A 56641-nucleotide genomic window follows, 5' to 3' on the forward strand; every position below is an offset into this window, starting at 1 on the left:
AGTGCTTCGCGATCCAGACCAGGCCGGCCGGTTCACCCGGGATCGCAGCCGACAATGGGCCGTTGAGCGCATGGTCGCGGTCCGGCTCGCCATTCGCGTCGAGATAGTCCTTCAGATCGACCGCGGCGGGAGCCGTCTCGCGCGCATCGATCATCACTTCCTTGCCGTCCGACGCGCGACGCAGCAGGAACAGCGCGCCGCCGCCGATACCCGAGCTCTGCGGCTCGACCACCGACAGCGTGGATGCGACCGCGACCGCCGCATCGAACGCATTGCCGCCCTGGCCAAGCACCTCGAAGCCGGCCTGTGTCGCCAACGTATGCGCGCTCGCGATCGCCGCGTGGCCGGGCCTGTCGGCCGTCTGCGCCTGCGCGCCGAACGCGATGAATGCCGTAAACGCGGCAGCCGCCGCGATCGTGCTGCGCACGCGCGTCATGTAGGTTCCTCGTGGGTCAGCGTCTGGTATTTCGCGAGCAACTGGTCGCGCGATTCCGCATGCTCGGGGTCGACGATGATGCATTCGACCGGGCACACCTCGACACACTGCGGCGTATCGAAGTGGCCGACGCATTCGGTGCACAGACCCGGGGCGATCTCGTAGAACTCGACGCCTTCGGAGATTGCCTTGTTCGGACAGACCGGTTCGCAGACGTCGCAGTTGACGCAGAGTTCAGTGATCTTGAGCGACATGTGCAAAGCTTAGCGCATGTCGCCCGGACACCGCTGCAGCGGGAGCGCCGGGGCGCTCCCGCAGAACCGCCTCCGGAGCCTACTTCGCCTCGACGAAGCGCACGTCGGCGCCGGAAGTCGCGAGCGCCTGCTTCACGCCATCCGCGTCGGCGGTCGCGCCGATGAACAGCACGGCCACGTCCTTGAACGCTCCCGCCTGGACGTCCTTGAACGCATCGATGATCAGCTGTGCGGTGACCTTCGAATCCGGTCCGCCGAACGCCATCATGTTGCCCGGCAGCACGCCGCGGTCGACGACGTTCTTCACGTTCTCGAGCTGGTTGTTGCGCTCGCCCTTGGTGGCGTCGTCGTCGCCGCCCGGCACGAAGTACATGTACGGATGATTGCTCTTGACGCCCTGCATGTTCGCGGTGACGACACCGACCAGATACTGCTTCCACGCGTTCTTGTCGGTCGGATTGGTCGGCATCGGCGCAACCACCGGCTTCTGCTCCGCCGCCTGCTGCGGCTGGGCCTGCTCGCCCTGGTTGCACGCGCTCAGCGCGAGGGTCGCGACGCATACGAGGGCGATGATCGGAAGAATCTTGCGCATGGCTTGCTACCTCTTGGTTGACGTTTTCAGAAAATGCGTCCGCAGCGCCTGCTGCACGGCCGGGTGCACGAACCCGGAAACATCACCGCCCAGACGCGCAATCTCGCGCACCAGCGAGGACGAGATGAAACTGTATTGCTCGGCGGGCGTCAGGAACAGTGTTTCCGCGGCCGGGATCAGGTGGCGGTTCATGCTCGCGAGCTGGAATTCGTACTCGAAATCCGACACCGCGCGCAGGCCGCGCAGGATCACGCCGGCGCCGACTTCCTCGACGAAATCCGCCAGCAGCGCCGCGAAACCGCGCACCTCGACATTGCCGAGCCCCACCAGCGCGGTGCGCGCGAGTTCGATGCGCTCATCCAGCGAGAACGTCGGCCCCTTGCTGGAGCTGTCCGCGATCGCGACGATGACGCGGTCGAACAGCGGCGAAGCCCGGCTGGCAAGGTCGATATGACCGTTGGTGATCGGGTCGAACGTACCCGGATACACCGCGATGCGCGCGCGCTGCTGCGTGGTCGCCATGCGAAACCGCCGTCCCCCGATCGTGAAGGCACTAGCTTACGCGAGGCGGTGATACAGCGCATAGCGCACCGCGCCGGCATGGCCCTCACGGTGCACCGCCCAGTTGGCCGGCAACGGTGGGGCCGCGTCTTTCGGCGCCTCCAGGTAGATGAATGCCCCTGGGCGCAGCCAGCCGCCCTGCTCCAGCGCCTGCGCGGACGCGGCCCAAAGGTCCGCACCGAAGGGCGGGTCGAGGAACGTGAGATCGAACGCCGCCGCTGGCGCGGCGGCCAGGAAACCGCACGCATCGGCGTTGACGACACGCGCATTGGCAACACGCAGGCGCGCCAGGTTGTCCTGCAGCCGCACACACAGCGCGCGATCGCGCTCGATGAACACGCATTCGCCGGCGCCGCGCGACAGTGCCTCGATACCGAGCGCGCCGGTGCCGGCATAGAGGTCGAGACAGCGCGCGCCGGCGATGACCGGCGCCAGCCAGTTGAACAGCGTTTCGCGCACACGGTCGGGGGTCGGCCGCAGGCCATCGAGGTCCGGCACCTCGAGGCGCGAGCCGCGCAGGCTGCCGGCGACGATGCGCAGGGTTCCGCCGCTGGATTTCGGATTCGCGCGCCGCATCTCGGGCCGTGGCACTCCGGGCCGGGTGTTAGCATGGAGGGCCCGCATTCTCGCCGAATTCGTTTGCAATGCTGAAGTTCTGGAAGAAGAAGACCCCGCTCGAGGACAAGGGCGCGGCCATCCCGCCGCCGGAAGTCGCCGATACGCAGGCGATCGAGGCGCCGGTCGTCGCCGAACTCGCGGCGGAGATCATTGCGGAAGCCGCTCCCGAACCCTCGCCCGAGGCCGCATCGGATGCGGATCAGGCGTTCGATGCTGCCCCCATCAGAGTCGCGCCCATCGAAACCGCGAAGCGCTCGTGGCGGGAACGTCTCTCCGGCAGCGGCTTCGCACGCGGCCTGTCCTCGCTGTTCACGCGTCATCCGGTGCTCGACGAGGCGTTGCTCGACGAACTCGAAACCTGCCTGATCACCGCCGATGTCGGTGTCGCCACCGCCAGCGAGTTGATCGAACGCCTGCGCGCGCGTGTCGACCGGCGTGAATTCGCGGATGTGAACGCGCTGCTCGCTGCGCTGCGTACCGAACTCGTCGCGCGTCTGAAGCCTGTTGAACACCCGCTCCACGTCGGCGGCCGCAAACCGTTCGTGCTGCTCATGGTCGGCGTCAACGGCGTCGGCAAGACCACCACGATCGGCAAACTCGCCTGGCGTTTCCGCAACGAAGGCCGCTCGGTGCTGCTCGCCGCCGGGGACACGTTTCGCGCGGCCGCGGTCGAGCAGTTGCAGACCTGGGGCGCGCGTCACCAGGTGCCGGTCATCGCGCAGGGCTCCGGCGCGGATTCGGCCAGCGTGATCTTCGATGCGCTGCAGACCGCGCGCTCGCGCGGCACCGAGGTGCTGATCGCCGACACCGCCGGCCGCCTGCACACGCAATCGGGCCTGATGGATGAACTCGCGAAAATCCGCCGCGTGCTCGGCAAGCTCGACGCGGACGCGCCGCACGAGGCACTGCTGGTCATCGACGGTACCACCGGCCAGAACGCGATCAACCAGGTACGCCAGTTCCGCGATGCGATCGGCGTCAGCGGCCTGGTCGTGACCAAGCTCGACGGTACCGCCAAGGGTGGCGTCGTGTTCGCGCTCGCGCGCGAGTTCGGCCTGCCGATCCGCTATGTCGGCCTCGGCGAGAGCGCAGAGGACCTACGCGTGTTCGATGCCGCCGCATTCGTCGACGGCCTGCTGCCGACGACGCTGAGCGGCAATGCCTGAGTCGGAAACGAAGCGCCCGCGCCGCGGCCGCCGCTGGCTGTTCGCGCTGCTCGCACTCGCCTTGTGCTGCGGCCTCGGTGCGCTCGCACTGCGGCACTACCTGCAGCCGGATCAGCTCACCGCGCTGCTCATCGAGCAGACCCGCAGCGCGCTCGGTGCCGATCTCGCGGTCACGGGAGCCGCAGGTTTCGGATTCGTGCCGAACCTGCATCTGGTCCTGCCGCGTCCCGCGCTGAAGGCGCCCGGTACCGGTACCGCATTCCTGGCCGCGGATTCGCTGGACGCGGTCGTGCCGTGGCGCAGCCTGTGGTCGGGCCGCTACGAAATCGAGCGCATCGAACTGGTCAAGCCGACGCTCGATCTCGACGCGCTCTCCGCCTGGCTTGCGGCGCGCCCGCAACCGAGAGCGGCACTGCCGGATGTGCGCTTTTCGCTGCATGTGAGCGACGGCTCGGTCATGCGCGGCGAAAAGCCGATTGCACAAGGCATCAGGATGGATTTCGCCAGCAGCGGCGACGTGGCCGGGTGGCTGGCGAAGTTCGATCCGAAATCCGCGGCGGTTCCGCTGCTGCCTCCGCTCGGCGGCAGCGCGGACGTATCCAGTGTCCAGATCGGCGATACGCGCCTCGACGGCATGCATGTCGAAGTGCGCGATGACGGCGTCACGGCCAAGCCGTCGAAACAACCATGAGCGCGCCGTCTGCTGACCTACCGACGCCGGACACCTTCGCGCATGCACTGCTCGCCTGGTTCGACGTGCATGGCCGCAAAGACCTGCCGTGGCAGCGCAATCGCAACGCGTACCGCGTCTGGCTCAGTGAGGTGATGCTGCAGCAGACCCAGGTGCGCACGGTGATCCCGTACTTCGAGCGCTTCGTCGCCGCGCTGCCGACGCTCGCCGGGCTCGCGTCCACGGAGCAGGATCGCGTGCTCGCGCTGTGGTCGGGCCTCGGCTACTACAGCCGCGCGCGCAACCTGCAGCGCGCCGCGCAGATCTGCGTGGAGCAGCACGACGGTGACCTGCCGCGCGATATCGAGGCGCTGTCCGCGCTGCCCGGCATCGGCCGTTCGACCGCCGCGGCGATCCTCGCCCAGGCGTTCGGCGAACGCCACGCGATCCTCGACGGCAACGTGCGCCGCGTGCTCGCACGCTGGCATGGCGTGCGTGGCTGGCCCGGCGGTTCGGCGGCGCAACGCCTGCTCTGGCAGTTCGCCGACACTCACACGCCGCACGAGCGCGTCGCCGATTACACGCAGGCGATCATGGACCTCGGTGCGACGCTGTGCGCACGTTCGCGACCACAGTGCGCGCGCTGCCCGGTCGCGTCCGGCTGTGTCGCACGGCGCGAAGGACTGACTGCGGTATTGCCCGAAGCGAAACCGAAGCGCGTCGCTCCGACACGCGCGACCACCCTGCTGATCGTGCGTGACGCGCAGGGTCGCGTGCTGCTCGAACGCCGCCCGCCGACCGGTGTCTGGGCACGCCTCTGGAGCCTGCCGGAAACGGATGACGCGGCTTCCGCGGCGCGCCGGCTGCGCGACCATTGCACGCTGCGTGCGGACTCCTGCACGGCGCTCGGAAGCTTCGTGCACACGTTCAGCCACTATCATCTCGAGATCACGCCGCTGCTGTTTGACGGCATCGTGAAGCCGGCGCGCGTCGGTGACGACCCCGATCACGGCTGGTACGCGCGCGCGGAACTCGCCGCGCTCGGCCTGCCGGCGCCAGTGCGCCGGCTGCTCGAATCTTTGCCCTGAGGAAGTCCGATGGCACGCATGGTCCATTGCATCAAACTCGGCCGCGAAGCCGAAGGCCTCGCGTTCGCGCCGTGGCCCGGCGAGCTCGGCCGGCGCATCTACGAGCAGGTCTCCAAGGAAGCATGGGCCGCCTGGCTCGCGCACCAGACCACGCTGATCAACGAGAACCGCCTGAACCCGCTCGATGCGAAGACGCGCGCGTTCATCGCCGCCGAGATGGAGAAATACTTCTTCGGCGAAGGTTCGGAAAAACCGGCCGGCTATGTCGCGCCGGAGCAGAGCTGAGCGTAGCCGTTACTTGCGTTTGGCCGTTACTTGCGTTTGGCGCGCTGCTCTTCCTCCATCCGGGCCGTATCGATCGGCCGGATTTCCTCGATGCGGCAGCGGTCGCGGGCGATCGTCACATAGTCGAGCCGCTTGCTGACCTGGTGTGATTGCTGCGAAGTGAGGCCGATGCCGTGCGCCCACTCCAGTTTCGGGCAGTTCGCTTCGACCGTGAGCAGGTACGCGTCCTTGATCGTCGACCACACGACGACCTTCTGCGGCCCGACAAGCCGCCACTTGTACAACGACCAGAACGTGAAACCGTCGACCGGCGCCTTCAGGTACGGCGTGTACTTGTCGAGACTCTTCTGCTGCGTCGCGCGCGTATCCGCCTGAGCCGTGCCCATCGCGAGCACGGCTAAGGCAAAGAATCCCATCACTCGATACTTCATTACGCGTCCTCCATCAGATGCATGATGGAGGACGAAGCACGGTGCCGAAACGACGCGCCGGCAGGTGCGCGTACTGCCTGCGTTCATGGTGCGCGATGACTCAGCCCGACGTGGTGCACTCAACTCGCGAAACGATCGAGCGCGCGCTCGGCGGCGCCTCGTTCGGATTCGGACAGCCGGCGCGCCACATCGCGATAACGCGCAATCAGATCCGCATCGGCCGGCATCACACGTGCGAGCGCGATCAGCACTTCGCGGCATTCGTAGTCCGAGCCGATCGACTTCGCCGCATCCAGCACAGCGCGTGCCGAAACTGCGCCGAATCCGGGCGCGCGCATAAGCGCAAGCAACGCCTCGCGACGCTCGTAGTCCGAGCCGATATCGGCAGTCGCCGTCGCGTACGCCGGCGCAATGCGATCCGCATCGCCTGCGCGCCTGACAGCCGATACGAGGAGTTCACGACGCTCATAGTCCGAACCGATCGACTTCGCGCCCTCGATGATGTGCGCGAGCGCCGCATCATCGACGCTGCCGGCGTCGAGCAGTGCCGTCAGGACGCGGCGATGCTCGTAGTCCGAACCGATGCCGGAGGCCGCGCGCAGCCAGGCCTCGTGCACGTCCGGTGTCGAAGCGAGTTTCGGCAGGATGCCGACCAGCAACTCGGCCCGCTCGTAGTCCGAGCTGATCTCGCCGGCCTGCGCGATCACCATTTTCTGCTGCATGGCATCGAACGGCGCAGCGGTGGCCAGCGCTGCGAGCGCATTGCGCCGCTCGTAGTCGGAATCGATACCGCCGATCAGCCCGATCGTGCGCGTGACCTCGGCGGGCGTGAGCTTGGCCGACGCAGCAAGCTGTTGCACGTACACGCTGCGCGCATAACCCGATTCGATGCGATCGATCTCGTCCAGCACCGCGCCCGCGCCGCCCTTGGCCAGCAGACGCTTGACGCGCACGTCGGCATTCAGCGCGGTTTCGCGGATCACCACGGGAATCAGGCCCGCGATCCATGTGCGCGCCGCTGCGTCGATTGCTTGCTCGCGGTCGTCGACGAAGTAGCGCTCCTCCAGCTTGCCACTGCGGTTCGCATAGTCGACTCGGCGCGTCGTGCCGCCGCGCGTTTCGCTGAAGCTCGCGCTCCCATCGTCGCTCAGCTTCGCGATACCGTCCTCGTCCTCGTTGAACGCGACTTCGCCCCTGATCTTCGCGCTGTAGCCGCGTCCGCCGTCGTTGATCTCGACCGTGGAGTAGCGATGCCGCGTTCCGAAGGCATCGATGTCGGCCGAGATATGGACGTGCTTGCCTTCGCTTTTCGGTGGTGACGGCGCCGCCGGAGGCGCTGGTGGTGCCGGTGGCGGGATTTGCGCACGCGCGGGCAGCAGTCCCACGCCGGGCAGTATCGCCGCTGCCAGTGCGAGCGCCGCAAAAGCGGCGATTCCAGCCCGGGTGCGTGAAAAATCGGTGTGCATGGGGGCTCCGTCGATCAGATGGTCGATGCGTTGCAGAAACGGTGAATCTCGATGCGCCATCGCCGGCGCGAGTTCCGCATCGAAGCCGTCGATGCGGCGTTCGGCGCACTCGGCCAGGCACTCGGCGAGCGAACGGCCGTCACCGAGATGGCGCGCGGCCCAGGTATCGCAGGCGAGTTCGGCAATTTCGCCCAGGCGCCGCCGCGCCAATGCCGCAACCGGCACGAACCATAAGGCGGCGCACCAGATCGCAGTCGCGAGCTTCCAAATCGGATCGCGCCTGGCGAGATGCGCCGTTTCGTGCGCAAGCATCGCGCGCAACTGCTCGCGGTCGAGCAGGTCCAGCGCCCAGCACGGCAGCACGATGCGTTGGCTGCGCACTGCAAACGGACTCGCGAGATCGTCGAGCGCAGCCAGACGGGGCGGCGCCATGCATGCCTGTATCGCCAACGCCCTCGCATCGGTCACGATGCCGGCGTCCTCGATGGGCTTCGCGCGTACCAGTACGCGAGAGAGCTGCAACCACCTCGTCGCAATCCGCGACAGCGCAAGCAGCAGCCCCGCAAGCCACGCAACGATCACAGCGAGATGCCAGAACGAGCGCCAATCCCGGGGTGCTGCAGTATTCGATCGCGCGTCCTGTGCGCTGACGACCTGGGATACAGGCGCGGGATTCTCCGAAACCAGGAACGCAGGAGCGTCATCCTCTACGTCGGACGCCGCGTCTTGGTTGCGAGTGTCGATTGCACGCGCCAGCGCCGGAGCCGGTGCCGCTGGAGCCGTACCGGCCACCCCGGGCAGCAACAAGCGCGCGGACACGGGCACATCGAACAGGCATTGCGCACTTGCGGTCAGCACGCTACCGAACAGCGCGACGCGCCAGAGCAGTTCGCGCCAGGCGAGATGCGTGCGCAATGCTCCGCGATCGATGATCCAGGCCATCGTCAGCAACACGCCGGCATGCAGCGCAAGCGTGAGCAGCCATGTCGCCACGACATCACTTCGCATCGCGATCTCCCCGCGCCAGGCGGCGCTTGACCTTGGCCAGATCGCCCGGCGCGATCTCGGACTCCTGCACCAGATGCGCGACCAGTTGCTGCGCATCTCCCGCAAACAACGCGCCGATCAGATCGGCCACCATCGAACGCCGGACGTCCGTCTCGTCGACCAGCGCGCGATAGAAAAGCTGGCGGCCATCGCGACGCTGCGCGACCACGCCGCGCTTTTCCAGCCGTGTCAGCAGTGTCGCCACGGTGGTGTGCTTGAGCCCACGCTCGGCGCCCAGCTGCTCGGCAACGTCCGACGTGCTCGTCTCGCCGCGTTGCCAGAGCACGCGCATCAGTGCGATTTGAAGTTCGCTGAGGGTGACGTCGGGCTGCTTGCCCATCTCGATGGTCTTCTACAGTCGTCGTACTACACTTGTAGAATAAGAATGCGGCCAATGCAACAGGCCGAAAGTCACGTCGCACCCAGGCCAAGATACGGGCACGCCCCCAAGCGTCGCAGGCGAACAGTCCGCGCGCCGCAACGACCCGGCTTGACGTAGCCGCGCACCGCGGCTCTAATACGCGCCCCCGCTGCGGTCGCCCATCGGCCGCACGTCGCAGCAACACTTCTGGCCGGGTAGCTCAGTTGGTAGAGCAGGGGATTGAAAATCCCCGTGTCGGCGGTTCGATTCCGTCCCCGGCCACCATTAAATCAAGCACTTACGACGATTTTCGCTTTTTGGCTTGATGCGTCTTGCGTTTGGTGCCCGTTCGGTGCCCGTTTTGTTTCGCCGAGCTCGTCTTCCTGCCCCAGTCCGTGGATCTCCGCCTTATTTTTCCAGGCCCGCTGGAGGCGCTTTCCACTGAGGCGTCTGCGAAGAACCGCCTGAGCCGATCGACACTTTGGTCTTTCGTTGCTGAAAAAGATCAATCGGTTCGATCTCAAGAAACGCGATCGATGCTTGTGGCTGACCGTGCAAATGGAAAACTTGCCTGCTATAGGTTTCCTTGTAGGGCACGTAGGCATTGCTACCGCCGTAGAGACCATTGTTCGCAACGATGACCATCTGGAACATGTGGTAGTGGAGGGCCAGCGACATTTGATCGAAGGTTCCCACATCGCGGTTCAAGGCAGGTATGGCGAATACATCGGATCGGTTTCGAAGGTCCGACGCCAGAGCCAGGTCGGTGGCGTCGTAGCAAATGGCAGCTGTTAGCCACAGTGGCTCTCGCGATTCGCCAGCACTGCCCCACTCGTAGCCGACAAGCCATTGGCAAGGCCTGAATCCCTGAATCACCGTTCCTGAGGAGTTGAGCGAGTCCTCCATTGGCGCCAAATGGCGCTTGCCCTGCCGTCGAACGCGCATTTGCAAGCCGTGCGCGCTATCCCAAACGGGAATGATCCACAAGGCCGAATTGACATACGGTTGACCGCGAAACAGTTCCTCGTACGTGAGGCCAGCCAAGATGATTGTCCTGTGGGCTCTCGCGAACGGAATCAGATGGGTCCTTACGTCGTCCGGATGGACCGAAAGCTCGGGAAGAATGAGCCAGTCCAGGCGACCGTCACGCCCCTTGTGCGTCTCACGCAGATCAAGCATTCGCTCGATCGCCGCAAGGGCAGAGGAAAGGTGCCGCCTGTGGCGTTTCCGCATTTTTGGGTCCGAACAAGTCAGGTCGTCGCGATTGAAGTCTTCCTCCTTCCCAGGAATGATGGTCTGTATTACGCAGGCTCGTAGTGGCCGGGCCACACCATTCGGAATCGGCGAAGGTGCAGCCAAACGGAGCATCAAGAGCCCCGTCGTTGGCCCCTGCAAGCGTTGAACATTTGTGATTCGCTCGCGAAGGTGCTCCATGAGCGCTTCAGGCCCGGCTTCCACAAACCTTGAGGCGTCTGTCGCTTGACTGCCCGGCCAGCGGAGCAGCGCGGACATAAGCTGCTCTACCCACTCAGATATGGGCATCCAGTCGTCACCAAATGCGGCGTGCCCATTGAACAAGCCATGTAGCCTCTGATACCAGTGGTTGACTCCGGAGCGATACGTAGGCGCTCCCTCCTTCCAATGCGTCTCTTGAACCGACCGCGTGAAATCCTCGCGCGCGGTCAGCACGAAACGCAGAAGATAGCCAAGGCAGAAGCGCCAGCGTTGATCGGGTGGGCACCACGCAGGTGGCGCGTAGAAAGAGCGCCCAGAAGAAATTCGACTGTCGACAATAGTCACCGTGCGTACGGGCCACGACGCTCGGTCATCTTGCAACTCAACACGCACGTCCACGGGCGCGATGACCTCTACTTCCGAGCGCTCCTTCAAATTTTTCAGAAACTCAAACGAGAAGCTAAGCAGAGCTAGCTCGTTCCGAAGCACACCATTCTTCTCCTGACTGAGGACCAGTTCGGCCAGAGACGGCGCGCCATCGGCACTTTTTCGCAGCTGAAGGCACAAATCATCCCGGAGGCGCGGGGCAACCGCCTCAGCAAGCTCAGGTTTCGCACGGATCAGTTCAAGCGAAAAGCTCGGGTCGCGCTCAGCAATTTGCTCGAGGCGACGTGGACCTATGTCCCGAAGCGCCAATTGTTGTGCTTCGGCCTGAACGGAGAACGATCTACGCGCGAGTACTGCCAGCGTGGCGGAATCGGATCCGGCCACGCTATCCCCTCGCAGGTATCTAATAAGTTCCCTGTAGTGCTTGGTTTCTGAGTTGCTCCCCGCTCGCGCAATCGGCGCCAGTGTCGGGCTATGCACCGCCAAGAAGAGCAGGATCTGCTGCCTCAAATACCATGGCAATCCAACCCCTTTGAGGGACGAAAGGCGAAGCGCCTCTTGGCCAAGCTCCTTGCGATAGCCAATGAGATCGACGCGAGAGGGAAGGCATTCAGCGTCCTCAACGAATCCAGTTTCCGTGGCACCTGCTCGGAAAATCTCTGCGAGGCAATACCAAGCGACTCGACGCGGCGCCTTCCGCCGGCCACCTTTGACCGTGAAGGGTTTCAATAGGTCCAAGACGCCCGTGAGTACCTCTGGTGTCGGCCACAGATCGAGACCAATCCTGAGGAGGCGAACATTCGCTGGATCGTCGATCCAGTCTTCGATTAGTCCAAGTGCGAACGCCCTAGCCTCTTCATCCAGGTCCTCTTGAGTTCGTGCCTCGGACACGCGCTCAAGCTGAACTGGTTCAAGCTCACCGACAACGAGACTGATATCACCACGTTCGGCCAACATCGGTCGCAGTGACCGATATGTAGTTCGATAGCGTCCGGCGGCGAATCGCGCGACGGTAGCGTCTCGAACATCCGGAACCGGTGCAAACTCCCACGACGAGTCTTCGCTCCGGGTCTCCGAGCACCTTTGTTGGGATCGGATCAAACCCTGAACAGCGTCGAGGATTTCCACACCGCCCGCTGCATCGAAGCCGCCAGATATTGCTCCTTGAATTCGAGCCATCTTGCGACTCTGACGCACCAACGGGCGTCTCTCGCCGTGGAGCTCAGCGGCGTGCGTCTTTTCATCGGATACCTTGAGACCACGGGCTGTCCCATCCAGCTTCGCCTGAAGCCACTCGCACATGAGCTCTTTGACTCTGTCCAGAGCCACAGCCCTATCGACAGCCAAAACGATTCGCAGATCATCCACGTATCGGGCAGCATCGACGATGCGAACCCCCGGCGACACTTCCACCAACAGGGATTTGCGGAGAGCTTCATCAAAGTCAAGCAATACCAAGTTGGCAAAAAAACCAGCGGAGACCAAACCCTGGGGCAGCGCAATCGATGAGAAGTCCTCAACACAAGCGATCCGCTCGTAGCTCGAAACCTCAATGGCGTCGCGTTCATCCCAGCGCCACTGCAACATATGGGAAGCAAACTCGTGGAACGCCGGATCGTCTCCGGGTTGCAGAACCGCTGCCAGCTTTTCCGAGAGCAGCCCCGGGCGAACGCGATCGTAAAACTGCTTCAGGTCTGAGTGGACGATAACAACGCGGGAATCATCACTATCGGCAAAGGCTTGTGCCGCTACCTCGGGACGCGCGATGAAGCTGCGATAGTCCTGGTAGTAGGCTCGGTAGAGCTTGGATGACCCCCATCGATGTCGAAGTCCAGTAGCCGTTGCATCGCAGAAGAGGCGATTGCCATAGGAAATAACGCGGCGCTCGCCGAATCCCCCCTGATGAGAAGTCCGCGGATCGCCCTGGGCAGTTTCAACTCGATCCGCCAAACACATCATGATCGCAGTAGCGACGACTTGGCTTCTCAGGTCGGCGTGAGCGAGGGGCCGAAGCTTCGACTCCACCTCCCCACGCTTTCGAGGCTCCCACATCCCTACTTTCGAGACATGCCAATCTTGGCTTTTTGGAGCCGGCACCATTCGAAGAGGCGTGTTTTGCCAGCGACCAGACTGCCGAATCTCCGTGCTCAATCCACCGAGGAACTGAGGCAGATTGACAGAGGAACGGTCCAGTTCGAGGGTGTCCGCGTACCAGTTGTGATACCTGATGTATGCAGAGGTTTTCTTCCATGCCTGAACGAGAACATATTCTTGCGAAAGTAGCTCAATACTCGGCGTCAAGATCTCCGTGCTCATGCAATCTCCTTTTCCCCGTCAGCGGCGACTCGACATCTCGAACAAGAGTTCGATATCTCCGTAGCCCTACTCACGTCATCCTCTCGGCCCTGTCGAGCCCCTAGTCGCTACCAGCGCGCCCAATCTCGCCAAGAGTGTTGATCGAACGCTGTCGCGATCGAGACCGTAGTGGGCCTGTCGGTGATGACCTTGGCATAGGGCGACCACGTTGGCCTCGGAGTCGGTGCCGTCTTCACTCAGCGGGATGACGTGGTGGGTTTCGAGATAAATGCCTCCGGCAGCGGTCTCGAAACCGGATTCGCCGCAGTACTCGCAGCGCCCCGCGGCGCGGGCAAGGACAGCCCGTCGCACCTCGGGCTTGCGCACGAAGGCTTCACCCGTCCGTGAGACTTTCTCCGCGACAGTGAGCTCGGTTGGTAGCGAGAATTGGTCGACATATCGCGGAGCGGCCGGGCCTCGCACGAGCAGGCAGTCGCCCGAGTTCCAGTCGTACTCGGCGATCGTCCAAGGCAGTTCGTCGAGCATGCGGTGCTCTACCGAGGAGGCCTTGTCGGGGTCGCGTTCGATGTCCCGGCGATGCCCCTCGTTGACGATTACCCGCACCGGTAGCTTGAGCCGTACGGCATCCTGCAAGGCCTGGTCGAGGCCGCGTGCGCGACGCGCCCAGACCGGGCGGCCACCATTGCGCTCCAGCTGCATCGCCAACTGCCGGAGGTTCAGGCGTTGGGTGATCGCACCCGACTCGTCGAGTTCCATGCTGTCAAACCACAGGTTGAGCACGACGACTTTGGTCTGGTCGACGAATGCCCACTCGTAGCAATAGCGCGGATTGGCGGCAGGGCTGGCACCTTTGAAATTGGCCCAGTCGCTGACATCGATGCCCGCCTCCCGGACGAGATCCATGACGCGCAGCCGCTCGCGTGGGCGGATGGTTTCGAGAGTGTCTGCGCTCATGCGGTTTTCTTCCTGGCTCTGGCAGAGCGGCCACGGCGCGGCTTTGTTGGAGCTCCATCGCGACTCGCGCGGATGCGGTCGAGCAGCACGCTGGCCGGCTCGTCGGCGGGGTCCTGCGGCACCAGTTCGCCGCGGAAGGCCTTGGCGAGCAGGGCCGGCGTAAGCTTGTCGACCTGCGCGCGGGTCGCCTCATAGCGCGCCTCGATGCGATCGGCGAGCGCGAATAGGGCGTCGACGCGGCGGACGATTTCGGTTTGTTCATCCAAAGTGGGCAGTTCCACAGGAAGATTGCGCAGATCTTCGATGTTTATTCCTGTGTAAGCGACACCCTTCTGAACACCCGTCAGCCAACGCTGGACCTCATCCGTAGCAATCCAGAACGCGAGAAATTCAGGAGAAACCCGCGACTGATCCACGGGCACGACAGCGACTTCCCTCGAAACATTCCATCCCGTCATCTGATTTGGAACCACCGCGACTCCGCCGAGCGTGCCCCTCACGTTGACCAGCACTTCACCGCCTTGCAGCACCGTTCGATCGTATTCCTTCGATAGAGACGAGGCGATCCGTTTCAGGCCTTTGGCTTCGATCAGAAGCTTTCGAACATTGCTGGTGCGTAGGCACGGCACCCCCTCAGGAACTTCATCGCCCAGTTTGATCACACCATAGGTGATCACGCGATTCTCCACACAAAGATCGGCGAGAAGATGCTTTCGCCAAGGTGATTTGCCGCCGGCCTCGAAGGTGGATGATTGCGATGTCGCAGCGGCGAGAACAGACTGGCGGAAGCGCTTGAGAATGTTCGGGATTCGTCCGAGGCGTTCGCGGCAGGCATCCACGCGGGCCAGCAGCGCATCGAGCTTGTCGGCGATGCGTTGCTGTTCTGCCTGCGGCGGTAGTGCAATCTCTGTCCTCTCAAACTTCCCTTTTGTGACGTGACGAAGACCGACACCGCCATGCGCGATGTCGATGAGCTCACCAAGCTTTTGGTTGATCGCAAGCTGGAAGAAACGCTTGCTTAGCAGGGTCTCGTCGAAGTCGACGCGAAAGATGTGCTGGTTAACGACAGCTTCCCCGCCTTTCCAGATATGCGCACCGAACGACGTCCCGGGCGTTCCTGACCATGCGAACAGCAGTTCGCCGCCACGAAGGCGGTACCGCCCGTCGACTTCCCCTTCATAGCGGTTGAACTTTGCGACCGGATTGTTGAGATTCTGAATTCGCACAATTGGTACGCCGGCTACCTTCCACTCGGATGGTTTGAAGGCTCGGCCGTTGTTCAATGTGCACAGGTCCCCAATGGGGGCGGCAACCCAACTCTGCGGTATATTGCTCACGCTTTCTCATCCTCAACTTCCTCGCCCAGTGCCGCCAGCAATTCACGCAGCTCGTCCATCGCCGCATCCAGCTCCTCCAGCGCCTCGCTCGCTAGCAGGGCCGGCTCCGGCAGAGCCTCGGCACTTCCCTCGGACTCGTCCTTCAGCCAAGCGATATCCAGGCTGTCGCCGCGCTCAGCGACCTGTTCGCGCGTGAACACGCGAAAGCGCGAGGTCGCCGGGTCCTTGACCTTGCGCTTCTTGCGGTGCGACAGCTCGGCACCGGTAGGTTCGTCGCCGAAGAACGCCTCGAACTCGGCGAAGTGTGCGCGCGTCAGCGGCGTGCGCTTGCCGAACTGCGGCATGTTCGCGCGCAGGTCGTAGACCCAGGTCTCCTTCGTGTTGCCCTTGTCGGTCTCGCCACGCGTGAAGAACAGCACGTTGGTCTTGACGCCCTGCGCGTAGAAGATGCCGGTCGGCAGGCGCAGGATCGTGTGCAGGTTGCACTTGTCCATCAGGTCGCGGCGGATCTGCGCGCCGGTGTTCGCCTCGAACAGCACGTTGTCGGGCAGCACCACGGCGGCGCGGCCGCCGCGCTTGAGCCCGCGGTAGATGTGCTGCAGGAACGCGAACTGCTTGTTGCTGGTCGGGAACGTGAAGTCGTCGCGCGTCGGCAGGCCGCCGCCCTTCTTCGTGCCGAACGGCGGGTTGGTCAGGATCAGGCTCGCCTTGGGCAGGGCCTGGCCCTCGGGGCTGAGCGTGTCGCCGTAGCGGATGCCACCGCCGTCCTGGGCCGAGTCGATGCCGTGCAGCATCAGGTTCATCAGCGCGAGGCGATGCGTGTCCTGCACGTGCTCCATGCCGAAGAAGGTCTTGTGCCGGTAGCGGCGCTGCTGCGCCTCGGTAAGGCCATCGACGTCGTTGTGCGTGCGCAGCCAGTGGTTGGCGGCGATCAGGAAGCCGCCGGTGCCGGCGGCCGGGTCCTGGATGGTGTCATCCAGTTGCGGGCGCATCACCGCGACCATGCTGTCGATCAGCACGCGCGGGGTGAAGTACTGGCCGGCGCCGGACTTTTTCTCGTTGGCGTTCTTCTCCAGCAGGCCTTCGTAGAGGTCGCCGAGATCCTCGCGGTGCACGCTGTACCAGTCGAGCTTGTCGATGGCGGTGATCAGCGTGGACAGCGTGGTGGGCTTCTTGATGAAGCTGGATGCGTTGGCGAAGATCTGGCCCACCAGCGGAGAACCGTACAGGCCCAGATGCACGAGCAGCGTGCGATAGTCGTGAAGCCGCGACGGCGCCGATTGCGCGAGCAGATCGCCCCAGCGATACCCTTCCGGCAACTGCTCCTCGGAGCCGGTTTCCTGCGCCATCTTGAGGAACAGCAGATAGGTCAGTTCGGTGACGTACTGGTGGTAGGTGACGCCGTCGTCGCGCAGGACGCTGCACAGGTCCCAGAGCTTGCCGACGATGTCGGAAGCGGCCTTGTTGGTGGTGCTCATGTAATGCGGTGATTCCTGTCTTGCGGAAAGCCTGACCCGATCGGGTCAGGCGGTTTGCGGGGTGGCCCAGAGGGCGTCGTTGAAGTCGTCGAGCACGTCCTGCAGCTGGCCGTTGAACAGTTTGTCGAGCCGCTGGAAACCGCCACCTTGGCTGCGGAACAACTGGTCGGGGTCGTCGATCGCGGCACGGTCGACCACGACGTTCGCCTTGGTCTGCGCGGCGATCTTCTTCAGCCAGTCGCGTTGTGGCCCGGTCCACGCACGCGCCGCGAGCAGCGTGTGCAGGGCGTTGTCGACGCGTTCGCCGAACGGCTTGAGCGGGTCGCCGATCGCCGCCTGGCGGATGTAACCGACGATGCTGGCGGCGATATCGTGATTGGTCGTCTCGCGCCAGGCAATGTCGAGGTGGGTTTCCGTGTAGCCGGCGGCGTCCAGCGCGAGCTTCAGCTCGCGCAGTTGCTTGCGGGTAAGTTCGCGCGGCCGGGTGAGCACCGTGGTCAGCGCGGGAATCGCGTTGCCCTGGCTGGTCACGAAGTCGCGGAATTGCTGCAGGTAGTCCTGCGGCCGCTGCGCGCTGCCATAGCCGCGGGCGACCTCGACCAGCTCGTCCTCATGCCGCGAGATCAGCACCGGTGGGCGCGGCCGGTCGCCCTTGCGGTCGAGCAGCTCGGCGAGGCCGGGATGAGCGGTGAACCAGGCGGCGACTTCCGTGATCGGCAGCTTCTTCAGGTGATCGACGAACATCGCGGGCGACATGCCGGCGCAGGTCTCGAAATCCTGCAGCGTACGGTCGGACAGATGGCGCTTCTTGCGCTGCAGCTTGGCGAGGAACTGGTCACGGGCGATCTCGCGGTATTCCGGGTAGGCCGCACCGATCATCTCGTCGATGAGCTGGCCGAAGCCGATTTTCGGGTCGACCACCACCGGACGCATGTCGGTCATGTCGCCGATCGCTTCGAACAGCTGCACCGCGTCGAACACGCGGAAGGATTCCTTCTGCTCGCCGTCGTCGAAGGTGCACAGACGGGTGGCGCGGCCGAGCATCTGGTCGAACAGGATGCGGCTGTTGATCCGGCGCAGGAACACGAGGTTGCAGATCTCGGGCACGTCGATGCCGGTGGTGAGCAGGTCGACGGTGACCGCGATGTTGGGGTTACGTTCGTTCTTGTAGCGGCGGATCAGGTGCAGCGGCTTGTCGGCGGCGCCGGTGATCTTGATCACGGCATCGTCGTCGACGGTGCCCCAGCGATGGGCCAGGGCTTTTTTGAGCAGCGTGACGACCAGGTCGGCGTGATCATTGTTCACGCAGAAGATCAGCGTCTTGCGCTGCGAAGTCGGATCGAGCTCGTCGGCCAACACCTCGCACACGACGCGGTTGAAGGCTTCGGTAATGACCGCCCAATTGAACTCGTCGACGGCAATCTTGATCTCGTCCGGCGCCTCGAACAGGTCGATCCTGGCCTTGCGGACGTCGTAGAACTCGACGACGTCACCGACCTGCCAGGTGATGCCGTCGGCGGCCAACTTGGTCCTGATCTGATAGGGCGGCTCGTAATCGACCAGATAGTCGTCGATCACGGCCTCGCGATAGCTGTAGGTGAAGATTGGCGCGCCGAAGATCTGTGAGGTGTGCAGTGCCGGGGTCGCGGTCAGGCCGACCTTGACCGCGTCGAAGTGGTCGAGCACGCGACGGTACTTGGAGATGTAGTCGTCATGGTTGCGGAAGGCCAGTTCGCCCTCGGACAACTCGCGGTCGAGCAGGTAGCCGCGATGGCATTCGTCGACGACGATGCAGTCGTAGGCATCCACCGGCGGAGCGGGGTTGTCGTCGCTCGCATACATGACGCGCTGGACCATGCCCTGCACGGTGGCGAGATGGACCTTGGTGTCGCCGTCGGGCGTCTGCTCGTCCAGCTCCTTGATGCCGAAGATGTCGGCGAAGGTCTGCAGGCTCTCCATCCGCGTGTCCTTGAACGCGTTGGCGGCCTGCTCGCCCAAGGCAGAGCGGTCGACCAGGAACAGGATGCGGCGGAAACGCTGGGTCTTGAGCAGGCGGTAGATCAGCGCAATGCAGGTCTTGGTCTTGCCGGTGCCTGTGGCCATCGCCAGCAGCATCGCCGCCTGGCCCTCAGCGATCGCATGCTCAACGGTGCGGATGGCTTCCTGCTGGTACGGACGCAGGGTGAACCCGTAGTCGAACGGCGCCTGCGCGAGCGCGGCATGCGCTGCATCCTCGTCGCGCTTGAGCAGTTCGGACAGACCATCGGGCGTGTACCAGCCATTAAGCGGTCGCAACAGGTTGTCCGCACGACGCAGGTCGCAGAACCAGATGCCGCTTTTGGCTTCCAGCTGGCGCAGGTAGGGGCGGCCGTTTGTCGAGAAGACGAACGGCACGCGGTATTCGCGCTGCGATCCCCAGTTTTCCTCTGGCAACACGACCTCGGCGGTCGCCTTGAGTCCGCGGCTGTAACGCTTGGCCTGCTGCAGCGCGGCTGAAACGTCGAGGTTGTGCCGCTTGGCCTCGACGGTCGCAATCGGGGTCAGACCGGCAAACAGCACATAGTCGGCCGGCCCGCTGTCGGTGGGCCATTCGGCAATGGCCAAGTTGCGATTTCGCGCGGGGCGTGTTCCTTTGTTGAAGCGCAGGTTCACCGAATCCGCTTCCCATCCGGCCTCGCGCAACTGCTGGTCGATCAGCTCGCGAGTATCGGCCTCGTCCAGATGGACCTTGGAAGCCGCGACGCCAGCGGCCTGCGCGAAGGACATGAAACCAGCGCGATCTGTGGTCTGGGACTGGGCCTGCAATCTTGCCAACTGCGCGGTGAGTTCGGCCTTGGCGCGATCGGCCTCCAAAGCAATCTGCTCCCAGAGCTCGCGTTCCTCGGCGAGCGTCGAAAGCTGGTTACGGGCGTGGGCGAGTTCAGCGCTGAGCTGGGCATTGGCCGCATGGTCGGCTGCGACAGCTTGGCTTAATCGTTCGAGTTCTGCGCGCAGTTCCTCGCTTTCATTCCTCGGCGCCGAAGGGGGGATGAATGGGCCAGAGCGATACTCCGGATCACCGAAGGTACGATGGAACCAGACACCCAGCTGCCAGCAGAACTTGAGTGCTTGCAGGGCGGAACGGTGTTCATCATGCAACGCGTGGTTGGCATCGTTGCCAAGCCGGCGCACGGCATCGAACATCTGGAACGGTTCGTTCGGTAGTACCCCCGCACCACGAAGGCGGCGCAGGAGATCGAGCTGCGACTCCTGCCGCGACTCAATGGGAGACAGGTAGAGGCCGGACTTGGCGGCTAGCGTTTGGGCGAGCAGTTCGGCGAACTGTCGCAACTTGATCAAGCAGGTGTTTGGGTCTTCCGCGAAGTAGCGCTCGCCGAGCGCGCCAAGGCGCCACAGCTGCTCTTCATATCCTCGCAAAACACTGAAGTTGGATACCCCCGCCATCGCCCCCTCGCGCCCCCGTCTGCCCGAAACCCCTAATCGAAGCCCACCTACCCATCATACGGACGGAGCCCCGAGGCCACTTGCCTGGGTGCGAGCTGCGCCAATCATTTCCTTTGCTATCGCCTTTGCGAGCTCTCTTACATGAGTAGAAGGCATCGCCGCTGGCGAAGACAGCTCCCTCAAGATTTCCCCCTGCCGCTGGCCGTTAACCGTACCGTAGCTGCAAAACGTAGTCAGCACGCCTTCATGCCCGAGATTCTGGCTCCATGCCTTGAATTCTTCGGGTGTCCGACAAACGGTCTGCCCTAGACCGACGAGGGTATGCCGAAAGCTGTGCGGATTGAAGTACGGAAGACCTGAGAGTGCAAACGCGGAGCGGAATATCGCGCGGACCGGCTCAGCGCTGCTCCAGCAGTCCCTCCGAAGCCCTGAGGCTCGAAAGTGCTGGTCAGATCCGACTGTCACTTCCGTCGCCGGGAACAATGGGTCATCGTTCCCCCAGAGCCGCTCCATACGCAGGTGATTGACCCAATCAACGACGACGGATCGAACCTCCTCGCCAACCGGAAAGAAATAGGTCGTGAAGGTCTTGCTGAACTTGGTCTTCACCTCCCGAGCGTCCTGGCGCGCCAGATCGGCCTCCACGTCCACATGCTTCAGCTTCATTGAGGCGATCGCGCTGTCGCGCGCGCCGGTCAGCAGGGTGAACGCGATCAGGGCGCGGTCGCGCCGTTCGATGTCGGTGCCGGCCGGCATGGTGGCGAGCACATGCTTGATCTGCTCCAGCGTGGGCACCAGCGGCTCGCGGTGTGCAGTGGCGATACGCGCATCTTTGTCTGACAGGTTGAAGTAGTCCGCATCCGAGTACTGCAGACGGGACTTGTAGCCGGGTTGCCCGGCCAGCCAGTGGAAGAAGCGTTTGAGGTGGGCTAGCGTGGCATGGGCTGTCGCCTTGCTCAGTCGTTCGCCCGTCTGCTGGCTCCGCTGCTCTGCCAAGCGCCGCTTGAATGCGATCGCCTGTTCGAAGTGAAAGGCTTTGAAGTCTCGCGATCGGGTGTCGATCTCGAACCTCGAGAGTGCCTTGGCGACCGCATCGACCGTGGGCTCGCTATAGCGCTGCGCCTCCTTGAGGTACGCGTAGTACTGGCGCTTGATTCGCTCGTTGTTGGCGTTGTGCTTTGACATGGTCAGTTGGTCCTCACTTGAAGTCACTGTTCACGAAGGGATGGTGGGTATCGCCTATGCGTGAATGTGCTTGCGGCATCGTGATGACCAATTCGCCACCAACCTGCAGCAGGTTGGCCAGACTGACCCTCCGGTTCATCAGTGCATCGCAGTCCGGACAGATGCCCACAAGCCGGCCGCTCGTGGCGCTCGACGCGATGTAGTCAGCCATGTCGCCAGCCGGACTCCTCGGCGCGCGGCATCGAACGCAATAGATCTGACCCGGCCGACACGGCCGTTTGTTGATCGTGCGTTTCACCTGCAGGTAGCTGGCCAGATCGCGCCCGAGGACCAGGGTCGGGCGCTTGTCGTCGCACACTGGCAGGCCGCGCTTGATCCATTGGCGCACCGTGTTGCGATGGACACCGAAACAGCGGGCTGCCTCGTCCACGGTGTAGCTGCGGTGGATCTTCGCCAAGCGTGGGTTTGGTAGGCGTTTGCACACGACTCACTTCCGCACATTGCGCATCGATGTGCGAGCCGCCTGCGTTCGACTCGCTGCGATGCGGGCGCCGATCCACGCGTTGACCTCGGATTCCAGCCACGCAACCGTGTTCATGGATAAGCGGATGGCTGGCGGGAAGTCCTTTTCGGCAATGAGGCGGTACAGGGAGCTGCGGCTCAGGCCGGTTGCACGTTGGACTTCCGGACGCCGCATGAAACGGTCCGGACCGTGACCGTCAACGGATGCCGCGCGTCGGCCGGACCTCGCGGGCCGGCTCGGCACTGCATCGGAACCGCTGGGCGCGGTCTCGCCGGGGGTGGCCGAATCCGCGTTGAGGCCGAGCGGGATCTGTCGGGGCGTGGCGGGAAACGTGGGTTGCATGGTGGCCGTCCTGTGCTTCGCCGGGATGGGCGGGGACGGCTACGGCATTATGTGAACACAGAACGGGCGCACCAAAGGGAGCGCCGATTTGTGTTCACCTTCTTGAAGTTGGCGGCAAGCTGGCGTTTTCGTTCCAGGCTGGCGCGTTCGAGGTCGCGCAATTCCTGCAGGCGTTGGTCGCGGAGCTGCCTGATCAGCGCGTGGCAGGCATCGATGGTTCCGGGCAACACGTCGCCGCAATAGGAGTCGCTGCCTAAGCGAAGTCGATCGCTCAACATGCCGCGCGCAGCGCGTGGTTTCGTCGGCAGATCGTCAAAAAGACCGGGGTACTCCCTTCCCGCCCAACGCGCGATCTCGTCGGTCGTGAAGCGTCCATCGCTAACGCACGCAAGGCCACCCGTCGTCGCATCGCCGCCGTTCTTGCGCGCGCGATCCAATTGCATTGCGATACGGTTGCGCGCGCTTCGCGCAGAATCGTGCCGGTCCTTCACTCGCGCCGCGATCAGCGCCGCCGCTTCGCCGCGTGCCAGCAGCGCGTCCGCGCCTTCCTGCTGGATTCGCGCGTGGACAGCATCGAGGTCGATACGCTTGTTGCCAGCCGTTGCTGGAGCCTTCTGCCCGACCGCGCTCACGCCGCGTCCCCTGTCGGCGCCGACAACGCCGGCGGGATGAAGCTCTCATCGGTCAGCGCGCGCACCACGCCGCGCAACAGCAGGTTGTGGCTGAAGCCGATCGCGTACTGGCGCGCATTGGGCCGGATCGGTTGCAGCATGCCGCTCTCCACCAGTTTGCGGATCTGATAGGTGCGCTGATACGCGCTGAGCCTGGGCAAGACACTTTCCAAGTCGCCGGCCTTGACCACGCCGGCCCTCACCGTTGCGTTGAGCACCGTCGCCTCCTGAGCGGTGACCAGTTGCCGCTCGCGCGCATACGCCACCGCCGGCAGCAGGATGCGCGCCTGCAGGTGCTGGTAGTCGGCCAGCCGGTCCAGCTTGTTCAGCTCGTCGCGCACGCCGCCGAGCACATAGGTGCACCAAGCCTCCAGGCCGGCATCGCTGCCCGTGTCGGCCTCGGCCAGCATCGCGTAGTAACGCGCGCGGTCGGCGCAGAACACCGCGGCGGGATTGAGCAAACGGCCGACGACGCCCTGCTGGATGCTGACGCGAAAACCGTACTTGAGCAGCAGCGCGTGGGTCAGCAAACGCACCACGCGGCCGTTGCCGTTACTGAAGGGATGGATCCAGGCGAACCGGTGGTGCGCCAGCGCGACCTTCATCAGGTCGTACTTGGGCGGATCGGCGCGGTTGATGAAGGCCACCAGTTTGGCCATGTACTCCGGCACGCGCACGGCTTCGGGCGGCAGATGGTCCGATTGCGCGATCTGCACCGACCCGCTGCGGTAGGCGCCGGGCGTGCGGTCGCCCTCGCGCGCCAATCCGGCGACCGTGGTCGCGTGCAGGGCGCGCAGCAGGTGTTCGGTGATCTCGGCGCCGGGCGCGACCGTGGCCTCGACGTTGTCCATGGCGGCTTCGATGTTGTCGATCTCGTGCAACTGTTCGCCGCGCGCGCCCACGGGCGCCACCGCCGCGTCGATATAGTCGGCCAGGGTGGTGTGGTTGCCCTCGATGCGCGCCGAGGCGAGACTTTCCAGCAGGTGGAAGACCTGCTTGAGCTGCAGGAACACCGGCAACGGCGTGGTGCCCGCAAGGTCCAGTCGGCGCAGGTGCTCCAAGTCGGTCAGCACGTCCAGCAGCGGCGAGGAAAACGCCGGGTTCAGCAGCCGCAGGTCGTGGTGGGTAAAGTGCGCCATGGCGTCAGGCTATCTGCAAGGAACCTCTAAAGGATCTGCAATCTATCCTTAAAAGTCCTTTCTTGCCAAGCATTTGCCGAACCGTCAAGCGAGGCAGCATCTGCAAACAGCGGGCTGGCGATCTGCAAACGGGCGAACCGGCATCTGCAACGGCCGGCCGCGACCGCTCACGCCGTGTCCAAGGGCAGGCGGATCGCGCCGGTCAGCAGCAACTGCATCATGCCCTGCTTGAGCTGGCGCGCCTTGGCGAGGCGGGCATCGAGCGCGGCGATCTCGCTGTCCATGTCGGCGAGGATGGCGGTGATAGCGGTTGCTCTTCGGTTGTTAGCAATATGCCGCGTTGAACGCGGTTGGTAGGCGACCGGAGCTAGGTCATGCCGCCTTGCCGGGCTTCAACACCTTGCGCAGCTCGCGACGCAGGGCAGCCACGGTGACCGGCGCATTGTCGGAATCCAGCGCGGACCGCAGGACCTCATTGATGGCGGTCTGATAGCCCCGCCCCTCGGATTCGGCGCGCGCGCGGAACGCGTCCAGCACGTCATTGTCCAGCATGATCGTGATGCGGGTTTTCCCGGCATTGAGTTTTTGCAGATGCGGCACGTCCTTCGCCCGCTTGGCATTGCTGAAATCGTATTCACTGCGCATAGGCGGCTCTCTCTTTGGCGGTGGCGCGGCGGGCAGAAATCAGGCGGATGTGCGCGCCACGCACGGTGTAGACAACGGTCAGCACGCGGCCCGATGCGTCCATGCCCACGGCCAGATAGCGCGCCTCGCCTTCGGAATCGTCCTCCATGATCAAAGCCTCGGGGTCGTTCAGCACGGTGGCGGCATCGGTAAAACTCACGCCATGCTTTCGCAGGTTGGCCGCTGCCTTGTCAGGGTCGAACTCGATTCCGTTCGGGTTAGTATGCATATTATATGTATTCCGTCAACGTGTCTTGCGCTTGATAGGCGTCACACTTGCCGCAGCGCCCGTCGCCAGCCGGTGCAGTGTTTCCAGCGCAGCGCGCTTCTCGGCCAGGTAGTCCTGGCGGTCGTAGTGGCGCGCCTGAATCCCACCGAGCCCGTGAGACTGCAACTGCGCGCGAGTCTCGACGCCTACTCCGGCAGCTGCCAGCCGGGTTTCGACGGTGCGGCGCAGGTCGCCTACGGTAAACGGTCCCTTTTCCAGTTCGCCCGCTTCCGCCATCGCCGCGGCGACCTCACGCGCCCGATGTTGAACGGTTGCGTAGACCGCGCCGGACTCGCCGGCGGTCACGGTGAAGACGTGGGGGCCGAGTGCTCCACCGCGCATGGCCTTCATGGCCCTGGACGCTTCGGGAATCAATGGAACGTCATGGATACGCGCGACCTTGCGCCGACCCTTGCCGTCGCGCAGGCGCACGGTCTGCACGTCGGAATCGTGGTCCGCCGTGGTCAGGCGCGCGAGTTGCTCAGTACGCTGGCCACCGGTCAGCAGGTGGAAGCGAAGCAGCGCGCCTGCGGGGTCGGGCAAGGCGGAGATGCGTTTCCAATACGCGCGAAGCTCGGCCACCGACAACGCGCGCTCACGCGCATTGGTCGCGCCTTCGATCGTCACCAGATCGCGAGCCGGGTTTGACGTGATGCGCAGCGCGCGCAACGCCGGCAATCCGCGCGCGTCCTGGCGCGCACGCAAGCCGGCCGCGAAAGCCGCAGTCAGGTAGCTGCGCACCTTGGCGGCTTCCCGCAACTTGCCGGCATCCGCGACGCGCGCGATCACGGCCAGCAGATCGTCGGTCGTGATCTCCGCTACCGGCGTGTTCCAAAGCGTGGGCCATGCGTCGGCCACATGACGCTGCAGCGCCCGCTCCACACTCCGCATGCTCGGCTTGCCGTCACGCCTCAGTTGCTCCACGTAGGCGGTCAATAACGCGGCAAGCGTTGCACGCTTCTGCTCGGCGGCGGCATCGACCTCGCGTTGGGCGGCTTCGCGCAAGCGTGTCGCTTCGCGTTGCTCGGCATCGAGCGCGTCGCGCAGGTCCCGATCGCCCGCCTGATAACGTCCGGACAACCGGGCAGCGATTTTGCGCGCCTCCGCCAGCTCGATACCCGCCGCGATGGGAACGCGAACGCGCTCGCCGTCCGGTGCGGTGTAGCGGTAGTAGTACGCGGCTTCGCCATTCACCAGCTTGCGTACTTGCAGGACGCCAGCGCCACGCGGCGCAGGATCGGCGGCCCATTCGCCAGGCTTCATCGCGGCGATTCCGCGCGGCGTCAGCAGCGCACGTTTCGCGCCGGTTTGCGAACGGGCACCGGTGCCCGTTTTCTTGTTTCCGTGTCCGCCGTTTATCCCCGTGTCCATTCTGGTGCCCGTTCGGTGCCCGTTTCGCACAAGATCGCATGGAATCGACCTGGATGCCACAGGACGCCTAAAACAAGCACTTTCAACGATCTACGCGAAAACGCTGGACTTCTTTGGATGGCGTGAAATCGCATTTTCAGGGATTGAAAATCCCCGTGTAGGCGGTTCGATTCCGTCCCCGGCCACCACAACAAGTCCATGGATTTGCACAACGGATTCATCCGCTGCGCAAGGCTCGTACGGCCGTAGACGCTCGTCAGGTCCAGTCGTCGCTGCCGCCGGTGTCGATGCCGCCGCCGCTGCTCGACGCCGAGGAATCGCTGTCCGATCCCCAACCGCTGTCGTTGCCGAAATCGATCGGTCGGCGCCGGAGTTCGTCGTCGGCTGCCGCGTCGGCCCCGGCCGACGGGAAGATGCCGGACGCCGGATCCTGGGGGTGATGATGCGTCATGCCCTCGATCATGTGTTCCGCCAGCATGCCGGCCGCCAGGCCGCCCAGGCCCGCTGCGACCGAGCTGCCGACGCCGGATCCCTGCATCGGCGCGCCGGGTGTCCAGCCGGGCGGCATGCCGGGCATCGGCGACGGTGTACCGGCTGGCGGAACACCTGCGTTGCCGTAGCCGGTTGCGATCGACGGACGGCCGCGCCGGAACAGAAAGAACAGTGCACCGATCGCGAGCAACGCAAGGATCCAGAATCCGCTCGAACCCGAGCGCGTGCCGCCGCCCTGCTCCATCCGGATCGGACGTGCCTGACGCGTTGCCGCGGCAAGCTCGGACTCGAACTGGCGGAAGCGTTCGGGCTGGGTGAAATGGATCGCGGGATCCAGTTGCCGCGCGGTCGCGGCTTGGTGCGCCGCATCGTCGCTGCGTCCTTCGTGCGCGAGGATCTCGGCCAGGACGTAGTGCGCCTTCGCGTTCTCCGGCTTCGCGGCGATCACCTGCCGCATCATCGATTCGGCTCCTGGATAGTCGCCGCGACGCACCGCCGACTGCACATCCTCCACGCCTGGCAGCGCATGTGCAGTTCCTGCAACCAGCAACAACATCGTAACGAACAGCGCACGCATGGCGTCTCCAACTCGGGTCGATCGTGTCCGCAGGATGGGGCGCTCCAGAGCGAAAGCAAGTCCGCCGCCGTCATCAGCCGCTCGTGCGCCGGGTCACGAACGGACTTTCCCTCATCGAGCCTCGTCGCCTGTTCGGATTGCCGCGCGTCGGTCGTTCTCATGTGAGTGCGATCCGCCTCGATCCGTACATTGCGCTATAAATCCACCTGCGGAGGGTGCAGGCATGCCAGTCATCCACTCGGAACACCGGCTTCGCTCTCGTCTGAAACCCTTGGCTGTGTGTCTGGCGGCGGCACTTGCGCTGGGCGCGCAGACGTCGCCCGCGCTGGCGAGCATCCTGCCCGTCACCAATTGCGCCGACGACAACAGCGCGGGTTCGTTGCGGCAGGTCGTCAAGGGCGCGGCCAACGGCGATGTGATCGATCTGAGTGCGCTGTCGTGCAGCTCAATCACATTGACGACTGGCCAGATCAACATCGGCGTGAACAATCTGACCTTGCAGGGTCCGTCGCCGCCGCATGCGCCGATGACGATTTCCGGCGGGGACAACTACCGCGTGCTTGCGCACTCCCCCCTGTTCAAGATGGGTACGCTGTCTATCGATCACCTGATGATCGCTTCGGGAAAATACCTGGGCACGTCCTCGCAGGTGAAAGGCGGCTGCATCTATTCGAACAGCAACGTGAATCTCACCAATTCCGTCGTCAGCGGTTGCATCGCGAAGCAGCAGAGCGGTGCGATCAACGCCGACGGAGCACGCGGCGGCGGAATCTACGCCCTGGGGCTGGTGACGCTGACGAACAGCACGGTGTCGGGCAACCGTGCCGATTCTTCGTCTGATATGGGGTACTCGGCGCATGGCGGAGGCATCGTCGCGGGCCATGTGCATGCCTACTACAGCACGGTGAGCAACAACACGGCCGTGGCCGGCACGAACGCGTCCAGCGGGGCCGGCGGCATCTGGACGGGAGATGCGGTGATCACCGCGTCCACGATCGACTCCAATCATGCCGATTCCGGCGCCGGCATCTCCTTCTTCGGCAACGGGTCGACAACCATCACGAACAGCACGATCTCCGCCAATGTGGCGACGACCGGTGCCGGCGGCATCGCCACGTATTTCCAAGCGTCCCTGAAAATACTGAACAGCACGATCGCGTTCAATCAGAGTGCGTCGGGTGTCGGCGGCCTGTCGATAGCGGTCTTCAACAGCCTGGTGATGCACAGCTCGATTGTCGCGGAGAACGCGACCACCTCCGGCAGCGCCGCGGACCTGCACGTGGCAAGCTCGACCGTCAGCGGCACACGCAATCTGGTCATGCACTCCGATGCCTTCCTTCCGTCCGGCATGGTGACGGTCACGGCAAATCCTCATCTGGCCATGCTCGGCAATCACGGTGGGCCGACGCGCACGAATGCCTTGTCGACGTTCAGTTCGGCGGTGGACCAGGGCAACAATGTGAACTCGCTGTTCGACGACCAGCGCGGCCTTGGCTATTCGCGAAGCGTGGGTTTCGGGCCCGACATCGGCGCGTACGAGCGACAGAACAACGACGACGAGATTTTTGCGGACGGCTTTGAGGACTAGCCGCGAATCCGCATATCCACGCTTGCAGCCGCGACCTAGCTACGAAGTCGTCGACGGGGACTAGCAAAGTTTGTCGGTTAATCGCGCCGCATAGAGCGGTTTTTTTCGGCGCGATTCAAGTTGCGCGCCGCCTTATGCGGCGCGATACTGCTTGCGCGCCACATAAGCAGAACATCGTGCCCAAGCTCATTCCTCCAGAAGACCTTGCCGCAGTCCACATGATCGTTGCCCAACATCCGGAGGGAGTTGGCATAGAGGCCTTGCAAAAGGCGCTCGCCACAACGCCCCGCCGATCGCTGCAGCGACGGCTCGCGGAACTCGTAAAACGTGGTCGCCTGCTCAGTGAAGGGCGGGGTCGCGCGATTCGCTATCGCATTGTGCCGCCGTCGACTGCTGAGATCGTCCGCCCTGAAGGTCAGCCTGGCACGCCTGCCGCTGCGGAAAACTACGTGCCGCTGTCGGCAGCGGGGGCGGAAGTTCGCATGCTCGTCCAGCGACCAATCGCCGCGCGCACACCGGTTGGGTACAACAGCGCCTTTTTGGACGGCTACATCCCCAACACGACGAACTACCTTTCGGAACCCATACGACAGCGCTTGCATGAACTCGGCCGTTCGCCCGTTGGCGAGCGCCCAGCAGGTACTTATGCGCGGCACATCTTGAACCGGCTACTCGTCGACCTGTCGTGGGCGTCGAGCCGCCTGGAAGGAAATACCTACACGCGACTGGACACGCAAAACCTGATCGAGTTCGGAATGTTTGCGGCGGGGAAGGATCAACTCGAAGCGCAGATGATCCTCAATCACAAAGCCGCGATAGAAATGCTCGTGGAAAACGCCGACGAGATCGGATTCAACGCTTACACATTTTGCAACTTGCATGCGCTACTGTCAGACAATCTGCTGCCCGATCCAGGAGCATCAGGCCGGATTCGCACGATACCCGTAGACATCACCGGAACCGTCTATCAGCCGCTCGCAATTCCTCAACAGATCGAAGAATTCTTCCGCCAGATATTGGCAAAGGCCGACGCAATCGCCGATCCGTTCGAGCAAGCATTTTTCATCATGGCCCACATCCCTTATTTGCAGCCTTTCGAGGATGTGAACAAGCGCGTCTCGCGTCTAGGCGCGAACATTTCAGTGATACGCAGCAACCTCGCACCGCTGTCGTTCGTCGATGTTCCGGAACGGAGCTATGCCGATGCCGTACTCGGCGTCTATGAGTTGAATCGCATCGAACTGCTCATCGACGTATTCACCTGGGCTTATGAAAGATCCTGCCAGCGCTACACCGTTCTGCGAGACGCGCTGCCGGAGCCGGATCCGCTACGCCTGCGCTATCGCACACAACTGAGGGACGTGGTGGCAATCATCGTGCGCAACATACAGCCCATCGAATCGGAAACGATTCGCGAGCACGCGGCCGCTCTTGTTGCTGAGGGCGACCTGCCTGATTTCGTGGCGATGGTTGCCAATGAACTCCATCACCTTCACGAGGGCAACGTGGCTCGTTATGGCCTGCGTCTGTCCGAATTCACGGACTGGAAATTGCGCACACAAACCTCAGTATCACGTGCTCGTGAGTAACTCTGTGAGTAAGATCCCGCGGGAAGCTCATCGGGCATATGAAAACAACTACTTGAGCCGCTGCTTCGATTCAAAGCGTTAACTTGCCGCGAACTCGTGCAGCATCGGCGATACGCCCGGCGACGCGCCTGCCCACAGGAGTTGGCCCTGCGGCAGCCGCTGCGACGCGCGCAACATCGCCGATATCTCGGCGTAATCAACGTTATATCTGCATGTCATCACCGTCACCCAATACTCGCGTCGCGCCCGATCCGGGCGCGCACAAGAGAGAGGTGGACCGTGAAAGGATTTCGAATCGTTGCATGGGGGGCAGTCCTGGTGGCGATGGCGGCATGTGCATACAGCGCTGCGGCAGTCGCTTCCACTAGCGGAAACCTGATTGTTGGCGGCGATGGCGAGGCCGGCCATTGCACGGGCGACTGGAGCGCCGTTACCACGGTTCCCGGCTGGACCGTCGTGCAAGGCAGCCCGGTGGTGGTGTGCTACTCGATCGGCAGCTTCTCGACGCCGGGCACGCCCTCTCGCGGGAACGCTTTCATCGCCGATGGCCCTTACGGCGATTCCGCCTTGACGCAGACGATCGACGTTTCCGTCGCCGGCTCTGCCATCGACAGCGGATCGACGACTTACACCTTGTCCGGCTGGCTCGGCGGCTGGGGCTCTTACGCCGGCCAAGCCATCGTCACGGCGAGTTTCCTTGATGCAGGCGGCCAATCGCTGGGCAGCAGTGCTCAACTGCCCGCCGTTACGGCAGCCGATCGCGGCTACAGCAATGCGTTCCTGTCTCGTTCGATCACCAACAAGGTCCCGACCGGGACGCGTTCGATATCGGTCCTGCTGCAGTTCATCGATACCTCCGGTTCCTACAACGTCGGCTATGCCGACAACCTGTCGCTGACCCTGTCCACGCCGATGCCGGTGCCGACATTGGCTCCACCGGCCTCGAGCGTGCCGGCCTTCGATCACGTTTTCATGGTCATGATGGAGAACACCGACTACTCGGCCGTGATCGGCGATACCACGGATGCGCCGTTCATCAACGGCCTTGCAACAAGCGGCACGCTGCTGGCCAATGCGAGCGGCACCTACCATCCCAGCGACGAAAACTATCTCGCCATCGCCGGCGGCGACAATTTCGTCCAGGGCGCCATCTACTATCCGAACATCCATGTCTCGGCACCCAACATCGGCGATCGCCTCGAGGCTGTCGGCAAGACGTGGAAAGGCTACGAGCAAGGCATGGGCTCGCCCTGCGCCCTGAGCAGCAGCGATTCGTACTTCGCGCCCGACGATCTTCCGTTCATCAACTTCACCGACATCAGCACCAACAAGGCGCGGTGCCAGGCGCACCTGCTGGATCTGAGCGAATTCGCCATCGACCTGCAAGCGACGGCGACCACGCCGAATTTCGTCTGGCTGTCCGCCGACGACTACTACGACGGCGAAGCATCGGGGAACGGCTCGCCCGCCAGTCTGCGGGTGCAGGACGGATGGCTCAAACAGACATTCCAGCCTCTGTTCAATTCGCCGGCATGGAAGAACCAACGATCGCTGCTGATCCTGACCTGGGACGAATCGGCAACGCGCGGCACCAACCACATCGCCACCATCCTGGTCGATTCGCAAGGACTGGTGCAGCGTGGTTACGTCAGCCATGCGAGCTACAACCACTACAGCGTCGGCCGCACGATCGAATACGCGCTTGGTCTTTCATCCATGACGGCGAACGACCAATACGCCCAGCCAATCAACGATGCCTTCACGCCGACGGCGCCGCCGCCTACCCCGACTCTGGCGACCGCTACGCCGAGCGTTGCCGCCGGCAGCACGATTGTCTTCAACTACACGACGATCGCCGCCGACCTCAGTTCGACCAATTGGGTCGGCATCTATCCCGCCGGCGTCGCGCCGGGCTCGCAAGCATCGATCTCCTGGCAATACACACCGAGCCCGAGCGGCCAAGTCAGCTTCGGTACGAGCGGCCTGGCTGCCGGCAACTATGCTGCCTGGTATTGCTACAACGACGGCTACACCGTGCTGGCGGGACCGATTTCGTTCACGGTGACGCCGTAACGTACTGAGCTCCTCGACGGACGGCTCGCTCTCGAACGAGAGCGAGCCGGTTGTCACCGTCGATAGACATTCCAAGGCATCGCGCTATTGAAGTCTCTGATCAAACACGTCTGCGAACAGCCGCTTGATCGGTCTCCGGCTCCACCGTAACCATGCTGAGCGGCGGTGATTGCATCATCGCTGCCGATCAGCCGGGTAACGGAACCTACGCTGCTGCGCCTGAGGTAACACAGACAATTTCGCTAGTCACCGATCGCATCTTCGCCGACGGTTTTGAGGTACAGCCATAAGGCCTAAGGAACCTCTGAACAAGCTGTCATCCCGGCGAAAGCCGGAGGCGCTTCTCAACAGCCGTAGGCTGGTCATCCAGCTCTACGGCAACTCGTTGAAAAACTGGATTCCGGCCTTCGCCGGAATGACGAGCTCTGACTTGTTCAGACCTTCCCTAAGGCGCTGCCGCAGGTGCGGGAGTGGTCACGTGAGGGATAGGCGATGGAACAGCCCATGGCGCGGCTATCAGGCATCCAAGACGATGCCCACGGATTCATGCATCGCAAGGGGCGTGGCGAGACGCTGAAAACGCCGAAGTGGTACGAGCGATGCGCAGGGAATCCAGCGCTATTCGGTCGCGTTCCGTGACGGAACGTTGTGCTGATCCTGCTGAAGACTCTCCCATGCCTCGCGCTGCATGCGCTCGAGTGTCTTCAGGAAATCCGGCGACTTCGCATCGAGGTGGTCGAGGCCGAGATTCTTCAGAATGTCGTAGCTCATGAATGTCCTTTCGCTGTATCCATCAGATGACGTTACGCAACTCTTATCTCGTGCAGGTACGTCGAAGCCATGCGGCCACTCCTGACGAGACTTGTGCAAATTTGACAATCGACGCATCAGGCGCCTGATGCCCCTGGGGGGGCCTGCGGCGTGACGCCGGCGATCGCCGCTCGGCCTTGCAGAACGTGCTCTTGCAGGGCCCGAAGCCGGGGATGCTGGAAGCAATAGAGGTCTGCTCGGGGCGTATCGCGACCAGCGCAGCAATCACCGGGAGCGCGACGCGCAAGCCGGAGAGCGAAACCTGGTACAGATGGACGAGACGGTCCATGGCAGCCTCCTTTGCAATGCACCGGACCAAGCAAGCAGCGCGCCAACGTCGTCCGAAACGGTCCGGATGAAAGCCGGGCGAAAGATGACCGAATCATGCTGTCACAGGCATTTATCCGGCCCGCGAGCCCATGCGCTGCAACGGATGCCCGCAAACCGTCATGTCAAATCCGCAGTCCATGATCAAACCCTCCGAATTCCACCTGAGCGGCGGCCGTTCCGGCGTCCTGCTGATCCACGGCCTGACCGGCACACCGACCGAGATGCGTTTCGTAGGCAACGGTCTCCACCGCGCCGGTTTCAGCGTGCTCGGCATGCAGCTCGCCGGGCATTGCGGCGACGAGGCCGATCTGCTCGCGACCGGCTGGCAGGACTGGTATGCCAGCGTCGTCGAGGCCGCCGACCGTCTGCGCGAGCAGGTCGACCACCTGTTCGTGGCCGGGCTGTCGATGGGCGCGGTGCTCGCGCTGAAGCTCGCGATCGACCGGCCGCGCGAGGTCGACGGGCTCGGCCTGTACGGCACCACGTTCTTCCATGATGGATGGGCGACGCCGCCGATCGGCCGCCTCGCGTTCCTGCTGCCGCTGCTGACCTCGCTCGGCATCGGCCGCCGCAATAGCTCCGCAGAAACCGAACCCTACGGCATCAAGGACGAACGCATTCGCAACCGCATCGTCGGCGCGATGCTGAGCGGCGACAGCCAGGCTGCTGGCCTCGCCGGTTTCCCGTGGCCCTCGCTGGCCGAACTCCAGCGACTCTCGGTGCATGTGCGCAACCGCATTGGTCGCGTGCGCGCGCCGTGCTTCGTCGCGCATTCCTCGAACGACGACGTCGCCAGCCTGCGCAACGTGCGCATCATCGAACGTGGCGTGCGCGCTCCGGTCGAGTCGCTGCTGCTCGACAACAGCTACCACATGGTCACGGTCGACCAGGAACGCGGCAAGGTGATCGAGCAGTCCGCGACGTTCTTCCAGCAGATCGCCGACCGCAAGCCGCTCGACGTGCCGCGTGGCGCCAGCATGGCCACCGCGATCGACTGATGCCGACGCGCGCATCTCGGACCGCGCCCGCCTTCCGCAACCTGCTCGAACCGCGCGCACTCGTCGACCATTTCCTCGCGCATCCGCCCGAGGATTTTTCGGCATTCACGACGACGTCGGGTGCGCCCGCGTTCGTCGCGCGTTTCGACCTGCTGACCACAGCGGACGCGGACCTGCGACGCCGCGTCACCGCCCTGCCGCTGTACCGCTTCTGGAGCCGGCTGCTGCGTCCGCGCACCTGCTTCATCGGCACCACGGTATCGGAATACGCGCTGTTTCCCGCCGATGCCGATGCGGAAACGATGACCCACGAATGGCTCGCCGAGCACGGACGCCGCCACCCGTTCCTGATCGTCAAGGACATCCCGCAGGAATCGCCGCTGCTGGACCAGGCCAGCAATGCCCAGGCACGTGCGATCGCGTCCGCCTGCGAGCGGGCCGGCTTCGTGCTGCTCGAAGGCCAGGCATTGGCGTGGGTGCCGATCGATTTCGAATCGATCGATGATTACCTCGCGCGGCTTTCCGCGAGCCGGCGCAAGGACATCCGCCGCAAGCTGCGCGCGCGCGCCGGGCTCGACATCGAGGAGATCCCGGCCGGCAGCGCGTTCTTCGGCGATGCCGGTGTGCGCGATGCGTTTTACGCGCTGTACCTCGAGGTCTACGCGAAGAGCGAGATCCATTTCGATCGGCTCAGCCGTGCGTTCTTCGACGCGGCGCTGCAGGATGCGGCAAGTGGCGGCATCGTCTTCGTGTATCGCCACGAAGGCCGCATGATCGGCTGGAACCTGTGCTTCGTCGTCGGCGAGACCCTGGTCGACAAGTACGTCGGCTTCGCCTACCCCGCCGCGCGCGAGCACAATCTGTATTTCGTGAGCTGGATGCACAACCTCGACTACGCGCGGCGCCGCCACCTCGCCTGCTACGTCGCCGGCTGGACCGACCCTGAGATCAAGGCCTACCTCGGCGCACGCTTCACGTTCACGCGCCACGCGGTGCGTCCGCGCAGCCGGCTTCTGCGCGCGCTGTTGCGCCGCATTGCCGGCAAGTTCGAAAGCGATCGCAGCTGGGCCGATGCAAAATCAGCGGATGGAGCGAACATTGAAAGCGCCGATCGTCCTTGATTTCGATCGCTCGGTCGGCGCGCTGCCCGGCGCGACGATCATCGATCTCGCCGATTGGCAGGAGGCGATCCGTTTCGGCTGCTCGCTGCGCCGGTTGCGCGAAGTGCGCGCCGTCATCGAGAGCCGCCTGCCAGCCGCGCATGGCACCGTGTTCCTCGGCAGTGGCGACTATCATCACCTGACTTGGCCGCTGATCGAACGTCGCGCTACTGACGGTCCCTTCGAGATCGTCGTGTTCGACAACCATCCGGACAACATGCGCTTTCCGTTCGGCGTGCACTGCGGCTCGTGGGTGCGCAAGGTCGCGCTGCTGCCGTTCGTCGAGCACGTGCACGTGCTCGGCATCAGCTCGGGCGATGTGTCCGCCGCCCACGCGTGGGAGAACTATCTGGCGCCGCTGCGCCGCGGCAAGTTGAGCTACTGGACGGTCGGCGTCGACACGCGTTGGGCCGCACGTTTCGGGCTCGCATCCGCGTTTCGCGCGTTCGACACGCCCGCCGCGCTGATCGAACGATTCATCGACGAGCGCGGCGCATCGAAGCGGCCGGTATACCTTTCCATCGACAAGGATGTCCTGAGCCCGGACGTCGCACGCACGAACTGGGACCAGGGCCGGCTGAGCGATGCCGATCTCATCCACGTGATCGACCGGCTCGCCGGAACCCTCATCGGCAGCGACATCACCGGCGACATCTCCGCCTACCGCTACCGCAGCTGGTGGAAGCGCAAGCTCAGCGCGCTCGACGAGCAGCCGGAGATCGACGCGGCGCAGCTCGCCGCCTGGCAGGCGCAGCAGCACGCGCTGAACCTGCGGCTGCTCGAACACATCGCCACGGCGAGCCGTTGAAGGCGGCTACAATCGCCGGCCGCCGAATCCCACGATCGATCACGAGAAAACGAAATGGAACGGACTCCGTACCGCCTGCTGCTGACCGTCGTACTGTCGATCACACCGGCATCCCTGCTGCCGGCGCTTGCGGCCGAGCCGCAACCTGCCATGGAAACGGAGGCCGCGCCGCCATTCCAGATCGAGCACAGCGCCGTGCGCACCCTCACGTCGGCGGCGCTGAAACGAAGCTACGACCTCTACGTCAAGCTGCCGCCGGGTTACGACCAACCCGAGAACGCCAAGCGTTCGTATCCCGTGCTCTATCTCAACGACGGGCCATACACGTTCCAGGTCGCATCCGGCGTTACGCGCGTGCCGTTCAATCACGGCACCTTCGAGGACTTCATCCTGGTCGGCGTGTCCTATGCACACGATGAAGACCCGATCGTCAGCCGCGAGCGCGACCTGACCCCGCTGGTCGATATCCGCAACAAACCGCACGCCACCGGCGGCGCGCGCGCCTACCTCGATTTCCTGAAGAACGAGGCGATGCCGCTGGTCGAGAAGACCTACCGCATCGATCCGCGCCGGCGCACGCTGTCGGGACAATCGTTCGGCGGTTTGTTCGGCATCTGGGTAATGTTCAACGAACCGGAACTGTTCCAGAACTACATCCTGACCAGCACCTCGCTCTGGTACAACCGGCGCGCGATGTTCGACGCCGAGGCCGCCTACGCCGCGAACCATCCCGATCTGCGAGCGAACCTCTACATGGCGATCGGCTCCACCGAATACCCGGGCGGCTGCGGCGCCGCGCCCTCGCAATGCCAGGACACGTTTAACATGGTGGCCGACCAGGCCGCGATGCTGAAGCGCCTGGCCTCGCGCAAGTACAAGAACCTGAAACTGCACGGCAAGGTCGTCGAAGGCGCGTTCCACACGACGACGTTCCCGGTCGGGCTGCTGTGGGCGCTGCAGGATCTGTATCTGGTCAGGCGCTGAGCATTCGATGACGCCTGACATCGGCCTCTCGCGACGCCGATGCCGCTGCGGCGCGCTGCGGCGGCTTGATCGGGCTTACGGAACGCGCCGCGCCAGCACGGACTCGAGCGCCGCGCGGATCGCCTCGAATTCCTCGTCGAGCAGCCACGGGCTGTTCGAGATCGTCAGCGTCGTCGCCGCAAACACGCGCGCGTTCGGCGCGTCCTGCTCGCCGACGACGTCCTGCAGATAGCCGTAGTCCGGCAAGGCGTGAATGAACAACCGGCTGACGCCAAGGCCGGCGCCCCAGAGTTTTCGCAGGATCGCATCGCGCGTCGCTTCGTCGGGCAGGCGCAGCAACAGGAACGGCCACACCCCCTGCGCGCCGCTCGGATCGTCGACGACATCGATGCCGGCGATCCGTGCAAGCTGCGCCCGGCGCCGCTGCGCCTGTGCGGCGCAGGCGTCGAGGAACTCCGGCAGCCGCGCGAACGCGCGCGCGCCGACCGACTGACGCCAGCGACCGAGCGTGTGCAGCGGGATCGGCAGCGAGAAATCATCGCCGACCGCGGCGACCGGGTCGCCGCGGCGCAGTGCGCGGCGCAACGGCGCGCCGTAGGCCAGGCCGAGCAGCGACGGTCGGTAAAACGCGTGGTAGCCGAGCAGTTGCAGGGAACGCTTGAGCTCCCAGCCGATGCGCCGCGGCACGATCTCGCGGCTGGTTCGTGCGAACTCGCGACGCAACTCCGGATCACGTGCGACCAGCAGGCCGCCTTCGTAGGTGGTCAGGCCCTTGCCGACCGCGAGGCTGAAGAAACCGGCGTCGCCCTCGAAGCCGACCGGACGCCCGTCGCGCCGAGCGCCAAGCGCCTGCGCAGCGTCCTCGATCACGAACGCGCCGACACGGCGCGCGATCGCCAACGCCGTGTCGATGTCGGCAATGCGGCCGGCCAGATGCGTCGGCACGATCGCGAGCACATCGCGATCGCAGACCCGCGCAAGCTCGCCCGCATCGAAATCGATCGAACCCGGCGCGAGATCGCACAGACGCAGTTCCAGCCCACAGTGGGCGACCGCGAGCGCAACCAGCGGGCAAGTGTAGGCCGGCACGACGACCACGCGGCGGCCACTGAGACGATGCAGGGCCGCCAATGCAACGACCAGGCTCGCCGTGCCCGAGCACTCGACCTGTACCGTGTCCGTCTGCAGGAACTGTGCGGCTCGATGCGCGAGATCGCCGCCTGACGATGAACCGCCAAGCGACGCCAGATCGCGCCAGCGCGGCGGCAGGCCCGCGGTGGGCGGAATTTCAGTGCGGCGCGGTGGGCTGTTCGCCATCGGTTTCGCTGATCGCAAGGCAGACGATGCCGGCGATGATAAGCGCGCTGCCGAGCAGTTGCGGCACGCCGATGTGCTCGCCGAAGATCACCACCGACAGCGCCATCACGCTGATGACCTCCAGATGCGAAGCCGCGAACGCCGGGCCGATCGGCGCGTGCTCGAGCAAGGTCATCCAGCTCACGAACGCGCCGATATAGCAGGCGATCGCGCAATACACCCACGGCGAGGACAGCACGCGCAGCACCCAGCCGAGGTTCGCTTCCGGCGGCATCGCATGGTTTGCGGTCAGCTTGAAGCAGATCTGCGCGAACGTGTCGAAGCAGACCAGCACGAGGAATCCGATCAGATAAAAGCGTCGCATGGGATCAGCCTCAGCCTCCGAGCCCGACCACGGCGACGCCGCCGGCGATCAGCAGGATGCCGAGCGTGCGCAGCGGCGAGAAGCGCTCGTTGAACAGCAGGCGCCCGGCGATCATCACCGCGACGATGTTGATCGAGCCGAGCAGCACGCCCTCGGACAGCGGCACCAGCGAAAGGAACGCGAGCCAGACCAGGAACTCGCCGACGTAGGCGGCGATGCCGCACCAGATCCATGGCCGCGCCGCCATGGCCTTCCAGCGCGCGAGGCCATCGCCGAGATCCGGCCCGACCGCGGCCGCCTTGAAGGAAAGCTGCCCGAAAGTATCGAGCAGTATGTTGAGCAGCCACAGCGTGACCACGGTCGCGGACATCGGATGACCTTTCGGGGGCGGCGCCATTCGGCGCTTGCGGGTGTGGCGGCGCAGTATGCCCGCGCCGCATTACAGCGTCGACCACGAAGATCGAGCCGATCAAGACCCGGGTGGCAATGTTGCGACCGTGCTTGAACAACGCGGCGTACCCGGCGATCATGCCGGCCAGCCGCACCCCCGCGTCGCCGCCGTCGTCGCGCGACGAAACCTTGGAGACGTGGAATGAGCAGCGTACAGGACACCGTGTTCGACATCATCGCGAAGGAATCGGGCATCGATCGCAGCAAGATCACCCCGGACGCGACCCTGAAGGATCTGGAAATCCAGTCGCTCGATGCGGTGCAGATCATTTTCGAGATCGAAGACCACTTCAAGATCACGATGCCGGACCGCGACCCGAACTTCGACACCGAATCGGTGAAGGGTCTGGTCGACGCAGTCGAAAAGCTGGTCGCCGCGCAGGCCGCGCCGCCCGCTCAATCCTGAGGCCAGCGGTCTCCTCACCCGTTCGACAGGGACACGCATGCAACGCGTCGTCATCACCGGCATGGGCGCCGTCACGCCGCTCGGCCACACTGCGTCGACAACCTGGTCGGCGATGTGCGAGGGCCGTGCGGCGATCGGACGGATCACCACCCTGCCCCGCGAATCGCTGCGCTTCGGCATCGCTGCCGAGGTGCGCGACTTCGATCCGCTCAGGCACTTCGACGAGAAGAAGCTGATCCTGCTCGACCGCGTCTCGCAGTTCGCGCTCGTCGCGGCCCGCGAGGCGATCGCGCAGTCGGGCATCGACTTCAGCGCCGATGCCTTGGGCGAGAACACCGCGGTCATCATCGGCAGCGGCATCGGCGGCGAACTCACCCACGACGAGCAGTCGCGCCGCCTGTACGCGGAGAACAATCCGCGCCTGCATCCGCTGTCGATCGTACGCACGATGGCGAACGCACCGGCCTGCCAGATCAGCATCGAGCACAAGCTGACCGGTCCTTCGTTCGCGACCGTCAGCGCCTGCGCGTCAGCCAACCACGCGCTGGCGCAGGCCTTCCACATGGTGCGCAGCGGCGTCGCCGACGCGGCCGTTGCCGGTGGCACCGAGGCCTGCCTGAGCTACGGCGTGATCAAGGCCTGGGAAGCCATGCGCGTGATGGCCGACGACACCTGCCGACCATTCTGCAAGCAACGGCACGGCATGGTGCTCGGCGAGGGCGCCGGCGTGTTCGTGCTGGAGACGCTGGAACGCGCGCAGCGCCGCGGCGCGACGATTCTCGCCGAGTTCGTCGGTGCGGGCATGTCCGCCGATGCCGGCGACATCGTGTTCCCGTCCGAGGCCGGCGCCGCAAAGGCGATCCAGCGTGCGCTCACTGACGGCGGACTCGCCGCGGACGACATCGACTACATCAACGCGCACGGCACCGGTACGCCGGGCAACGATCCGACCGAGAGCAAGGCGATCCGCCGCGTGTTCGGCGCGCATGCAGACAAGCTTGCAGTGTCATCGACGAAGTCGATGCACGCGCATGCGCTCGGAGCAGCGGGTGCGATCGAGCTGGTCGCAGCGATCGGCGCGCTGCGCGATGGCGTGGTGCCGCCGACCACGAACTTCCTCGATCCCGACCCCGAATGCGACCTCGACTACGTGCCGAATGTCGCGCGCGAAATGCGCGTGCGCGCCGCGCTCAGCAACTCGTTCGCGTTCGGTGGCCTCAACGCGGTGCTGGCGCTGCGTCGCGCAAGCTGATCGACACGGCGCGCGACCGCCTGCGGGAACGCTATCCGAGGCAAGCCGCATCGGACCGGCGCCCGATGCGGCTTGCGCAGCAAGCGCCATTCCGGAACCCGGCGGTCAGCTACACTCGGCCGGTGCGGCATGCGCGCACCGTCGAGGCACTTCGTGACCGTCAGCATCGAACGTACCGAACAGTTGTTGCGCAGGATTCGCGATGGCGAGGGGCCGGCGAAGCAGGCGCTGTACGAGCGCTGCCTGCCGCTGCTGCGCCGCTGGGCGCACGGCCGCCTGCCCAGCTATGCGCGCGATATCGCCGATACCGACGATCTGGTGCAGATCACGCTGATGCGCGCGCTCAACCACCTGAATGAATTCGAGGCCAGCCGCAGCGGCAGCTTCCTCGCTTACCTGCGCCAGATCCTGCTGAACGAAGTGCGTGCCGAGCTGCGCAAGCGGCAGGTCCGCGGCGACAAGGTCGACATCGACGCCTCGCCACTGGCCGACGAAAGCGCGTCAGTGGTCGAGCATCTGATCGGCCAGGACCGCCTGCGCAGCTACGAAAGCGCGCTGGCGGAACTCGATCGCGACGAGCAGGCGCTCATTGTCATGCGCCTCGAATTCGGCATGAGTTACCAGGAGATCGGCCTGGACACCGGCCTGACGCCCGATGCTGTTCGGATGCGGGTCACTCGTGCATTAAGGGTGGTAGCGGGCCGCATTGCCGCGGAACGGGACTGAATCGCGATGGCGGCGGAATCCAAACCTGCAAACCCGGTCGAAGAGGCGTTGCGCGCGATCGCTGACGGCGCTCCGGTGCCGTGGCGGGCACTCGAGAGCTCGGCGATGGATCCCGGCCAGATCGAGGCCCTGCACCTGCTCGACGACGTGGCGCACGGTTATCGTGCTGAGGCCCCCTCCCCCGCACCGCACCGGGAGGTGTTGCTGCGATGGGGCGCGCTCGAAGCCGAAAGTCTCATCGGCGAAGGCAGTTTCGGCGAGGTCTACCGCGCTTTCGATCCGTGGCTCGGGCGGCATGTCGCGCTGAAGCTCTTTCGCGCTTCCGGCAGCGTCGGCGCCGGCCTCGATGAAGCACGGCGACTGGCGCGGCTGCGCCATCGCAACGTGCTCAGCGTCTACGGCTGCGCCGTGCACGACGGTCGCGCCGGGTTGTGGAGCGAGCTGATCGAAGGCCGCACGCTCGCGGCCATCGTCGCCGATGATGGGGCATTCAGCGCGGAAGAAGGCCTGCGCATCGGACGCGACCTCGCGCAGGCGCTCGCTGTCGTACATGAGGCCGACCTCGTGCATGGCGACGTCAAGGCGGAAAACGTGATGCGCGAGCGCAGTAGCCGCATCGTGCTGATGGACTTCGGCGCCGGCGGCGAGCAGCGCCTGCTCGCGGGACAACGACTGATCTCGGGCACGCCGCGTTATCTGCCGCCGGAAGTCCTCGACGGCGCGCCGCTGAGCATGCAAAGCGACATTTATGCACTCGGCGTGCTGCTGTTCTTCCTGCTCAGCGGACGCCATCCCTATGCTGAAACCGATGCCGCGGCGTTGCGCGAGGCACAACTGCGAGGCGCGCAGCTGCATCTCAAAGAAGTGCGGTCCGAGCTCGATCCCGCGCTGTGCACGCTGATCGAGCGCTGCATCGCAACCGACCCTGCACAGCGCCCATCGAGCGCGCGCGCGCTCGATGCGTCACTGTCGGCGCTGTCGCCTGTTGCCGCGCTGAAGGCTCCGACCGGCCGGCGTCTGCCTCTGGCCGCGCTGGTCGCCGCCTGTGCTGCGCTGCTCGCGGTCGCGACATTGCTGGCCTGGCCGCGCATCTTCCCGCCGGCTTGGGACAGCACGGCGAAGTTCCTGCGTGTCGAGCCGTCCGGGAACGTGGAAATAGCCGCGGATTCGACGCTGCGGATAGGCGATCGTCTGCGCCTGAACCTGCACAGCTCGCGCGATGCGTATGTCTACGTGCTCAACGAAGACGATGCAGGCAACGCCACCGTACTGTTCCCGTCTGCCACTGCCAGCGCCCGCAATCCGCTCCAGCACGGCATGACCCTGCAACTGCCCGGCGGTGACAACTCGACCCTGGCCTGGGAAGTCACCGCGGATTCGGCGCGCGAGGAATTCGTGGTCGTCGCCGCGTTGCAGCCGCTGCCGGAAATGGATGCCGAGCTCGCCGGCTGGCAGCACGCTGTCGCTGCGAATGCCGACACGCGCGCGGTCGGCGCGATCGTCAGCGCACCCGATCCGCTGCTGCGCGGCGAACATCTGCGACGCATCCTCGCCGGGCTCGCACGCGACCCGGCCCACGTGCGAGTGTGGCAATACAGCTTCGCGCACCGCTCCTGAGCGCCCAAAAAGATTCCTGCAACGGCCGGCACGACGGTGGCGGCGGAACGGCGCGCCGTTCCGGCTTCCTGATCCGATGACGCGAATGCGCGGACGTACGGATCGCATGGTTTCACGACAAAACGCATCCTCCCCTCGCTCCGCTTCCCCAGCGATGCTAAGTTCTCCGCCTGCGGCAAGGGACGACGACCATGTGTCGACGGCGGCGATGGGCATTCGGTGGAATCGGCTGGATTGCGCTGGCGGCCGCGCATGCGACAGCGCCGACTGCCCGGGTCCGGCTTTTGCCCGTGACTGGACCGTCCGCGCAATCCGCAAGGAATCCAGAATCGCCACGGCAACGCATATCCTCAGCGCGTGTTGCATTTGTCGCCGCCCGCGACCGGCATTGGCCACGGACGCGCTCTTGGAGCACCTGGATGAGACTTTGGACGAGGATGGCTGCGCTTGTGCTGACAGCGGCCGCGCTACCCTGCGCGGCGGCGGCGCTTCCGGCACGCTACGTCGATCTGATCCGCCACGAGAACTATGTCGCTGCGGAAGCGCTGGCGGATGCTGAAATCGCGCGTGCGGAAATCGATGTCAAACACAAGCAGGAACTGCTGTGCGCCGCGCTCGAGCAGCGCGTGCGCGTCGATTTTTTCGACAACCACCAACTCGTCACCACGCGGCTGAAAACCGTTGAGCGAGCACTGCAATGCCGCGAGAGGTTGGGCGATAATGTGGAAAATGCGGCGCGCATCGCCTGGCTGAAAGCGCGTTTGACTTCTCTTACGCTGCGCAATCGAGATCCCAAGCGCGCCGCGGCCCTGCTCGCTGAAACCGCACCGCAAATCAGGCAATACCGCGAGCGACTCGGCGCAACCGACTACGCCATGGCTGCACTCGACCTCAGCTATGCGGCCGATGCGAGCAACCTGGCTGAGGCATATGCCTGGGCGCAGGCTGGCGCGGACGCCGTGAACCGCGCCGATGCGCTGAGCCGGATGATCCGCGTGCGCCTGCTCGACGCGGCATGCTTCCGGCTGGGCCGGCTCGGCCGTTTCGCCGAAGCCGAAGCCGCGGGCAAAGCCGGCATCGAGGCGGCGAGCCAGACGACGGGCGAGCATAGCCTGTTGCATTCCCACATGTTGTTCGATCTGGGCCAAGTGCAGTATTTCGCGCATCATTTTGCCGACGCACAGGCCACGCTCGATCGCGAGATTGCCGATGATCGTCAACTCGGCCCGCCCGCGCGGCTGGACCTTGCCGTCGCTCTGGGCGTATGGGGGAACCTGCAACGCCGCATCGGCAACTACGACCGCGGCCGCACCGCGCTGATCGAAACGATCGCGGTCGAGCGCAGCGACACGACTCGCACTCTGGATGTCGCGTCTGCGCTCAACAACCTTGGAACGCTCGAGGCGGAATCCGGCCATTGCGAGGCGGCGATCACGCCGATGCGGGAAGCGCTGGAACTGGAGCGTCAGCGCCGCGGAGCCGACAACCCTTACCTCGTTCCCATCATCGCCAATCTGGGCCGCTGCGAAATAGACACCGGCCAGATCGCCAACGCGCGCGCCGACATCAGTCAGGCGTTGTCGATCGCTGTGAAAACGCTCGGCGAAAGCAACCCGGAGATCGCTTCAATTTACCAGGACATGGGCGAGGTCGAGCTCGCCGAACACAACTACGCCGCGGCGACGCAACGTCTGCAACACGCGCTGTCCTTGCTGCCAGCGGATCCCGACACGCTCAGCGACACGCGCATCCCGATCGAACGCAATCTCGCGCGCAGCCTGCACGGGGAACACGCGGATGAAGCGGCTTTCGAGCACGCCGTTGCCGCGGAGACCGCGCGCCAGCGCTTGCTTCAACGTTTCGCCGGCGCGCTCGACGAATCCGGCGGCCTGAACCTGCGAGAGACCCAGCCGGGCGGCATGGATCAGGTACTGGCGCTGGCTGCGGCGCAGCGTAACCCGACGTGGATCGAACGCGCGTGGCGGCTGCAAATCGGTGCGCGCTCGCTGATCACGCACCTGGTTGCGGCACGGCTGAAAGCCGCGCGCGGCAGCACCGATCCGCAGATGCAGGCGCTATGGGAGCAATGGAAAATAGCCAACGCGGCCTACGCCGCGGTGCTGCTCAACGTGGAAGGCGGCAAGGCCAAGGAAGCCAACCTCGCGGCGCCGCGAAATGCGCTGGAGAGTTCCGAGCGCGCACTGGCCGGGCGTATCAACGGGCTGGGCGGCACGCCCACGCCGGATCTCGCTGCGCTGCGCGCCAACCTGCCCGCACACTCCGCCCTCGTCGGGTTTGCGCTGAGCCGCGACGATCCCTGGGCCGGCGATCGCACCGGTGTGCAGCATGATCGACGGCAACGCTATTACGCGTTCCGCCTCGACGCCTCGACACAGCCTGCGCTGATTGACTTGGGCGATGCGCACGAACTGGGCGCTGCCATACGCGGCTGGACCGCGTCGCTGCGCGATCCAGCGCGTGCCATCGCCGACGTCGATGCACTTGGCAAAGACGTCGCGCAACGTGTGTGGCAGCCGCTCGATCTGCCGGGCGACCTGCGCCATGTGTTCCTGGTGCCCGAAGGCGAGCTGCATCGCGTCGCCTGGCTCGCGTTGCCGCTGCGCGACGGCCCACTGGTCGAGGAAGGACCTGTGCCGGAGTTACTCGACAGCGAGCGCGATCTGCTCGCGGCTCCCGGCGATGCGCCCACTCCGCGTGTGTTGTTGGTCGGCGCCGTGCCGCCCGATCCGTCGATAGCAGCGGGCGCCTGCGGCGATGCACTGCACGCGCTGCCCGGCGCGCGCCGTGAACTCGACGCGCTGCGCGAGCTGTGGAACGAAACTGGCGCCGGAAAGGCCGCCTGGCTGGTCGGCGGCGATGCGAACAAGGCGGCCGTGCGCGCGGCGATGCCGCAAAGCACGACGATCCACTTCGCCACCCACGCCTTCAGCGATGACAGCGACTGCATGCACCATCTGCTCGCTTCGCGCAGCGTTCGCCTCGTCAACTCGGCTGCGCCGGCCAACGCGCCGGCGCTGTCCGGGCTGTTGCTGGCGTCGAACGCACATGCCGCACCCGCGGATCGCGACGGTGTGCTGACCGCGTCGGAAATCGCGGCGATGCGCCTGGATGGCGTCCACGCCGTTACCCTCGCCGCCTGCGACACCGGCACCGGCCCGGTCCGCACCGACGAAGGCGTGTTCGGTCTGGCGCGCGCGTTTCGCCTGGCCGGTGCGCGCAATGTCGTGATGAGCCTGTGGAATGTCGACGACGCGGCGACCGCCGACCTCATGCAGCGCATGTACCGCGCACGCTGGATCGAGCATGCATCGGCCACCGACGCACTCGCCACTGCCGCGCGCGCGACGCTGGCCGCGCGCCGTGCGGGCGGACAAAGTCTGCACCCGTATTACTGGGCTGCGTTCGTCGCCGCCGGCGACTGGCGCTGACGTATCAGTGATGCGTCGCTTCTCCCGCCAGTGGGAAAGATGAGCCGCTGAGGCGCTGGCTAGTGACTGGTGACCAGCGTGTACGCACCACAACCATTGCCGTAGCTGTGGTTTTGATTGAGCAGCCCGGATGTGACGATGATATGGAATCCCTGGTCTTCCGGCGGAATCACCAATCGGATCGGGCTGCCGGTGTTGTCCATATTGTCCGCTTCGATAGGGCAATCCCAGACGTTGTAGCCGCTCTTGTACCCGCACACGAACACCTCGAAATCCACTGGCTGATACCAGTTGTTCGGGTAGAGAGTGAGAAATTCGGGCCCTCGAGCCATCCCGCGCGGGATCACGTACGGGAGTTTGTAGACGACATCCGGACTGCCATAGCTGAGATAGCCGTCGAAGCTCCCGATCGTATTGGGCGCGCCGCAGGTGCTTGCGCTGTAGTTGCCGTACCACCACAGCATGTCGGGTTGTTCCCAGGTTTGCGCCTCGACGCGGCTGAAGCTGAGCAGCCCGAACAGGACGAACGGCGCAATGGATTGCATGCGCATGACTCTCTCCCATGCCCGTGCGCACATGCGCACGGATAACAGGAATGCGCCGGAAGGAAGGAACGAACATCCTCGGCCTCATTCCGGCGGCTACTCGGACCCCTGCAGGTCGATCGGCCAACCGAGCATCGCTGTGAAAAGCGCGCTCAGCGCCGTCACGACCGCCGCCTGAACGCACAGGCTTGTGCGCGAAACGGGTTTTCCGTCGCGTCTTGAATAGCGTAGATGCCGTTGAGCGTCGACATGCCTGCATCCCAGCTCGGTCGACCGCGCGCGCTGCCCGCTTCTTGCTGTTCGATTTCGCCCCCGACGCGCATTCTGGACACGGCAACCCCTAACCGAGGACATTGCCATGCGCCACGCGTTTCTTCCGCTCGCCGTCCTGCTCGCCGCCTCCGCCACCGCGAAAGCGGAAAGCTACCAGTGCAACTCGATCAACTACGTGCCATTCACGATAAGCGCCCCCGGCAGCTACTGCCTCACCGGCGACTTGACCAGCACCGCTACTGGAACCAACGCCGCAATCACCATCGCTGCGGACCATGTACAGCTCGACCTGAACGGCCACAGCTTGATCGGACCGGGTGGCAGCACGGGCTACGGCATTTATGCCATCGGGCACAGCGACCTCAGCGTGCGCAACGGCGCCTTGCGCGGATTCGGCTACTTCGGCGTATTCATCACCGACATGCTGGTCGGATTTCCCCCGGCGCCAATTGGTGCCTCGTCGCGCCATGAAATCAGTGGTCTGCGTGTCGAAGGCGCAAACGTGGGCATTTCCTTGCTCGGGGCCTTCAGCAGCATCCACGACAACGTCGTGCTCGATGCCACGCAAAACGGCATTTGGGCGGGCGGCTATGGCGCCGGAGTCATCGTGCGCGGCAACCGGGTCTTCAACACGGTTGCCCCGAGCGGCGCCACCTACTCGGTGTTCGGCATCGGCGTCTTCGGCGTCGGCTCGGTGGTGCAGGACAACGTCGTCAGCACCCTGCGCGGTCCCAGCGGTGCCGCCGGGATTTATGCGGCTGGCACCGCGACGATCGTCTCACACAATCGCGAAACCGATCTCGGCGGTGCATGGTCGGTGTACTGCACTGCCATTACTGGCGCCAGCCCGACGAAGGTGGAAGGCAATATCAATTTCATGGCGCCCAACGCGAGTGGCGACGGCCTTTACGGCTGCAACACGCCGACCGGTTACGCGAACAATAATTTCTAGCTACCCACCAACTCCGTGTGCATCCGGATGCGCATATGCGACTCCGGATGCCAGCTGAAGACGGCACGACGACTCGTTCAGGATTTCCGGCGCGGATGCGAGAGCCCGCCACGTCGTAGCCGCCGTCATTCGACAGTAGTGACCCCACGTCAGCAATCGAAGCCATCCGTGAAGATCCGGTCGGGATCGCTTTCATAAGCGCCGATATCCGGCGCGATTCCGACGGCGCGCGGAAACCCCCTCCCGCGCTGGTCGACCTTGAGCGTGGTCGGCGCACTTCCGACGTCGATCGCCGGACTGCCCGGCAGCAGCGCGTGGGTGCGGGTGGAGCCGCCGTTGCACGCCAGCGGCCCGAACTTGGGATCGGCGGTGAGCGTGCCGGCAGGCACCGGCACGCTGGATATCTTGATCAGGTTGTGGGCTCCGGTAATGGTCCCGGTGCCGGCGAGATCCGCACCTCCTGCCGACCCGCTGGGTGAATTGTCGGCGATGATCGAACTCTCCAGGTCAGCAGTAAACCCGCTAGTCGCATAGAGGCCGCCAGCACCTCCCGGCCCCCCGATGTTGAATGCGATGGTGCTGTTCGACAGGTTCAGATTCATCGAGACGTCGATGCCGCCACTCGCCAAAGTCGCCGTGTTGCTGGAAATGGTGCTATTGGTGATGCTCGCAGTCCCGGTCCCGGCAAGCACCACGCCCGCCACCTCATCGGCCTGGTTGTGATCGATCGTCGAGTTCTGGATCAGCGCGCCACTAGTCAACGTTCCACCATAAAGACCACCGCCTTTGCCCAGGTACGTGCTCGTCCCCTTGCCGATCGCCTGGTTGCCGGTGACCGTGCTGTACTTGGCCGTGAGGGACGCGACGCCCGCTGCGCCACCGGCGCCGGCCCTTCCATTCGCGGCTCGGGCGATGTTGCCCGAGACGAGGCTGTGGGAGAGAAAGAGCCCTTGTTGGCCGAATGCTCCGCCGCCAACGGCTTGGACGCTTCCCGTCGTACCTGTGGACGTCGCACGATTGTTGGTCAGGGCACTGGAGAGCAACGAAACCGTATTCTTCGCGAACACCCCGCCTGCACCAACAAGCGTTGTGCCGGTCACGGTGCAGGCAGTCACTGTCGAGTTGTCGAGTGAAATGCTGTTCAGCGCGACCATCGCGCCGCCGTAAGCGGCTGCGCTGCCAGTCGCCGCGCATGCGGTCGCGACAGAGTTGTTGAAATAGATGCTTCCCTTGGAAAATATGCATCCCCCTGCGGGGAGGGCTCCGCTCGCCGTCCCATGGGTGATGGTCACTCCGGACACCGTCACGGTCTGCGTTCCTGAGTGATAGAAGATGCGATCGGCATTGTTGCCGTCGATGGTCAGTCGTGCAGCGCCGGGGCCATTTATCGTCAGCGGATCGACGTCGACATGGATCGCCCCGCTCGCCAGCGTAATCGTGCTGCAGGCGAGCGTACTCATGTCCACGGTATCCCCGCTGACCGCCGTCACCACGGCATGACGCAGCGTGCCGAAGCTTCCATCGTCGGCGCAGCTCGTCACCGGGATCGTGGCTGCGATGGACGAGGTCGCGACTCCCAGGCCCAGCGCGCCTGCCAACGCCGCTGCGAGTTGCGCTGTACGGAATGACCGGCACAGGTTGGGTTGGCCAGTCGGGCGGCAGCTTGCGCTGCCTGCGATCACTGCCCGCGTTCTCATGATTCCTCTCCCGCGATTTTGTTCATGTGGATATGGCGGCGACTGCGCCTGCCTCACTCAAACCCGTCCTCGAAAATCCGGTCGAAGATATAGTCGTCGGAAAACTCGCTGGTGTAGCCGATTGCCGTCGTCGCATCCCGACGAAAGCCTGGATCCAGCCCTTTCTCCAGTTGCCTGCTGAAAGCTGGATTCCGGCTTTCGTCGGAATGACGAGCTTTGACTTGCGTTCACTTCAACCTCCGCGACGCACTCAATGCCCTTCGAAGCGATCCGCGAAGATCCGGTCGAACACGTACGAGGGCGAGAATTCGCTCGTGTAGTGGTCGGCCGTGGTCGCGGTCGCGACGAAGCCGACCGGCGATTGCACATCCGCGGGCAGCGACAGCGTGACCGTGCGCATCTGTTGCGCGCTCGCACTCGTGTACGTATCGCTCACCAGAAACTCGCCACTGCCCTCGTCGATGTCGACATAGAAATCGATGCGCAGCGGATAGGTCGAATTGGTCGTCGTCGAATCGACCGAGTAGGTCACGGTCAGCTGACCGCCGGATACGTGCGCCGACTGGATCACCGGGTAGTTCTGCTGGTTGTTCGCGCCCGTATCGGCATCGCCGGGGTCATTCGGTATCCAGCCGTTTCCGGTGAAGACGGTAGGCGTGACGAAGAAGGCGATATCCGTGACGACGTTGTTGTGGACCGCGTTGCCTTGGTTGTCGAAACTCGCCGCGATGGGGGGATAACTGTCAGCACCATTGGCCCATATGCCGGGGCCGTTGTTGTTGGCGATCAAGTTCGCTTCGCCGGGAGCGAAGCCGCCGATGATCAACGCCGGTCCGCTACCGCTACCGCCGCCGTGGATCTGGATGCCGCCGCAGTTGAATGGGCATTCGGCGTAGGGGTCGGCGATATTGCCGTTCGGCAACGGCTTGGTTCCGCTCCAATCCGTGCCGATATAGTTGCCCTTGATCTGCGCGTCGACGACGGGATATGGCCCCCCGAAGAACCTTGCGAGAACCATCCCGTACCCGCTATTGCCGGAGATCACATTGCGCGATGCCGCGGTTCCACACGTCGGGTTGGGCCCCACACTCGTACAGCCCACGCGCAGAGCTGGCTCGGTCGCAGTCAGTGCAAGCGCCCCCCTGCTCGAAGTGGTGGAGTTAGTGATGGCCCGCGTACCGCTGATATCGGTGCCGATCAGATTGCCTTCGATGACGATGGTCGCGTCGGGGGCGCCACCAGTCACGCCCTCGGAATTGCCCGACAGCAGATTGCGTTGCCACGGTTGGGGGCCGCCGATTTGCGCGTTGTCGAAGGAGACGTCGATTCCTACAGACCCTGGCCCCTCCGCCACGGCTGTTCCGCCGATATTGGTGCCGATAAAACAACCGTAGACGTTCAATTGCGCCTTGGGCGGGATAGTGAATCCTTGGCCGACAATCCCCTCCGTGAAATCGTGCAGGTTCAAGCCCTGAAACGTCAACGTGATAAACGGCGCGGTACAACACTTGTAAGAAAATACCTCGACAACGTTATTGCCGGCGATCTCGATCATCAGCTTGGTGGTGAGTCCGCCCTGATCCGGTGCATTCGTGTTCATCACGCTGCCGGGCTGGCTGTAGCCATCGATGGTCAGGCTGGAGAGGTTGCCATTGGCATTGATCGCCGGAAGCTGGCCGGCCAACGTGATCGTCTGTGGTGTCGGGTTCAGCGGATTCGTCGGAATGTCGAAGCCGATCGTGTTCACGCCGCCGGCCGCGTTCGAATCGGTGATCGCCTGACGCAGCGAGCCGGTACCAGCATCCGCGGTGCTGAGGACGCAAAACGTGTGCGCGCCGGCCGTACAGCCACCACCGGCGACCGGCTGTGCGAACGCGCTGCCCGACAGCAGCAGGGCGGTGGCGATCAAGGTATGCCGCAGCAGGCTGAACATGAGCTTCGAGCGGTACGCGAACATGGACCTTCCCCTCTCGGTAACCAAGACATACCGGCATGAATGCGGTACAGGGGATCACCGAACAGTTCAGTAGATCGGGGGCGAGCGGATGCGAACGCCAACGACGATCGAAAATCCGTTGGGCATCACTGCGTTCAGCCTGACCTATGCGCTGAGGCTTCCGCGTTTCGCAGCGGCGCGGCGGCGCTTGATGCCCCCTCCCCCCAAGCCGCACTTGGGGAGAGTTCGGTAGGTTGGGGTGAGCGAATGCGAACCCCAACGTCACGCAAAAAACTGTTGGGCATCACTGCGTTCAGCCCAACCTACGCACTCAATGCCCTTCGAAGCGATCCGCGAAGATCCGGTCGAACACATATGACGGCGAGAATTCGCTGCTGTAGCCGTTCTTATCGGTGGCAGAGGCGACGAAGCCGACCGGCGATTGCGCATCTGCGGGCAGCGCCAGCGTGACCGTGCGCGCGGCTTGCGCGCTCGCGGCCGGGTAGGAATCGCTGACCAGGAACTCGCCGCTGCCCTCGTCGATGTCGACGTAGAAATCGATGCGCAGCGGATAGCTCGAATTCGCCGTTGTCGAATCGACCGAATAGGTCACGATCAACTGGCCGCTGGAGACGTGCGCGGACTGGATCACTGGAAAGTTCTGCTTGTTGTTGACGCCGGTGTCGGCATCGCCCGGATCGTTCGCCAACCAGCCGTACTGGAAACCGACGTCCACGCCGGCATTGCCGTGCACGACGTTGCCGCGGTTGTCGAAGCTCGCGGAGGTGTTCGAGGTGGCTGAGTTCGGGTTGTTCCAGATTCCAGGGCCGTTGTTGTAGGCGATCACGTTCGCCTCGCCGGGATTGAAGCCGCCGACGATCAAGGCCGGAGCGCTGCCGAAGCCTATCGTCTCGATGCCGCCGCAGTAGGTGCTCGGGCAGTTGCCACCGGCGGGACCGTTCGGCAGTGGCTTGGTTCCCGTCCAGTCGGTGCCGATGACATTGCCCTTGATCTGCGCGCCGCCAGGACTGGTGCCATTGGTCTGTACGTGTATCGCCAGCCCGCCATTGCCGGAAATCACGTTGCGCGATGATGCGTGCGCATCGGTGCAACCGCTGCCCGTGCAACCGACGCGCGTGCCGGGCCAGTCCTCATTCAGACTGATGCCGTACGAGATGTTGGGAACCGGCACCGTGCCGGTTATGTCGGTGCCGATGAGATTGCCTTCGATAACGACCGTTGCGTTCGCCCCAAACGTGGAGATGCCGCTGCTATTGCCGGAAATCAGATTGCGCTGCCACGGCTGCACGCCGCCGATCTGCGCTTCGTCAAAGTAGGGATCGATGGCGGTACCGGAATTGCCTTGGGTCGACAGCGCCGTACCGTCGATTTTCGTGCCAATGAAGCAACCATAGACGTTGAATTTCGCTTTCGGCGTGAAGCCGGAGGTCTGGCCGAAAATCGGCGTGTTGAAGCCATGCAGCGCCAGGCCTTGAAAGGTCAGCGTCTTATACGGCACGGCACAGCAGTTGTAGAAAAACCCGTTGCCATTGCTGCCGACAATCTCGATCATCAGCTTGGTCGTGAGCCCGCCCTGATCCGGCGCATTCGTGTTCAGCACGCTGCCAAGCTGGCTGGTGCCATCGACGGTCAGGCTGGTGACGGTGCCGTTGGGGTCAATCGCCGGAAGCGCGCTGGCCAGCGTGATCGTCTGCGGCGTCGGACCCACCGGATTCGTCGGGATGGCAAAGCCGATCGTGTTCGCACCACCGACCGTGTTCGAATCGGCGATCGCCTGACGCAGTGAGCCGGTGCCGGCATCCGCCGTGTTGAGGACGCAAAACGTATGCGCGCCGGGCGTGCAGCCACCGCCCGCTACCGGTGGCGTCTGCGCGAACGCGGTGCTTGACAGCAGCAGAGCGGCTGCGGCGATCCAGGTATGCATTTTCATGACTCCACTCCGTGTCCGGTTCGATAGGTTGGGGTGAGCGAATGCGAACCCGAACGTCGTACGAAGAGCTGTTGGGCATCACTGCGTTCAGCCCAACCTACGCACTCAATGCCCTTCGAAGCGATCCGCGAAGATCCGGTCGAACACATACGATGGTGAGAATTCGCTGGCGTAGTGGTCGGCCGTGGTCGCGGTGGCGACGAAGCCGACCGGCGATTGCGCATCCGCCGGTAGCATCAGCGTGACGGTGCGCATCGCCTGCGCGCTCGTGGCCGGATAACTGTCACTGACCAGGAACTCGCCGCTGCCCTCGTCGATGTCGACATAGAAATCGATGCGCAGCGGATAGGTCGAATTGCCCGTCGTCGAATCGACCGAATAGGTCACGGTCAACTGGCCGCTGGACACGTGCGCGGACTGGATCACCGGATAGTTCTGCAGGTTGTTGGTGCCGGTATCGGCGTCGCCCGGATCGTTCGGCACCCAGCCGTCCAACAGATTGAACGCGATGTCCGTTCTGCGGTTGTTGTGGATGGCATTGCCCTGGTGGTCGAAGCTCGCGCCGATCTCGCCGTTGTAGGCGGTAATGCCGGGACCATTGTTGTACGCAATCAGGTTGCCTTCACCGGGGTTCGGGCCACCGATGACAGATGCCGGCGTGGCGATACTACTGCTGCCTTGAAGCTGGATGCCGCCACAGTAAATGGGACAGCCGCCGCTGGCGTCGCCGTTCGGCAGTGGCTTGGTGCCGCTCACATCCGTGCCGATGTAATTGCCCTTGATCTCGAGGCCACCGTACGCCCCGCCACCAGCGAATCCGTCCCAGATGCCGATGCCGTACTCGTGGTTGCCGGAGATGATGTTGCGCGAGGGGTGGCCGGTTGCGGTGCAACTCGCCCCGATGCAACCGATGCGGATGCCCATATGGTTGCCCGGCACGACGATCCATGGCCAGTTGCTGCTGGTCCCGGAGACCGGGTTCAGCGTACCGGTGACGTCTGTGCCGATCAGGTTGCCCTCGATGATCGCGGGGCCTTGCACCAGGATGCCGCCGCCCTCGTTGCCCAAGATCAGATTTCGCTGTCCCGCCGCCTGACCGCCGATCTGCGCGTGGCCTGCGCCCGTGCGCGCGGCGAGCCCGCGGTTGCCGAACAGCGAACCAAACGCCGGCGGCACCGTGCCGTCGGCCCGGGTGCCAAGAAAGCAGCCGTACACGTTGATCATGCCGCCCGTGATGTTCGCGTCGCCATCGATCGCATCGCCCGAGATCCCGTAGATCGCCAGGCCCTGGATGGTCACGACCGGAGAACCGGAGAGAGAGAAACCCCAATCGGCGTACTGCGTGCTGCTGGTGGTGCCGTTGATCTCGACCATCAGTTTCGTATTGAGCCCACCCTGATCCGGTGTATTCGTGTTCGCCAGCCAGCCGGGCTGGGTGGTGCCGTCGATGGTGACGCTGCTCGTGATCTGCGGCAGCCGGCTTGCCAGCGTGATCGTCTGCACGCCCGTGCCGGGAATGGCGAACCCGATCGTGTTCGTGCCGCCGGCCGCGTTGGCGTCGGTGATGGCCTGGCGCAGCGAACCGGTGCCGGTATCCGCCGTGTTGAGGACGCAGAACGTGTGCGCGCCGGGAGTGCACGGCACCACCCCTGCGTGTGCCCGAGACGTGCCAGCCAGCAGCAGGGCGGCGCCGACGAACAATGCATAGGACTTCATAGCAATTCCTGCGTACTGACGCGGCGAATGCGACTCAGGGAATCATTCGTCG

General features: G+C 64.3%; 48 protein-coding genes and 1 tRNA gene (1 of these 49 cut by a window edge). 18 read left to right on the forward strand and 31 right to left on the reverse strand.

The window, feature by feature from the left end; genetic code table 11:
- The 5 genes from ggt to rsmD form a co-directional block, all read right to left on the reverse strand.
- Positions 1-436, reverse strand: partial view of a gamma-glutamyltransferase gene (gene ggt / locus ABD002_RS17605; RefSeq protein WP_343793517.1) — the start only. It extends 1253 nt beyond the left edge of the window; 436 of the gene's 1689 nt are visible here — the first part of the coding sequence; its start codon is at positions 434-436; the stop codon falls past the left edge of the window.
- On the reverse strand, positions 433-690 hold the full coding sequence (locus ABD002_RS17610) for a YfhL family 4Fe-4S dicluster ferredoxin (protein WP_343793519.1): 258 nt from the start codon (positions 688-690) through the stop codon (positions 433-435). Before ABD002_RS17610 ends, ggt begins: the two co-directional genes overlap by 4 nt.
- 79 nt (positions 691-769) lie before the next feature.
- Entirely contained in the window at positions 770-1282 is a 513-nt protein-coding gene (locus ABD002_RS17615) for a hypothetical protein (protein WP_343793521.1), read from the reverse strand.
- 6 nt (positions 1283-1288) lie between these two features.
- Positions 1289-1804 (reverse strand): pantetheine-phosphate adenylyltransferase, encoded by a 516-nt coding sequence (coaD, locus tag ABD002_RS17620; RefSeq protein ID WP_343793523.1) that lies wholly within the window; start codon positions 1802-1804, stop codon positions 1289-1291.
- Between the two features lie 36 nt (positions 1805-1840).
- A complete protein-coding gene (rsmD, locus tag ABD002_RS17625; protein ID WP_343793525.1) occupies positions 1841-2434 on the reverse strand; it encodes a 16S rRNA (guanine(966)-N(2))-methyltransferase RsmD in 594 nt (197 codons plus the stop codon).
- A 53-nt stretch (positions 2435-2487) separates the two neighbouring features.
- Between rsmD and ftsY the strand changes: the two genes are divergently transcribed.
- The 4 genes from ftsY to ABD002_RS17645 are packed head-to-tail and all read left to right on the forward strand — an operon-like array spanning position 2488 to position 5670.
- The gene (ftsY, locus tag ABD002_RS17630; protein ID WP_343793527.1) at positions 2488-3627 is read left to right on the forward strand and encodes a signal recognition particle-docking protein FtsY; all 1140 of its coding nucleotides are present in this window, start codon (positions 2488-2490) and stop codon (positions 3625-3627) included.
- Positions 3620-4318: an AsmA family protein gene (locus ABD002_RS17635; RefSeq protein WP_343793529.1), complete on the forward strand. Its 699-nt coding sequence runs from the start codon at positions 3620-3622 to the stop codon at positions 4316-4318. Before ftsY ends, ABD002_RS17635 begins: the two co-directional genes overlap by 8 nt.
- Positions 4315-5385 (forward strand): A/G-specific adenine glycosylase, encoded by a 1071-nt coding sequence (mutY, locus tag ABD002_RS17640; protein ID WP_343793531.1) that lies wholly within the window; start codon positions 4315-4317, stop codon positions 5383-5385. The genes ABD002_RS17635 and mutY overlap by 4 nt, the downstream gene beginning before the upstream one ends.
- Positions 5386-5394: 9 nt before the next feature.
- Complete coding sequence (locus tag ABD002_RS17645; RefSeq protein WP_343793533.1) at positions 5395-5670, forward strand: oxidative damage protection protein; 276 nt, start codon at positions 5395-5397, stop codon at positions 5668-5670.
- A 26-nt stretch (positions 5671-5696) separates the two neighbouring features.
- On the opposite strand, the gene ABD002_RS17650 is transcribed toward ABD002_RS17645, so the two are convergent.
- The 3 genes from ABD002_RS17650 to ABD002_RS17660 all read right to left on the reverse strand — a co-directional run bounded on the left by ABD002_RS17650 (position 5697) and on the right by ABD002_RS17660 (position 8954).
- Positions 5697-6101, reverse strand: a complete 405-nt coding sequence (locus tag ABD002_RS17650) for a DUF6491 family protein (protein ID WP_343793535.1) — start codon at positions 6099-6101, stop codon at positions 5697-5699.
- A gap of 119 nt (positions 6102-6220) precedes the next feature.
- Positions 6221-8575: a M56 family metallopeptidase gene (locus tag ABD002_RS17655; protein ID WP_343793537.1), complete on the reverse strand. Its 2355-nt coding sequence runs from the start codon at positions 8573-8575 to the stop codon at positions 6221-6223.
- On the reverse strand, positions 8565-8954 hold the full coding sequence (locus ABD002_RS17660) for a BlaI/MecI/CopY family transcriptional regulator (RefSeq protein ID WP_343793539.1): 390 nt from the start codon (positions 8952-8954) through the stop codon (positions 8565-8567). Before ABD002_RS17660 ends, ABD002_RS17655 begins: the two co-directional genes overlap by 11 nt.
- A 230-nt stretch (positions 8955-9184) precedes the next feature.
- On the opposite strand from ABD002_RS17660, the gene ABD002_RS17665 reads away from it, so the two are divergent.
- Positions 9185-9260: transfer RNA gene (locus ABD002_RS17665), tRNA-Phe, on the forward strand.
- A gap of 123 nt (positions 9261-9383) precedes the next feature.
- Here the strand turns inward: ABD002_RS17665 and ABD002_RS17670 are convergent.
- The 14 genes from ABD002_RS17670 to ABD002_RS17735 form a co-directional block, all read right to left on the reverse strand.
- The gene (locus ABD002_RS17670) at positions 9384-13133 is read right to left on the reverse strand and encodes a reverse transcriptase domain-containing protein (RefSeq protein WP_343793541.1); all 3750 of its coding nucleotides are present in this window, start codon (positions 13131-13133) and stop codon (positions 9384-9386) included.
- 75 nt (positions 13134-13208) lie between these two features.
- The gene (locus tag ABD002_RS17675) at positions 13209-14087 is read right to left on the reverse strand and encodes an HNH endonuclease (RefSeq protein WP_343793543.1); all 879 of its coding nucleotides are present in this window, start codon (positions 14085-14087) and stop codon (positions 13209-13211) included.
- Complete coding sequence (locus ABD002_RS17680; protein ID WP_343793546.1) at positions 14084-15424, reverse strand: restriction endonuclease subunit S; 1341 nt, start codon at positions 15422-15424, stop codon at positions 14084-14086. The genes ABD002_RS17675 and ABD002_RS17680 overlap by 4 nt, the downstream gene beginning before the upstream one ends.
- On the reverse strand, positions 15421-16902 hold the full coding sequence (locus ABD002_RS17685; RefSeq protein ID WP_343793548.1) for a class I SAM-dependent DNA methyltransferase: 1482 nt from the start codon (positions 16900-16902) through the stop codon (positions 15421-15423). Before ABD002_RS17685 ends, ABD002_RS17680 begins: the two co-directional genes overlap by 4 nt.
- A 45-nt stretch (positions 16903-16947) precedes the next feature.
- Positions 16948-20346: a type I restriction-modification system endonuclease gene (hsdR, locus tag ABD002_RS17690; protein WP_343793550.1), complete on the reverse strand. Its 3399-nt coding sequence runs from the start codon at positions 20344-20346 to the stop codon at positions 16948-16950.
- Between the two features lie 54 nt (positions 20347-20400).
- Positions 20401-21531 (reverse strand): tyrosine-type recombinase/integrase, encoded by a 1131-nt coding sequence (locus ABD002_RS17695; RefSeq protein ID WP_343793552.1) that lies wholly within the window; start codon positions 21529-21531, stop codon positions 20401-20403.
- A 13-nt stretch (positions 21532-21544) separates the two neighbouring features.
- Positions 21545-21988 (reverse strand): helix-turn-helix domain-containing protein, encoded by a 444-nt coding sequence (locus ABD002_RS17700; RefSeq protein WP_343793554.1) that lies wholly within the window; start codon positions 21986-21988, stop codon positions 21545-21547.
- Between the two features lie 30 nt (positions 21989-22018).
- Complete coding sequence (locus ABD002_RS17705; RefSeq protein ID WP_343793556.1) at positions 22019-22396, reverse strand: helix-turn-helix transcriptional regulator; 378 nt, start codon at positions 22394-22396, stop codon at positions 22019-22021.
- A 47-nt stretch (positions 22397-22443) separates the two neighbouring features.
- A complete protein-coding gene (locus ABD002_RS17710; protein WP_343793558.1) occupies positions 22444-23028 on the reverse strand; it encodes a hypothetical protein in 585 nt (194 codons plus the stop codon).
- A complete protein-coding gene (locus tag ABD002_RS17715; RefSeq protein WP_343793560.1) occupies positions 23025-24128 on the reverse strand; it encodes a Fic family protein in 1104 nt (367 codons plus the stop codon). Before ABD002_RS17715 ends, ABD002_RS17710 begins: the two co-directional genes overlap by 4 nt.
- 450 nt (positions 24129-24578) lie before the next feature.
- A complete protein-coding gene (locus ABD002_RS17720) occupies positions 24579-24851 on the reverse strand; it encodes a BrnA antitoxin family protein (protein WP_343793562.1) in 273 nt (90 codons plus the stop codon).
- Positions 24841-25119, reverse strand: a complete 279-nt coding sequence (locus tag ABD002_RS17725; RefSeq protein WP_343793564.1) for a BrnT family toxin — start codon at positions 25117-25119, stop codon at positions 24841-24843. The genes ABD002_RS17720 and ABD002_RS17725 overlap by 11 nt, the downstream gene beginning before the upstream one ends.
- Before the next feature lie 15 nt (positions 25120-25134).
- Positions 25135-26529 carry a tyrosine-type recombinase/integrase gene (locus ABD002_RS17730; protein WP_343793566.1) on the reverse strand — a complete coding sequence of 465 codons (1395 nt, stop codon included), beginning with the start codon at positions 26527-26529 and terminating at the stop codon, positions 25135-25137.
- Positions 26530-26785: 256 nt separating this feature from the next.
- Positions 26786-27598 (reverse strand): tetratricopeptide repeat protein, encoded by an 813-nt coding sequence (locus tag ABD002_RS17735; protein ID WP_343793568.1) that lies wholly within the window; start codon positions 27596-27598, stop codon positions 26786-26788.
- A gap of 277 nt (positions 27599-27875) precedes the next feature.
- Between ABD002_RS17735 and ABD002_RS17740 the strand changes: the two genes are divergently transcribed.
- The 3 genes from ABD002_RS17740 (at position 27876) to ABD002_RS17750 (ending at position 32848) form a co-directional block, all read left to right on the forward strand.
- Positions 27876-29186 carry a choice-of-anchor Q domain-containing protein gene (locus tag ABD002_RS17740; protein WP_343793749.1) on the forward strand — a complete coding sequence of 437 codons (1311 nt, stop codon included), beginning with the start codon at positions 27876-27878 and terminating at the stop codon, positions 29184-29186.
- 176 nt (positions 29187-29362) lie between these two features.
- Entirely contained in the window at positions 29363-30775 is a 1413-nt protein-coding gene (locus tag ABD002_RS17745) for a Fic family protein (protein WP_343793570.1), read from the forward strand.
- A gap of 279 nt (positions 30776-31054) precedes the next feature.
- Positions 31055-32848, forward strand: coding sequence for an alkaline phosphatase family protein (locus ABD002_RS17750; protein WP_343793572.1), 1794 nt, complete (start codon positions 31055-31057; stop codon positions 32846-32848).
- Positions 32849-33466: 618 nt separating this feature from the next.
- Here ABD002_RS17750 and ABD002_RS17755 read toward each other — a convergent pair.
- Positions 33467-33619, reverse strand: a complete 153-nt coding sequence (locus tag ABD002_RS17755; RefSeq protein WP_343793574.1) for a hypothetical protein — start codon at positions 33617-33619, stop codon at positions 33467-33469.
- A 506-nt stretch (positions 33620-34125) separates the two neighbouring features.
- Between ABD002_RS17755 and ABD002_RS17760 the strand changes: the two genes are divergently transcribed.
- From ABD002_RS17760 to ABD002_RS17775, 4 genes are read left to right on the forward strand one after another with little or no spacing between them, the layout of a single operon-like run.
- Positions 34126-34986 (forward strand): alpha/beta hydrolase, encoded by an 861-nt coding sequence (locus ABD002_RS17760; protein ID WP_343793576.1) that lies wholly within the window; start codon positions 34126-34128, stop codon positions 34984-34986.
- Positions 34986-36107, forward strand: coding sequence for a peptidogalycan biosysnthesis protein (locus ABD002_RS17765; protein WP_343793578.1), 1122 nt, complete (start codon positions 34986-34988; stop codon positions 36105-36107). The genes ABD002_RS17760 and ABD002_RS17765 overlap by 1 nt, the downstream gene beginning before the upstream one ends.
- Positions 36073-36954 carry an arginase family protein gene (locus tag ABD002_RS17770; protein WP_343793580.1) on the forward strand — a complete coding sequence of 294 codons (882 nt, stop codon included), beginning with the start codon at positions 36073-36075 and terminating at the stop codon, positions 36952-36954. Before ABD002_RS17765 ends, ABD002_RS17770 begins: the two co-directional genes overlap by 35 nt.
- A 54-nt stretch (positions 36955-37008) precedes the next feature.
- Positions 37009-37938: an alpha/beta hydrolase gene (locus ABD002_RS17775; protein WP_343793582.1), complete on the forward strand. Its 930-nt coding sequence runs from the start codon at positions 37009-37011 to the stop codon at positions 37936-37938.
- Positions 37939-38013: 75 nt separating this feature from the next.
- Here the strand turns inward: ABD002_RS17775 and ABD002_RS17780 are convergent, their stop codons facing one another.
- Genes ABD002_RS17780 through ABD002_RS17790 form a run of 3 tightly spaced genes read right to left on the reverse strand, consistent with a single transcriptional unit; the run spans position 38014 to position 39989 of the window.
- Positions 38014-39255, reverse strand: coding sequence for a DegT/DnrJ/EryC1/StrS family aminotransferase (locus tag ABD002_RS17780; protein WP_343793584.1), 1242 nt, complete (start codon positions 39253-39255; stop codon positions 38014-38016).
- Positions 39227-39619, reverse strand: coding sequence for a DMT family transporter (locus tag ABD002_RS17785; protein ID WP_343793586.1), 393 nt, complete (start codon positions 39617-39619; stop codon positions 39227-39229). Before ABD002_RS17785 ends, ABD002_RS17780 begins: the two co-directional genes overlap by 29 nt.
- A gap of 10 nt (positions 39620-39629) precedes the next feature.
- Entirely contained in the window at positions 39630-39989 is a 360-nt protein-coding gene (locus ABD002_RS17790; protein ID WP_343793588.1) for an EamA family transporter, read from the reverse strand.
- A 222-nt stretch (positions 39990-40211) separates the two neighbouring features.
- Between ABD002_RS17790 and ABD002_RS17795 the strand changes: the two genes are divergently transcribed.
- The 5 genes from ABD002_RS17795 (at position 40212) to ABD002_RS17815 (ending at position 47519) form a co-directional block, all read left to right on the forward strand.
- Positions 40212-40475 (forward strand): acyl carrier protein, encoded by a 264-nt coding sequence (locus tag ABD002_RS17795; protein ID WP_343793590.1) that lies wholly within the window; start codon positions 40212-40214, stop codon positions 40473-40475.
- A gap of 37 nt (positions 40476-40512) precedes the next feature.
- A complete protein-coding gene (locus tag ABD002_RS17800; RefSeq protein WP_343793592.1) occupies positions 40513-41727 on the forward strand; it encodes a beta-ketoacyl-[acyl-carrier-protein] synthase family protein in 1215 nt (404 codons plus the stop codon).
- Positions 41728-41880: 153 nt separating this feature from the next.
- The gene (locus ABD002_RS17805; RefSeq protein ID WP_343793594.1) at positions 41881-42453 is read left to right on the forward strand and encodes an RNA polymerase sigma factor; all 573 of its coding nucleotides are present in this window, start codon (positions 41881-41883) and stop codon (positions 42451-42453) included.
- Between the two features lie 6 nt (positions 42454-42459).
- Positions 42460-44070, forward strand: a complete 1611-nt coding sequence (locus ABD002_RS17810; protein ID WP_343793596.1) for a serine/threonine-protein kinase — start codon at positions 42460-42462, stop codon at positions 44068-44070.
- A 419-nt stretch (positions 44071-44489) separates the two neighbouring features.
- The gene (locus tag ABD002_RS17815) at positions 44490-47519 is read left to right on the forward strand and encodes a CHAT domain-containing tetratricopeptide repeat protein (RefSeq protein WP_343793598.1); all 3030 of its coding nucleotides are present in this window, start codon (positions 44490-44492) and stop codon (positions 47517-47519) included.
- A gap of 59 nt (positions 47520-47578) precedes the next feature.
- Here the strand turns inward: ABD002_RS17815 and ABD002_RS17820 are convergent, their stop codons facing one another.
- A complete protein-coding gene (locus tag ABD002_RS17820) occupies positions 47579-48070 on the reverse strand; it encodes a hypothetical protein (RefSeq protein ID WP_343793600.1) in 492 nt (163 codons plus the stop codon).
- Positions 48071-48422: 352 nt separating this feature from the next.
- Here ABD002_RS17820 and ABD002_RS17825 point away from each other — a divergent pair, with 352 nt between their 5' ends.
- A complete protein-coding gene (locus tag ABD002_RS17825) occupies positions 48423-49289 on the forward strand; it encodes a right-handed parallel beta-helix repeat-containing protein (RefSeq protein WP_343793602.1) in 867 nt (288 codons plus the stop codon).
- A gap of 149 nt (positions 49290-49438) precedes the next feature.
- Here ABD002_RS17825 and ABD002_RS17830 read toward each other — a convergent pair whose 3' ends face one another.
- The 4 genes from ABD002_RS17830 to ABD002_RS17845 form a co-directional block, all read right to left on the reverse strand.
- Positions 49439-50887, reverse strand: a complete 1449-nt coding sequence (locus tag ABD002_RS17830) for a choice-of-anchor Q domain-containing protein (RefSeq protein WP_343793604.1) — start codon at positions 50885-50887, stop codon at positions 49439-49441.
- Between the two features lie 349 nt (positions 50888-51236).
- The gene (locus ABD002_RS17835; protein ID WP_343793606.1) at positions 51237-52733 is read right to left on the reverse strand and encodes a hypothetical protein; all 1497 of its coding nucleotides are present in this window, start codon (positions 52731-52733) and stop codon (positions 51237-51239) included.
- 520 nt (positions 52734-53253) lie between these two features.
- Positions 53254-54873: a hypothetical protein gene (locus ABD002_RS17840; RefSeq protein ID WP_343793608.1), complete on the reverse strand. Its 1620-nt coding sequence runs from the start codon at positions 54871-54873 to the stop codon at positions 53254-53256.
- Positions 54874-54978: 105 nt separating this feature from the next.
- Positions 54979-56589, reverse strand: a complete 1611-nt coding sequence (locus tag ABD002_RS17845; protein ID WP_343793610.1) for a hypothetical protein — start codon at positions 56587-56589, stop codon at positions 54979-54981.
- Positions 56590-56641 lie beyond the last annotated feature (52 nt).

Source organism: Dokdonella soli, assembly GCF_039523175.1.
Classification (GTDB): Bacteria; Pseudomonadota; Gammaproteobacteria; order Xanthomonadales; family Rhodanobacteraceae; genus Dokdonella_A; species Dokdonella_A soli.

Coding starts and splice junctions, on each gene's coding strand:
- ABD002_RS17610 (WP_343793519.1), bottom strand. CDS start 690: ATGTCGCTCAAGATCACTGAACTCTGCGTCAACTGCGACGTCTGCGAA.
- ABD002_RS17615 (WP_343793521.1), bottom strand. CDS start 1,282: ATGCGCAAGATTCTTCCGATCATCGCCCTCGTATGCGTCGCGACCCTC.
- coaD (WP_343793523.1), bottom strand. CDS start 1,804: ATGGCGACCACGCAGCAGCGCGCGCGCATCGCGGTGTATCCGGGTACG.
- ftsY (WP_343793527.1), top strand. CDS start 2,488: ATGCTGAAGTTCTGGAAGAAGAAGACCCCGCTCGAGGACAAGGGCGCG.
- ABD002_RS17635 (WP_343793529.1), top strand. CDS start 3,620: ATGCCTGAGTCGGAAACGAAGCGCCCGCGCCGCGGCCGCCGCTGGCTG.
- mutY (WP_343793531.1), top strand. CDS start 4,315: ATGAGCGCGCCGTCTGCTGACCTACCGACGCCGGACACCTTCGCGCAT.
- ABD002_RS17645 (WP_343793533.1), top strand. CDS start 5,395: ATGGCACGCATGGTCCATTGCATCAAACTCGGCCGCGAAGCCGAAGGC.
- ABD002_RS17650 (WP_343793535.1), bottom strand. CDS start 6,101: ATGAAGTATCGAGTGATGGGATTCTTTGCCTTAGCCGTGCTCGCGATG.
- ABD002_RS17655 (WP_343793537.1), bottom strand. CDS start 8,575: ATGCGAAGTGATGTCGTGGCGACATGGCTGCTCACGCTTGCGCTGCAT.
- ABD002_RS17660 (WP_343793539.1), bottom strand. CDS start 8,954: ATGGGCAAGCAGCCCGACGTCACCCTCAGCGAACTTCAAATCGCACTG.
- ABD002_RS17670 (WP_343793541.1), bottom strand. CDS start 13,133: ATGAGCACGGAGATCTTGACGCCGAGTATTGAGCTACTTTCGCAAGAA.
- ABD002_RS17675 (WP_343793543.1), bottom strand. CDS start 14,087: ATGAGCGCAGACACTCTCGAAACCATCCGCCCACGCGAGCGGCTGCGC.
- ABD002_RS17685 (WP_343793548.1), bottom strand. CDS start 16,902: ATGAGCACCACCAACAAGGCCGCTTCCGACATCGTCGGCAAGCTCTGG.
- hsdR (WP_343793550.1), bottom strand. CDS start 20,346: ATGGCGGGGGTATCCAACTTCAGTGTTTTGCGAGGATATGAAGAGCAG.
- ABD002_RS17695 (WP_343793552.1), bottom strand. CDS start 21,531: ATGTCAAAGCACAACGCCAACAACGAGCGAATCAAGCGCCAGTACTAC.
- ABD002_RS17705 (WP_343793556.1), bottom strand. CDS start 22,396: ATGCAACCCACGTTTCCCGCCACGCCCCGACAGATCCCGCTCGGCCTC.
- ABD002_RS17720 (WP_343793562.1), bottom strand. CDS start 24,851: ATGCGCAGTGAATACGATTTCAGCAATGCCAAGCGGGCGAAGGACGTG.
- ABD002_RS17725 (WP_343793564.1), bottom strand. CDS start 25,119: ATGCATACTAACCCGAACGGAATCGAGTTCGACCCTGACAAGGCAGCG.
- ABD002_RS17730 (WP_343793566.1), bottom strand. CDS start 26,529: ATGGACACGGGGATAAACGGCGGACACGGAAACAAGAAAACGGGCACC.
- ABD002_RS17735 (WP_343793568.1), bottom strand. CDS start 27,598: ATGCGTGCGCTGTTCGTTACGATGTTGTTGCTGGTTGCAGGAACTGCA.
- ABD002_RS17755 (WP_343793574.1), bottom strand. CDS start 33,619: ATGAGCTACGACATTCTGAAGAATCTCGGCCTCGACCACCTCGATGCG.
- ABD002_RS17760 (WP_343793576.1), top strand. CDS start 34,126: ATGATCAAACCCTCCGAATTCCACCTGAGCGGCGGCCGTTCCGGCGTC.
- ABD002_RS17765 (WP_343793578.1), top strand. CDS start 34,986: ATGCCGACGCGCGCATCTCGGACCGCGCCCGCCTTCCGCAACCTGCTC.
- ABD002_RS17770 (WP_343793580.1), top strand. CDS start 36,073: ATGGAGCGAACATTGAAAGCGCCGATCGTCCTTGATTTCGATCGCTCG.
- ABD002_RS17775 (WP_343793582.1), top strand. CDS start 37,009: ATGGAACGGACTCCGTACCGCCTGCTGCTGACCGTCGTACTGTCGATC.
- ABD002_RS17780 (WP_343793584.1), bottom strand. CDS start 39,255: ATGGCGAACAGCCCACCGCGCCGCACTGAAATTCCGCCCACCGCGGGC.
- ABD002_RS17785 (WP_343793586.1), bottom strand. CDS start 39,619: ATGCGACGCTTTTATCTGATCGGATTCCTCGTGCTGGTCTGCTTCGAC.
- ABD002_RS17790 (WP_343793588.1), bottom strand. CDS start 39,989: ATGTCCGCGACCGTGGTCACGCTGTGGCTGCTCAACATACTGCTCGAT.
- ABD002_RS17795 (WP_343793590.1), top strand. CDS start 40,212: ATGAGCAGCGTACAGGACACCGTGTTCGACATCATCGCGAAGGAATCG.
- ABD002_RS17800 (WP_343793592.1), top strand. CDS start 40,513: ATGCAACGCGTCGTCATCACCGGCATGGGCGCCGTCACGCCGCTCGGC.
- ABD002_RS17810 (WP_343793596.1), top strand. CDS start 42,460: ATGGCGGCGGAATCCAAACCTGCAAACCCGGTCGAAGAGGCGTTGCGC.
- ABD002_RS17815 (WP_343793598.1), top strand. CDS start 44,490: ATGAGACTTTGGACGAGGATGGCTGCGCTTGTGCTGACAGCGGCCGCG.
- ABD002_RS17820 (WP_343793600.1), bottom strand. CDS start 48,070: ATGCGCATGCAATCCATTGCGCCGTTCGTCCTGTTCGGGCTGCTCAGC.
- ABD002_RS17825 (WP_343793602.1), top strand. CDS start 48,423: ATGCGCCACGCGTTTCTTCCGCTCGCCGTCCTGCTCGCCGCCTCCGCC.
- ABD002_RS17840 (WP_343793608.1), bottom strand. CDS start 54,873: ATGAAAATGCATACCTGGATCGCCGCAGCCGCTCTGCTGCTGTCAAGC.
- ABD002_RS17845 (WP_343793610.1), bottom strand. CDS start 56,589: ATGAAGTCCTATGCATTGTTCGTCGGCGCCGCCCTGCTGCTGGCTGGC.